A 57,671-nucleotide genomic window follows, 5' to 3' on the forward strand; every position below is an offset into this window, starting at 1 on the left:
GGGTTCGTGAATACAAGAACGTTATAAGAAATCCCCGCAGAACATAAAAATCATGAAAGAAGGTGCATGAAGTGAATTATAAGGCCGTTGCACTTGATCTGGATGGAACTTTATTAAATTCACATGGTCAAATTAGTGAAAAGAACAGGGAGAAAATAATCCAATTATCAGATGCTGGTGTTTTACTTATACTAGCCACTGGAAGGTATTTTGTACAAATGACTAGAATTCTTGACCAATTGAATTTTACTGGATTATTAATTTCAACAGATGGAGCCGCAACAATTGACGTTGGACAGAAGAAAGTCCTTAACGTGAATTCCTTTCCAGTTCAAGATGTGGAAGAAACTATTCGGATTTGCCGGGAACGAGATATACATATTGCCGTGAATACTCCTTTTCAATATTATGTTGAAACGGTCAGTGATTTTCATAAAGCACATTATCAAAAGTACGAGACGATGTGTGAAATTACCACTGATCTCCTACAAGTAAAAGAGCAGATTATAAAATTAGTTATTTCGGATCATCGATTTGCAAATGGATGGCAACATATCGAGTATGGAGAACATTTAAGGAAACGAGCAGACGGAGAACATTATAAAGAAATCGTACATCAAAACACCTTCAAAACAAATGCCTTACGGTATGTATTAGATCAATACCAGATTGCTCCTGAAGAACTGATAGCTATTGGGGATTATACTAATGATATCGACATGCTTCAATTTGCCGGGATGGGGATAGCCATGGGAAATGCTCCGGACGAGGTAAAGAGAATTGCTAATGATGTGACAAAGACTAATGATGAGGATGGAGTTTGCTTCGCTTTGGAGAAATATTTTGTTTTGTAACGCTTCGAGGGCGGGGACATCTTATAACACCGTATTCACGCTGCGTCGACTCCGTCTCCTAGGTCCGGACCGAAGCAGGAAGAAGAGGTTTCGAAGAAGATAATTCAGTAGCAGGGAAGCTTATTGAGCCGGACAACCCTGCACTGCCTAACCGCGTCGCGGCCACTCCCTCCGGTCGTTTAAGGCAGTGAGGGTTCGTGAATACAAGAACGTTATACGAAAGATCTGAAAACCCATTAACTGCAAATTCCAAGAATATAAATTCTGCTTCAGAAAGGATTCTTATGAAACTGGTGATCATATTCGGTCCTCAAGCCGTTGGGAAAATGACGGTTGGCCAAGAGTTAGAAAGAAAAACGGATCTAAAACTATTTCACAACCATATGACAATCGAACTTGTGTCACATTTTTTTAGTTATGGAAGCAAATCTGGAAAGCGGTTAGTTGGACTATTCCGAAAGGAAATATTTGAAGAAGTAGCTGCCAGTGACTTAGAAGGTTTAATATTTACATTTGTTTGGGCTTTGGATCTCCCAGGAGATTGGGAGTACATTAAAAACTTGACTCATATATTTGAATCAAAGGGAGGAAGTGTATATTTAGTAGAACTTGAAGCTGATGTAGAAGTAAGACTAGAACGGAATAAAACCGAAAATCGCTTGTTACATAAACCGACTAAAAAAAATCTCGAACAATCTGAAAGTGATCTTTTAAGAACAATGGAAAACCATAGACTAAATTCGCTTCCAGGAGAATTTGAAGAGTCGAATTACATGAAAATTAATAATACGAATTTAACACCAGAAAAAGTAGCAGACATGATAAAAGATCGATTTAAAATCTAGAGAGCGTTTGAGGGAGAATTCAAAGAAGTCAGATCCTTCGTATAACAATGCATTATACGAACCACTTTTTGACTCCTCAGAAATGCCTGAATCCCTTATCCCATAAGGCTTTATACCATTCTCCTACTTCGCTTTTCTCGCTTCGTCTTCGCATAACTTTGATTATTTCAGCTAAGATATATGAACCAGGCGCAAATGGGATATACGCAGAAAAAGATATACGCACCTGATTTTTACGTGATATACGAAGCTGATAAATTGAGCATATCTTGTAATTGGACGATCCGCAAGTGTATGATTTTTTTGTTTAAATCGGCGGTACAGAACCCTATACGGGTTTCTGTGCTGCCGTTTTTTGTTTGCCCGAAAAAGATTATTAAAGGTTAGGGTCCGATTTCATTTCAAAAATGAACAGGGAGGTAGAGGGGGATTTCCTTCGCGCCCTTTGAAAATTACATATCTATCTTATCCAGTACGTTCCTCGCATGTCCCGAAGGGGAAAGCCGTTCTGCAGGTACGCCACGACCATCTTAATAGGATGCGAGCGATCACTACTAATGCAAAAAATAAATGATGGCATCATTTAGGCGATGATTCATGTGGAGGGATAATGATACTTCCGTCTAGCCACAGTTATCGCAATGGGGGCGGCTTGCAGTGATCCTGGGAGAGGCGACAGCCTATGAGGACGGTTAACCGCCGTTTGCTGGATGAGTTTATTATAGTTGAACGATACATATCTGTGTTATGAATTCAATTGATTCACGTGTTCAATGAATTCAAGCATGTGAAGAGCGTGGTAACAATGCCTTTTTGCCTTCAGTCGCGAAATCAATACCAAGATTGACATCTGTTATGGTTTGCAACCCACCGCCTTTTGATTGAAGCAGGCAATTACTTTAACGAAGTCGAAGCGTATAGTAGCCACTGTTTTTAAGAATGTAGCCATGTGACTTAACAAAATCAATTAGAGATGTAGAATTCGTTAATTCTCATTGGAAATAAACTTTTGATTGTTCTACAATTTGTTCCCTCCATTTCAAATTGAATGTTACTCTTTACAAAGATACATACTTTTGAAATCAAAACATATGTTTGGAAGGTATTGGGTACATCGGCGTAGAATTATGTCATTATATGCGGTTTTTTAGTTCGGAAGTCTCGATTTAATTATCAATAATTCATGTTGCGGCTTAAAAGGCGGGGGGTTGCAGATGATAAGGACTCGTTATGGTAGTTATAATGGTGATACCTGGGAGGAAGCATGCCAGCTTTTTCTTAAAAGAAAATATGAAATAGACGGATATCAAGAAATGTCTGCACATACCCATGGTGATTTAGGGGTTGAGGGGTTTACAAGGAGCGGTATTGTCTTTCAGTGTTATTGTCCCGATGAAGAATACGAAAGCAGAAAACTGTATGAGGCACAGAGGGATAAAATTACTACTGACCTCAATAAGCTCTCAAAAAATAAGAAGGAACTACTTCGATACTTAGGGAATACGAAAATAAAAAAATGGATATTTCTAACACCTATCGTAAGAAATAAAGAACTCATCTCTCACTGCCAAGAGAAAGCAAGGGAATTTAGAGAGAAAATAGATTTGAAGGAAATACTAGATGATGGATTTGACGTATTGGTCCAAGATGAAGAATTCTTTGTAGAAGAGATGCTTTATGTTAAAGCGGTACTTAATGAAAAAATAGATGTCAACGTGGCTACTCCAAGCGTTCAGGAGGTAATTAATTGGAAGGAATGTGAGGCAGAGTCGGTTCAAATATTGTTTAAAAAAATTGCAAAGTTATTCGAGGGAAGTAGTAACGCCAGTGTTTTAACTAATAGATATGTTGACCTTGTTATTAGGAACTTAATTAAGGGCCAGAACGTCATGAATGAATTACGCGATAGTCATCCCACTTTATTAGAGAAGGTAGTTCGCATTAAAAGTGGGATAGAAACACATATTGAACAGGAGTTACTATTGACAAGTCTTCAGCCAAGGGAATTCATTAAATCAATTCAAGAAAAATATAGATCGGCTTTGGAAAGCGAGTCTTTTGGTAAAATGATTTCGTTTGTTTTACAAGAAGATTTTATGAGAGAAGCTGAATCAGACTGGTTAGTACGTTGCCCACTTGACTTCGAGGAAGTGAGTTAATTGGATTTACCGTATGAATATGCAAAAAAAATCATATTTACTCGTAGAAAGATACCTGTATCCCCGGAGTATAGGCCTGTAACTAAAGTTGCGCAAATTGTTTTAATTCTTTTCATGGCCTCAAGGGGTAAAAGTGCAAATTTATTAAAATTCCAATTATTAAATTGGGCGTTTAAATTATCAGAAAGAGGGGAAATCCTCCTGGAACTCATCCAGGACCCATTAATAACCCCTCCTTTCATAAGCATGGACCCAAGTGTCAATAGAGCGCTTCAATTTGCAGTTGCTGACAAGCTAATTACTTTTAGTCACACAACAGGAAAGTTTACATTGAGTTCTAAAGGGGAAGAATTTGCTAAAGCAATCATGAAAGAAGCGGATGTTCTTACATCAGAAAAAAAATTGTTGAAAAAAGTTAGATTAAATATTACTGATAAAGTTATTTCAATTTTATTTAAAGAGAGGGCACGCTAAAATGCCACAATTAATAATTGATGCATTAAAACTGAATGTTTTAACTGATAACGGCTCATTTGAGACTTTTTCCACCTTCACAAAAGGGCTGAATATAGTAAGAGCAAAAAATTCTACCGGAAAAAGTTCACTCATGAACGCTATATTATACGCATTAGGGATAGAAGAATTGCTTGGCGGAATAAATGGAAAAACAATGAAACCAGTTTTAAGGGAAGAGTTAACTTATCAAGGTAGTAAATTTAAAGTATTAGAATCCAATGTTGAACTACAAATTTCTAATTCTAAAAACGAGAGTATTACAATAAGAAGATGGATTATAAGCACCGCAAGGGAGGAACGATTAATCGAAGTTGAATTCGGTCCTTCATTAACGTCTTCGACAGTATTCATAAAGCAAGATTTTTATGTTCATCTCGGTGGCTCAGCTCAAAATGAAGCAGGATTCCATTCGTTTTTGGTAAAATTTTTAGAATGGGAACTTCCATTTGTTCCATCGTTTGAAGGAAAAGAACGATTACTTTATATTCAAACTTTGTTTCCGCTTTTTTTTATTGAGCAACTAAAGGGGTGGAGCACTTTCTATGCTCAACCTTCAACTAACTATGGTATAAGAGAACTTTCTACAAGAGCAATAGAATTCATACTTGGACTTGATGTTTTACAGAATAGCAAGCAGAAAGAGGAACTACGGATTGAAAAGGCGTTGATTTCGCAAGAGTGGTCGAATCTTATTAATGCTATTAAAGAAAAAGCAAATTCAATTGAAGGAACCGTCGTAGGATTGCCTGATAAACCTGAGCTACTGTCTTCCTATGAAATTTTTGTGTATGACAAAAATCAAGATCTAATTAACTTAGATGAGAAAATTTCTGATAGTATTCGCGAGTTTAATAAAAGGTCAAATGTAGTAAGGAGTGTAAAAGATGTTGAGGATGAGCATGAAAAAAGGATAGATGGAATTGAAGAAAAAGTTTTGGTTCTCCAAAGTGAGGCTAATTCAGTTAGACAAGAAATTAATTCGAGTATTATCAATCAGAATTCTTTAGAAGAGAACATGAGACAACTACAGCAGGATTTAAAAAGTAATCAGGATGCAAAAAGATTGTTTGATCTTGGTTCGGATAAGAACTTATACGTTGCACAAGGAATTTGTCCGACTTGTAATCAAAATATTCATGAAACTTTACTTCCCCAAGATATACAGTTTCAACCTATGTCAATTGAGGAAAATATCAAGTTTATTAAAGATCAGTTATCTACTTTGAAATTTGCACTTAGTCAATCACAGAATGTAATAGATAGCAAGAATAGAAGGCTAAGAGCTATTACAGTGGCACTTGAAGAAGAAAGGAAAAGACTACGAAGTTTGAAGTTAGAGCTAAGAGAAGATCCCCGAATGGTCTCTAATTTAGACGTTGAGGAAACAATTAATTTGAAATGGAAAGTAAAGGAACTTCAAGAAGCAAAAAATGATTTTGATGAATTAGATAATAAACTTGATTTTTTAAAAGAACAATGGGAGCAATACTTAAAAAAAGTGAGTAAGATTCCAGATGAGTTCTTCTCAAAACTAGATAAAGAGAAGTTAGAGGTTTTCGAAAGTAAATTTAGAGCCTACTTAAAAGATTTTGGTTATAGTAGTACTCCATTAGAAGATATCGAGATCTCATTGGATAAGTATACACCTCTGGTGCGTGGATTTGACATTAAATTTGACTCTTCTGCCAGTGATTTTATTAGGTTAAAATGGGCATTTACATTGACAATGCATTATTTAACTAATCATCTTGGTGGTAATCATCCCCGAGTAATATTAATGGATGAGCCAGGTCAACAGCAAATGAATATAAAAAGTACTGAACAACTGTTTAATTCTTTGTCAAAAATAGGTGGCCAAAGTATTATTGCTTCCTCGTTAACTTTGGGGGAAATAAAAAGTATTACCCAAGGATTAACTGTAAAAATCATTGATTTAGGAGACGAGTATATAATAAAACCGTATACTATTTAAGATAAATTTTTGGCTTAAGGTTTTATTTGAATCAAAAATAGGTGAAAAAGTAATGGAAGAACTAATTATTAATATAAAGGCTTTAAAAGATTTCCGAACTGTGAGTTATTACACAGCACACTTACGGCTGCCTCTCTGGCGTATTTTTAGTGGTACTAAATGGAACGGTATTCCGTTTTTTTTGAAATCAATATGCCGTCATATTAGTTGCTTGATTGAAGAAAGTGGGTTGTCCCAAGGCGAGGTAATACAGTATATTGCTAACTCGGAAGATAATCCTTCTTATTTCTTTGTTTCACAATGTATTCTATTATATGGTACATCACAAAATCTAAACGAATTAGAAAGATATAATATTGCAGACAGAGCAACGGATTTGCCAGCCGATATCACCATTGATGTAGGAATATTATCTTGTGCAGTTGCATGCTTTGTTTTAGATGGGAACAGATATAGTGACTGGGATTTTCGTTCTATTGTAAATGAAGAACGATTTGCATATCAAACCAATGATTATAAATTAACCAAAGTATCTAATATAGATTTTAACCAAGACGGTTTTGTCTATGATGGCAAATACTATTTATATAACGGATTTATAGATCGAGAGCCAATTGAGTTTCTAGATAAAATGCCAGCAGTGTTCAATTTAATGATTAACTGTATTGATTTAGAAGCGGCTGATTTTTATTTGAGATTAGATGAGAGACTATCCGTTCCTCTAAAAGAGGCAAATATTTCACATTTTCTACAGTTTGAAAAGTTTAGGGGAATATCATTTCGCTTTTCTGATACAAAACTTGATAAGTTGAAAAATATTACGGTACATTATAATCCTGAGACGTATGATAAACTACTCATGGTCATTAAAAAGGATTATGACGTGATTGCTAATCAAGAATTTTGGCATATTGAAGTGGAGCAGTTACCGTTTATCGATAGAACTGAAAGTAAAGGGAACATTAAAACGATATTTGTTCACGGGAAATATTATCCCGTAAGAAGGGTATTTACTCATGTAGATTTCACTATAAATCAATATCCATTTGAAGAATATAGTGAAAAGCAAGATGATCATTCTAATAAAGAAATTCAAATTGATTATTATACAACTAAGGAATGTCATTATAAGGTTTGGTGTGTTGAAAACATAGACATAAGTGAAGAGCTTTGGTATAAACTCACAAGTGTGTCTTTGCCATCAACTTACAGAAGGCTATTTGATGAAATATTAGAGAAGATGTAGCATTTTGTTATAGTTCATGTTCTTATTCCCAACCCAACACAAAGCGATTGTCTCGGAAGCGACGGTGGTGGCCTATCTGCGTCAGTCAATTTTTCGGCTGTATGTCCAAAATAAGCCGCTTTCGGTAACACAAATTATTCATTCTAAGCAAGATTCGTCCTCTACTGACGCAGATTCGCGGGCTTCTTAGGCTTAAGAACTTTTCACAGCCCAGTTGAATAATAAATAGATTTTTATACATTTCAAGTTTGGTATATTGAACATACAAAAAGGGGCGATTTCTGAATGAGTAAATATGGGTATGATATTATAAATGGGGAAAAAGTACCGCAATTAGTAGTTACTGATGACTATGAAATATTCGGAGAACATTCAGGTACTGTTCACGTAGAAAACGGAACATTGTTCATCTCTGGAAAACTATCTGGAACATTAATAGTCTATGAAGGTGCAAGTGCAATAATAAATATAGGTGGAAAACAAAGTGGTACAGTTTCACTATATGAAGGTGCTATTGTACAAATCAAAGGTAATTTAAGCGGAACAACATCTATTCCATTAGGAGCCAAAATCGTTATTGAAGAAAGTGCGAGGATGGTTGGTACTACAACAAATAATGGATTTGTGGTTATACGTGGTGTATTTGCGGGAGCTACATCAGGAAATGGCGAATTTATTATAGAGGGTAACGGTTATATTAAAGAGCCAACTATCCGAAATGGAATTCACTATTATGAATAGTAATTTGATGATATCATTCTTAATATATTTGGTGCTTCAATAGGTGTTGTGTGCGTAGACCTAAAGAAATTATATTATTGTTGAATAACGAGTGTTCCATAATCGAGCGCAATAATTAAATAAACGTATCCCTGAATCAGGCAGGTATGATAGTTGAATTAAAAATGGGTTATTCAATCAAATAGTGACTCCGTTCTACCGAAATTGTTGATTTAGAAGCTTAATAATTGATTCTCCAAGAGAACACCCTTTTTGCGGCGTTCTCTTTTTATATAGATACTATTTAAAAAGCCGGTTGCACTGAAAATATCAGAGCAACCGGCTTTTTGCGTGAAAGGAGAAGTGTACATGTCAAAAATAATTGCACTCGCCAATCAAAAGGGTGGCGTGGGCAAAACGACGACGGCAGTTAATCTAGGAATCGGTTTAGCCGCTAAAGGAAAAAAAGTACTGCTAGTCGATGCGGATGCACAGGGCAATTTGACCGATGCTTTAGGATTTAACGAGCCAGATAGTTTGCCTGTGTCGTTAGCTACTCTGTTAAGTAAAACGATGATGGAGGAGCCTTGTGAATCATTTGAAGGTATTTTACATCATCATGAAGGTGTTGATCTTATGCCGGGCAATATTGAGCTATCAGCAGTCGAAGTTTCCCTAGTAAATACAATGAGCCGGGAAACCATAATGCGTTCTTATCTTGAAACTGCAAGAGCAGATTACGATTACATCCTGATTGACTGTATGCCTAGTCTTGGTATGATGACGATCAATGCTTTAGCAGCGGCAGATAGCGTCATTATTCCCGTACAGGCGCATTATTTGCCTGCGAAGGGTATGACGCAACTCTTGCAGACGATTGCCCGTGTTCGCCGCCAGATCAATCCGAAGTTGGTACTGGATGGTGTATTGCTCACGATGGTAGATAACCGAACGAATTTTGCTAAAGACATTGCTTTTGTTCTCAGGCGTGATTACGGGGACAAGTTGCGAGTGTTTCAAACGGAAATCCCTCTATCCATTCGTGCAGCCGAAACGAGTTCCAAAGGTATGAGTATCTATTCGTATGATCCGAACGGTCGGGCAGCAAAAGCCTATTCCTCTTTTACGAAGGAGGTGAACGCGCTTGGCAGCGAAAGAAGACAGGCGCGCCAGCATCAAGCTGACCCAAGTCGATGATTTATTTTTGACTGAGGATGGCCGTGCTGATGCGCAACGTGAAAAAGTGATGGATATTCCGCTGGCGGAAATTAGTGAATTTCCCAGTCATCCCTTTAAGGTGAATGTTGATGAAGCGATGCTGGAAATGGCAGAAAGTATTAAACAATATGGCGTTTTGGTTCCTGGTCTTGTTCGTCCTAAGTCAAGTGGCGGCTATGAAATGGTTGCCGGACATCGCCGCATGAAAGCAAGCGAATTGGCAGGTATGGAGACAATTCCTTGTATAGTCCGGGAGTTGGACGATGATCAGGCAACAATCATTATGGTAGATAGTAACCTGCAACGGGAAAATATTTCGCCAAGCGAGAAGGCATTTGCCTATAAGATGAAGCTGGAGGCGATGAATCGGCAAGGACAGCGAACCGACTTAACTTCCCGACAAATTGTCGGGAAGTTAGAAAGTGCTGATATTATCGGTCGAGATGTAGGGGAAAGCGGCAGACAAATCCAGCGTTATATCCGTCTGACCGAACTAACGCCATCTATTCTCGAAATGGTAGACGATAAGCAAATTGCCTTTAATCCAGCCGTAGAACTATCCTACTTGGCCGAAAAAGAACAGCAGACTTTATTTGAAACGATGCAGTCCGAGGACTGTACGCCTTCGCTGGCACAAGCGCAGCGCATGAAAAAACTGAGCCAGGATGGACGGCTAAACGTGGACGTCATCTTCTCGATTCTTACAGAGGAGAAGCCGAATCAGAAAGAAAAGCTCACGATCAAGGGAGAACGGGTCGACCGTTTCTTCCCACGGGACTTCACCTTGAGACAAAAGGAAGACCTTATTGTTCAACTACTCGAATCTTGGTATCGAAGACGTCAACGGGATCAGGAACGATAAGACATTACAAAGCTACACACCAACTCTCCACAAGGGGGAGTTTTTTTTATGCCTATATTCGGAAAGGAGAAAATTCAATGGATTTTACGAGAGGAAAACGTCGTCAATATGAACGTCTGATGAAAGAAAAACCGGGCTTTTCCCGGCATCCTGAAAACTTGGATGAAGCAGAGACGTTGTTACAAGACAGGGACAAGCAAGCCGATGGCAGTCGCAAGAAACGAACCCGCAAACGGCAGTTGGAGGGATAGCGATGGATCAGGAGAAACGGATGGCTGGTGATTATGAGGTTTATCATGCTCTGCCCATTGGCAGAGTGGAGGTCGTTTTGGGCATCGACATAACCAATGACAAAAAGCCTTATTTGGTTTGCTATTGCGACAAGAACAATTTGTTTGGCATCGATCAGTATTATGGTGCGGAAGGATATGCGGATTATCTTGTCGCCATGCAGGAGTTTACCAAGCTCATGCAGTGGGAAATCGAGAAACTCCAGACCGAGCGTGCTGTGATCGCGGAGCCGATGCCTCTCATCCAACCGACCCATTGCATCCCGATCAAGGGTGAGGATGATCTCACGGGTAAGATTGTCGTCGTTCGTCCGGGGTGGCTGCGGCCAGCATTTCAAACGGCAGACCATCAGTTGATTTGGGTAACGGGAGGTTTCGGGGCTTCGGGAAACTCTCGCGGACGAGCAGTCTATGCAGAAACACTCTATTCAGGCGATGAATACCGTTATAACCGGGAGGACCTGATGGGCTTTCTCAAGCCGGAGCATACACGAACATGGGCAGCTGAAAAGCTGGCGCAACGACAAGCGGAGAAAGCGCCATCGAAGCCGCGATCGCGGGATGACGCGCGTTAAGAGAAGTGCGTACTTTTTTCTGTATAAATGAAAGGAGAAGTGAACTATGTCATGGAGCTATCGTCACCGTAAAGCGTTGGTGATCGGAACAATCGCAATTAGCGTTTGCCTGTTGATTGCCGCATCCGTGTATCTGATGATTCAGCACACCGATCAGCAGCAACAGCACCAAAGGATGCAAGCAGCATATGAACAGCAAATCGAGCAGTTCAAAATGCAAGAGAAGCAGGATCAAAGGAACGTATGGACAACGGTTAAAACCGTTCAGGCGGGAAATATGTTGACTGCTGCTGATCTCAAAGCTGTACCCATGCCAGTCACCATCGTTCCACCGGGCGTGATTACCGACCGTGAAGCCATTATTGGAAAGAGCGCCAAAGTCGAACTGTCGCCGGGGACACCGCTGTTATCTTCCCTCCTCTATGAGGGTCAGCCGATTCCGAAGGACTTGAGAATTAAAGAGTTTCAGGTTATCCAACTTCCTTCAAATCTTAAACCTACGCAGTTTATCGATGTGCGAATTGGTTTTCCTACAGGCGAGGACTTTGTGTTGTTGTCTAAAAAGAGGGTGCGTGAGCTATCTGGCATGGTGGTTTGGTTGGAGATGAACGAATTGGATATTTTGCAAACATCCAGTGCCATCGTTGATGCGTATTTGCAAGGCGCTCGCCTGTATGCACTACCCTATCTTGAGCCGGGATTGCAGGAAGCTGCGATTGTAAATTATCCAGCTAATCCACTGGTTCTCGATCTAATGGAAAATGATCCGAATTTACTGGAAGTTGCAGAGACTGAACTAGCGCGCAAGCTGCGAGAAACGTTGGATAACAACCTTAAGGCGATGAGCGAGTCGGACAAATTGCGTGCTACGAGTGGTAGTGTCACAGTACAGCAGCAGTTGCAAAACGAACGCACGACAACGCAGCAAGGCAACGCCATATACGAAATGCAGTCACCTACTGAATTACCACCAACATTACCTGCTATAGATGAGCAGCAACCAATTTCAACACCAGCGCCGACTGAAATCCCGTCTGATGTAGTGGAAGATGACCCTATAGCATCGCCCTCTACGGACACGCAACCAAGCGTTGTACCGGATGATGAGAACCAATCAGATGAGGAGAAATGGAATGATATCTTCAACCAGTAAAGGAGAACATGTATGAAAAAGATTATTTTTTTCGGCACGGCGGACAAGAGCCATGTGCTCTTGGTACTAGGCCGCTTGCTGACGGAACTAAATCGCAAGGTGTTGTTGGTCGATTCAACAATGACACAATCGGTACAGGGCTATTTGCCACATGCTACACCTGGAAGTGCCATACAGGAGTTCGAGGGAATGGATGTAGCCTATGGTTATATCAATGGCAGGCAACTAGAACAAGGGTTGACGCAGCCGATCACTGCAACGGATTATGACATTATGCTGCTGGATACCGATCATACGGAATTTGTTGCGGGGAAGGAAGTGTCCAACTATGAAAAACGGGTATGGTGTTGGGACGGGAAACGCAACTCCTTGCTACGTAACGAGGAATTGTTGGTTCGCTTATGTCTGCATGAGGCGACAACACCACTGATGTTTTATCGGATGCTCTCTCCTGCCCTGATGGGTACCTTGTCCGAATGGCGATTAGATACGCGCACGCGCCAATTGCAATGGGAGGAAACGGAGTTTCGATTTCTGCTTGATGAGCGGGATGTCGCTGTCGATCTGGATAATCAGCATCATAGCCGTATCCAGCTTCGAGGGCTGTCGGGCGCGTATAAACAAAACCTGCTGACGATGTTGCAACAGCTTTGCGAATGTGACAGCAAAGCAGCTAGAAAGGCCTGGTCGAGCGTTCGGAAACGCAACCGAATGTGGTAGAAAGGAGACTGAGTATCTATGGGAACGACCGTTGTGTTCTGGAGTCCTGTTGCGGGACAAGCTGGAACAACGACTAATTTGATTGCCCTTGCATCGTGTCTGGGCATGGAATATTCCGCCCGTGTATTGCTGCTCGGGCATGTACAAAGCGAATATGCTGCTGTTGCTCGTGCGTTCTTTACGTTATCAGTAATGGGTGAAAGGCATACGCGAGATGTGGGCATCGACGCATTGCTTCGGCTTTTGCAAAATCGAAAACTAGAGTATGGCATGTTGCGAGACTATGCCATGCCGCTGTTGCAAGATCGTCTCGACTTATTGCCCGGTTCATTGAAGTCGGATGATTTATTTCAAGACGCCTCACAAACGAGGATTATACCGCTTCTCGATATGGCAAAACGTGCGTATGATCTGGTTCTCATTGACGGCGGCAGTGGTAAAGGAGCAAATAGATTATGGGAGGCAGCAGACGTGCTGGTTATTTGTTTACCACAAAATCGACTGTTGCTCGAACGTTTCTTTGGGTCATCCGAATTTGCGTTACTGCGAGAAAGAAAGACCCTGTTTGTTATCGGTCAATATGACCTTCATTCGCGATTGTCTGCCAAAAATCTGATGCGTCAATTTCCTGATCTGCCACATGTACATCCTGTAGTTCATAATACGGGATGGCTAGATGCCGTACAATATGGCGGTGCGACCAGCTATTGGTTTCGTAACCAACGACTTACGCGAACGCATGAAAACTATCTTTTCGTGAATCAAATACGACAGCTGGCACATGCCTTGACGAAACGTGCTGGGGCGGACCGTCCTTTCTTTGGCGGGCGGGAGGATGGTACACGATGATGATCTGGTTGAATGCCTTTATCTTAGGAATGCTGCTGTTACTCGTGTATTTTTTCCTTTATATGCGGATGAGTCGCCGCCTGCCGAAACAAGAGCCTACTGTACCGCTTTATACGTTTGAAGCTATGACAGCATTCATTAAGGGGACGTTGCATGAACTGACCAGTAGCCATTTGAATGATTACGGATTATCAGCAGAGGATTTTCGCCGTCGTAAAAATAAACGTGCGGAACTAAAGAAGGCATTGCGCGGTTGTACTTCCGGGGATATAAGGGATAAGGAATATGTAAAGCAAGTCATTGCAGATGTACTTGCGCAACACTATCAATTGGATGACGCAAATCTGAATTTACTATTACCATTTCATAAACCGGAGCGGTTAACCCCGCAAGATCAGTTTGATATTTTGCTTTACCTATATAAAAAGCGAGAACGACTGCACGCACTGGATAAGTTGATTCAAACGTATGAACTGGATCAGCTGAAATGGGATGAGGATGGGCAGTTAGAATCGTACTGTATAACAGTGGAGGATGTTCAAAGCATATACTCCAAGGAAGCTCCTCGTCTGACAACAGACGATAAAATCCAAGTTGTTGTACAGCGGATATATCAGCGTTACAAAGGTTATAGCGTTATTGATGAGATCCGCGATATGCGAATTGATGGTGTGTCCGGCGGTGTGTCCGGTCTGCCCCCGCTCATGTGGGAAGGGGATTGGACGTATGATGAGGAGATACAAACACAGGCACTGCCTCGCTCGCATGAAAGTGTTTGGATTTTTTATAAAGGAAAGTCGATTCAACTTCGGTTTCTTTCCTTTGGTTCGGAACAGGAACTGCGGCGTGTCTGCCAAAACATCTACAAGCATAATTTTCCCGGTCAGCTTTCGGAAGCAACCGGATACAAGGTCAATGAAATGGCAGACGGCTCTCGCGTTGTTGTGTTGCGCCCTCGGTTCAGTGAATCGTGGGCTTTTTTTGTGCGCAAATTTGATGTGCAAAGCGCCATGTTGGAACAGTTAATCCAAGATGAAGGAGCAGAGCTTCCGATCAACCTGATTCGTTATTTGGTATCAGGTGCGCGCATTACAGCGATTACAGGCGCGCAAGGTAGCGGAAAAACGACACTGTTGATGGCGATGGTTCGTCATATATCCGCCGTGTTGCCGATCCGAGTGCAGGAAATGAGTTTTGAACTGCAATTGCGCAAAATTTATCCGCATCGCAATATTGTCAGTCTGCGCGAAACAGAGACGATTTCAGGCCAGGAAGGGCTGGACATCCAAAAGAAAACGGATGGTTCTGTGAATATTTTGGGCGAAGTTGCGACTGATCCGGTCGCAGCTTGGATGGTGCAGATGGCGCAAGTCGCTTCCCTTTTTACGCTGTTTACCCATCATGCGAAAACGTTTCGTGACTTGGTTTTATCGCTGCGCAACTCGTTGCTTAAAACCGGTGTGTTTACAAACGAACGTATCGCCGAGCAGCAGGTAGTCAGTGTGGTCAACTTCGACATCCACCTGCGCCGCGATGTGGATGGACGGCGCTACATTGAGCGTATTACAGAGTGCGTTCCGATATCGCAGGAAACGGCGTACCCGGAGGCCTTTCGCGGGGACATGACTACGGACGAACGATTAACGGCTTTTATGGAAACCGTACTTGAATATTTTCGGCGCTCCACGGATCGTCCTTTGTACGCGGCTCGCAATATCATCGAGTACCGAGACGGTCGGTATGTTGCCGTTCATCCGCTATCTAAGCAAAATCGGGGAGAGATTGCAGGGCATTTAAGCGGCCCCGATCAGGCTGCTTTCGATGCGTTTCTCGCAGTGTATTGGGGGGACGAGCATGGATCGTGAATGGTTATCCCTCCTGCTAGGTATGGCAACCGTATTGTTTTTAATCGCTCTTGCCGCATATATGTGGTTGTCTCGCCGCAATACGGAAGTGGCAGCGGTGCGCCGATATGAAGCCCTGCGCCAGCCAGGAAAAACGACGAGAAGACAAATTCTGTATAGTGGGTTGCAGAAGCTATACAGCTTGTGTGAGCAAGTGCCCATCTTACGGACGTATTTGGTTCATGTCCGTAGACGACTAGCGATTTTGAGTTTGGGCGATGAATGGAAGCTGCGGTTAGAAACCATGAAATCTGTGTTATTCATCTGGGGATTACTGCTTCTAATTGCCATTCCCATTGTGCTTATGGTGCGAGACCTTTTTACATGGGGCATGCTTGGCATCGGTCTATGGGTTGGACACGGAATACTATCGGATATGGGGGTTCATCGGCTCGAAGTACGGCTATTACGGCAACTCCGAAACTTTATGGGGGATGTTCGGCATCATTATCATCGGCATGGGATGGTCGAAGAAGCGATTTATGACGCAGCGGATGGTGCTCCATATGAGATGACACTTCATGGACAGGCGCTCTACGAAACGTTATCCGCTAGCGATAGCGAAGAAAAGCTGGCTCAATACGTGGAACTTGCACCGAATCGCTATTTGCAAGGCATAGCGGGATTATCCCACTTGGTAAAAGAACACGGTGATCCCAAAAGCGACACGGGTTCCGTGTACCTTAAGGGACTGGAAAAATTGACAGGCGAACTCAATTTGGAATTGTTGCGCAGGGAGCGGCTTGGCTACCTGCTGCAAGGATTGTCCATCATTGCTCTACTTCCTCTACTCGGCACACATCCGATTGAAGCTTGGGCGAGTCACTACTTTCCAGCGATGGATACGTTTTATGGGAGTGCTTGGGGTTGGGCCATTAAAATCGCGGTGCTTGCTATCGTATGGATTTCTTATGTTCTATTGCGTAATATCTCAGAACTGGATATTACGAACCGCCCTACCAGCCGAAAAAGATGGGAACAACGGGCGTATAGCTGGCCGTGGATGCGCTCACTTGTTCATCGACTTGGTCCGATGCCGGGATCAGCGGAAGCAGAACGCGTGACCAAACTGCTTAAAGATACAGCTTCCCCACTACGACTGGAATGGTTTTATGTGCAACGCATTGCAGCCGGATGTATTGCTTTTTTTGTCGTACTGGGTCTATTTGTTGCCTTGACCGTGACAGATCGGCACCAAATCTTGTACGCACCGGTAAAACCGGGGACGATGTTTGGCCAACTGTCACCAGAGGAAGAAGCAAAGGCACATGAGATCGCTCTACTGGATCGACGCATGCTTTCACAATTGAAGGAGGTGAGGCCGCGCAACGAAAATACGGTGATGAGTCTGTTACGTAAGGAAATGAATGTTCAAGATCAGGATGAGCAGCTTCGACCAGCTGCGAGACGTATTTTGGGCAAGCTAGCAAAACTGGACAAACCGCTATTTGCCTGGTGGGAAGGGTTGCTGGCCATCGCTGCAGGTTGGGGCGGTTATGCGATGCCTGTCGGCATACGTTGGTTTAGACGGCATATGCGGCAAATGGAGATGAAGCATGAAGTAGACCAGTTACAGGTTGTGATTGGTATGCTGGTTGGCATGGAACGCATGTCGGTCGAACAGCTCTTGATGTGGATGGAGCAGTTCGCCCGTATCTTTCAAGAACCGTTGCAAACGTGTTTGCTTCATTTTGAACATGGTGCGGAGCAATCGCTCACGCAACTCAAGGAGGATGCGCCTTTTTTGCCGTTTACCCGAACGATTGAAAAGCTGGAACTGGCGATGCAGCATTTACCGATCAAACAGGCGTTTGATGATCTTGAATCGGAACAAGCTTTTGCCAGAGAACAGCGCAAACAAGAATATGAGCAGTTAATTGAGCAAAAAGCTGGCTGGGGTCGTCTGATCGGGTTTGCGCCCCTTATGTCGCTAATCTTTGGTTATTTGGTCATCCCGCTTGTCGTTGTGAGTCTACAGCAGATGACCATGTACTATGATCAGCTTCAACGTATCCAGTAATCAGCACAGACGCTTTCCAAAACGGAAGGCATTTTTTTATTTCCCAAATAAAAGGAGAGATTGACACATGTCCAACGCACAAAAAGCATTGGTGATGGCCGCAGGTATTTTTCTTGCCATTGCCCTCATTACACTCGCGGTCGTCCTGTTTACTTCGGCACAGGATTCCACGAAAGCAGCGCAAAGTAATTTTAGCAATATCCAAACCGAATTATCGCAAACGGCGTTTACCGTGTATGACAACACGACACTTTCGGGTAGCCAAGTGGTCAACGCTTTGCGTAAGTTCCGTGACCAAGATCAATTCGGTATTCAAATCGTGACAGGAAAAAATCCGACAGGCCAATGGTATGGCAAGATAGTGAATACGAGTGTTCCGCTAGACAGCGTTACGTATGGCATGATTGAGGGAACCGCTCCTGGTCAAGTCAGTCAAACGGTAGACGAGGCAGATATTAACTATGTCAATCCAAGCGGCAAGTTCCGCGCATCGCTGGTGCTCGACAGCAGTAATGTCATTCGCGGTATTATCTTCCGTCAGCAGTAATGGAAAAGTGACCGTTGTACAGGCATCCGGCGCTATGCTGGATGCCTTGTATAGCAAGGGGAGGATGTTATGGATTATGCACCAAAACAAATGATCGAGATGAGTGTGGCTTTGCTCATTTTTCTGATGGCTGCAACAAGTGGATTCATTTTATTTCACACTGGTTCTAGTCTTAATGCACTCACCTATTTATCCGGTGGGGAACAAGACCGTAGTTTGCATCAGACGTATTCTCCGCTGGCAGGTGATGGCACTCGATCTGGGGCAGAAGTGTTGCATACCATCGCCCGGCTTGAAGAAGGTGATGTAGAAATAATCGTGGATGGTGTTCAGTATGCGCCGCCACTAAATCGGGAGTGGCTGCAAGCGGCGAATGTGAATCTGCAAGCCCGCTATGTGCCCACGTATGAACGAAATATGGATGGCGACTTGCAACGGTTGATGGTGAGGAGCTTGCCATGATGAACAGTTTTTTGAAACTATTTGCTGTACTGATCGCTGTGCTGCTGCTCTATCTTTACCCCATTTCGGCTGCATTCGAGCAGCAAGACGATATCTCTGAGTTGGTCGCTTTACGCGCAACAACACAATTTGTCGATGCAGTCCGGGATAAGGGCGGTATAACACCGACGATGTACAATGACTTGATGTCCGCACTTGCAGCGACTGGCAATACGTTTGTGGTAGACATGGAGCATGGAAGTAAGAAGTACGTGCCGGTTTATCTTGATCCAACAAGGCCGGAAACGTTTCAAAATACGTATGAAATACACTATGATTCCTATTATCAGGCGGATATATTATCTGTGTTGTTTCCGGGTACTTCTGCGGCAAAGGATGATCCCGGTCGACGATACCAGATGCATGTAGGTGATCACTTTTCTGTTGTCGTTCGGAATGTTAATCGAACAGCAGGCACCTTGTATTTTGATTTCTTAGCCAACACGATCAGTCCGAATGAAAAAATAGTCATTCCTTACGGCGGGGTGATAAGAAATGAAGTGGATTGAGTGGGCGATTGTCGGTGTTCTGCTGTTTGTGCCGTTTGCGACCATCAACCAAATTGAAACCAAAACGCTTCGTCACATACAGCTTACTGAATTACGATATGATGCCGCATTGGATGCGGCGGTAGACGATGCTGCGAGTATGCTGGTTTTGAATGCCAATCAGCGGCAGGAAGCAGAGTACGCATCTGCTAAACGTGTGGCTTTGAACAAGGAGGAAGCGCTGGAAGTCTTTTTCCGAACGCTTAATGCCGGTTTTGGTGTAGCTGGCGATCCGGTAGCGCAAGGTGTATTGCACCGCTATGTCCCGGTAATCGTGATTGTTGGTTATGACGGTTTTTACGTCTATGCCGAGGATGAATGGACAGGTGCGGATGGGAAAACTGTTCTGAAGTCGGTTTGGGGAATGAAAAAGCCCTATGCCTATACCGATTCGGCAGGCAATAGCCTTTCCTTTACGCTCGATCAAGAGGTGCTGGCTTACGATGCGTCAAGCCGTAGCTGGTATGAAGGCTTGCGGCAGGACATTGGACATCAAACGTCCATTCCACTTTTACAGGACGCGGCATTGTTTGAGCAAGTGCGCCGAAGTACGATTGTACAAGCCATTCAGGATGAGCTGGCCTATCGAATCAACCGTTACAATGAGACGGTTTTCAAGAGCGGCTTCTCCTACTCTTTTACCTTGCCGCTCATTTCGGATGAGGAATGGAACAACACGGTGGATGATGTAGGTATGCTGGCTTTTTTACAAGGGATTCCAATGGGGGCAAAAGTCTATAACAGTTATGCGCTCGGTGGAAGTCGTGTGATGAAACGTGCAGATATTATCGGGGCTAAAAAGGGAAATATGAAAGTGTATTACCGCAGTTCATGTAGGTATTCGTATCCGATCGAAGAAACGTTTTCCAGTGAAAAGGCGGCCGCCGAAAAAGGTTATATGCCGCTTGTCTGTCCCTTATCACTTGCCCATAGATAGATAGAGTATAAGGCTTGTTGAGACAGTGGACATATTGCTGAATCGGTTTTATGATGTTGACAACAGACAGGTTAATCTTCCAAGGCTATTATTCGATTTGAGAGGAGCAAAGAATATGAAAAGATGGGTTTGTGCAGGACTTATTACGCTGCTGATTTTTAGTTTATTTAGTGTAACTGCGAGCGCTGCAAGCCGTCCTCCATCGTATGTCAGTGTCGTGTTGGACGGACAAAAATTCTGGTTTCCCGATGCACAAGCATTTATAGATGAAAATGGGCGGACACTTGTGCCAGTGCGCTTTATTGCCGAATCGCTCGGCGCAAAGGTCGGATGGGAATCCAAAAATCAGACGATCCCGATTGAGCGAAGCGATCAGTCCATCATCTTGACGATTGGTAGTAACTTGGCAACGGTGAATGGTAAGGAAATCGCATTTGATACGAAAGCGATTTTGAGCGGCGGTCGGACGTTTGTTCCGCTCCGCTTTGTGAGCGAAGTGTTGGGAGCAATAGTAGAATGGGACAATCCTACATCGACAGTATTCATCTTTACTAAGGAAGATGCAACTGGCGAGTATGATGAATGGGGCCGTCTTATTCGCACAACCAATTTGCCGAAGAACGCGAAGGACTATCCTTATATTTTGGCAGATGTATCAAATGAAATGTATGAAATGGGCTATCCGTATGCGAGGCCTGGTCGAAGCAAAGTGGCTACTGAACTGTACACTAACGAACCGGAATACAATAAGGGCAATATAGACATATGGATGAAGCGTTTGAAAACATTCGGCGCGCTTTGGTTGAACGTCGATTACAAAACAATTGACGATACATGGGCTAAAGCTGTGTTGGATACGAAGATGAGAAACTCTGATGCGGAATTGAAGTATATTCGTGAATATGTAGATTGGGTTAAAAAAAACCAAATTCAAATCATCGGCTACTTAGACCCAGAGCCATCTATGATTTTTCATGACGGGTTCGGATCGGATCATATTCGCACCAAGTTTCGAATACAATTCATTTCTTTTCAAAAGCCTGAGCGTTTAATTTATGATGAATGGTTTCCGCAGAATGCCGATTTTGAAAAAAAGGTGTGGTATGAAGGATATACAGACATTAAGATGGCAACGAATGTTGGCGGCGATTGGGGAAGCACATTAAAAGTTTCTCCTGCGGCAAGTTTGTTTTATAACCACACCATTTCAAAGGTGGAATGATCTATGAACAGTATAAAACTTTATAAACGTGTATTGTGTATGCTACTGGCATGCACTTTTTTTATGCCTTTTATTGTGGTGCAACCAGCCAATGCCGCTGCTCCGCAAATTATCATACGCGATGGCATGATACAGTTTGAAATTACAAGCACGGCAGCAAGCACCTCCATTCGTTATCGAACAGTAGGTTGGGTCGTCACCAGGGATCAAGTTTGTACGGCGACTTTACCTAAACAGTGCAGTGATCCGCGCAGCAAGCCGCATGCGCTATTTTTGGACCAAGAAGTGCAGCACACTGGGCAGCATCCCAATCCCCCGATACCGGGGCAACCGCTGACATCGTATTACGAGATATCCGAAGATGTGGTTACGCAGCGGCTATGGCAGGCTGGCATGGACGGCATTCAAGATAACGATAATCTTTACTTTTACGCTGTGATGGTTTCGATTAATGGGGATGGTTCCGTTCGGAAAGGTCCCTTTTATACCTTATCTGGTATTAAGCAAGCTGAAGATTGGCGAGTTCCAGATGATCTGGATGATTACTTTGGCTTACACATCCCTTACCGCAGTGCCAACTTTCCGGTCGATGTCATCGCCAAGACGGTGAGTGGACGGGTAATCAATCAATCAGATGTGACCTATCATAAGGGGAAGTACAAGATCGGCGAAACGATCAATCATGAATTTCCAGCAACGATTGAGGACGGTGGCAAAACGTACTCGATTGTCCGTTCCTATTTATCTCCCAAGCAGGATGTTACGCAGAAAAACTGGTTGCAGGAAGATCCGGCAACCAATGATAAAGTGCGCATTCGCAGCTTTACAGTTGCATTGGGAGGAACAGATGCGATTGCCGAATATGTGGAACATAATCCAGTTAAGGCTATTTATCAAAAAGAAGATGGCACGAAGCTCAAGGAACTGGACAAAGGTGTCTTTTCAACCGGAGATGAAGCCAATCATACCTTTGAAGCGACCCTTACAAATGCCGGGCAGACGTATGAAATCATCCGCTCCTACATTACCAATAACAACAAACCGGATGAACAGAATTTCGTTCAGGAAAAAGGAGACACGAAACTGCGGGAACGTTCTATTTTGGTAGGAACGGGCGGTTCCAACTTTATCGGGATATATAAAATACCTTCTCCGGTTACGGTAACGTCTCGAATCGAGGCACAAAGCTCAGTTGATTCCTCGGTCACCACGGTAGACGGGACTTTTATTTTTGAAGCAAAATCACAGCAACCATTGAAATCTTATGAAATTACAAAAATAGAGAATGCAACGCTAGCCGTATCCAGCGATAAGTCGGGTACACTAAGCGGTCGTTCTGCTCAAAAGTCATTTCCAATCAAGATTCCGTTTGCTTCCGGCTCCAATGTTACCGTCAAAATCACTGTTGTCGTGAAAGATACAAGCGATCAGTCGGGAGATTCAACCGCTGTTCATACGGTGAATAAGGGAGGCGGTAACGGCGGAGAAACGATGCCGGGCGGATCTCAGGAGTCGGCAATGATGGATGCTGGTGCGTCTGCCGTTATTAAGGCTGATGCACGAGGAGCCGAACGATTCGATGTGCAACAGGGTATCCCTACATCCGAAAGTTTATATGTAAATGCGACAGCCAAATCGTATTTATTCCGTAACAAGTTTACGGAAGTAAAAGGTACAAAGACGTACCCGATTACGGTTAGCCGTACCTACTCGCTTCGCTGGACTGAATATATTTCTGGTCCACCAGATGCTGATGGACATCCGACAACGATTCCGATTTCACGATCTGATTCGCAGACCGTGACACAAAATTACACGATTGAGCGCAAATACAACTATTGGACGATTCAAAATTTGGAGGTATACGGCATTCAAAAAGCGGCCTTCGCCAATTATGCCTTGCCATCAGGAACGGTGACGTTAGAGCCGAATAGCTACACGCCACCATCGGTTACCGCTACGCACGATGCGTCCATCAACGCTCATATTGTTGATCCGGTTTATGCTAACGTCACACTTTCCGGCCAAACGGTTCAAGGTGGGTCTAGTCGCCCATCCGTTCCGAATGAAAATTGGAAGAACGAGGCCGAAAAAGCGATTGGCAAAATCAAAGTGAAAAATGATTCGTTGATTTTTAATGGACAGACGATTATGGATAATCGGACGGTGGAGGAAACCGCCCCGGCTCCAGGGACGATTCCAGCCCCGCCAACCATCGGTCAGAATGTCCTATATGGCAGTGGTTATTTGATTGATGCAGCAAAAAGCAACAAAGCCAATCAATCCAGTACTGGGACGATCCACTATTCACCCATCAAAGGTATAGGAGGAGGACAAAACCAGAGCTTTGCGATAAGTGGCATCAATCCAGTGACGGTGCATACGCCTGTTGTGAATCAGGCATCCGTATCCGATGATCGGGCGCATAATCAGAAAACACAGCCCACTGCCGGACGGTCGGCGCTTATACTCGATAGGCCATTCACAATCACGATTCCGACCAACGGCCGACACAAGAGCATCAAGGGATATGGAAATCGGGATTACGCCAAATACATGAAAGATAAGCAAGTTCGGTTTCCGTTTGATGTATACCGAACAGACCGAACCACATTTATTCCGAAAGACACATGGGTATCTGTTCCGGTCAGCCAGACGCAGATAATTTTTTATTTGCCCGTCTGGGTGGATGAGGGGAACTATGATGTGCTGTTTCGTACGATTGCCGAGAACAGTCCAGCATCTTTTACATCGCAGCCCAATGCCAATCTCGACTTATCACATCATGTCGCTACGCAGGTTGTACCCGTCGAGGTCATTGGTCGTTTGTACGACTTCCATATAACCGATATTGCTGACTACCAGTGGGAAACTGTATTTCGTACACAAACAGGTAGCGCCACGCCGACAGGAAAAGCTTTTTGGGTTGGCATGAATGGCATAGATGGTGCGCCACGCGGCAACTCCGCTCCTTATGTGTTGCCGATTCGACCGGGCAGTCACCCTGATAGTGGCAAGAAAAATGTAGCTGTTAAAACAGGCTATCACTTCAAATTTGAAGTCAAAACGCTCGGCAACATGTTTGGCGCGGGCGACGGTGTGAGGATTACGCCTACTTTTTACTTCGTTGACAAGCAGGGGAAAAACCGGCAACAGGTGGATTTGTATTATCATTCGGGCAATAAGCGGTTTATTCGGATCGGTTCCACGGAAGATACCGAGCAGCGGTTGGTGACGCTGGATACCCGTCTGCGCAATGTGTCGCAGCAAGAGCTAACGAATACAGCCAGATCACAGTGGAGTCTGAACGGTTCGTCGGGCAGTCAGGCGTCGTATGTACAACAATATTTAAAAGACGCTGCACAAAAGCAAATTTTAACCGGAGGTTATGATGGGCTATTGCTGCCGTCGCAACTTCGTACCTTTGTCGGAAGTATGAATGTGCCTTCCGGTGTTAATGCTGCTCGTGCCAATGCTGCCGTTCAGAAGTGGTACGGAGAATACAGCTTGCCTGCTGCGCCATATGCCGTGCCGAAAGGATTTAATCTGGCTGAATATGGTCGCAAAAATCGGCTGGATGATAAGTCGCCTATTTTTTTGAAGGACGGATATATCATCGTCAATTTCAAGATTGAAACGATTCGCAATCGAGAAATAAATAATCCATATTTGCAATACATTCACGCGCCGCTGAACAATCAATGGCAGATGGAAGGGTTTAAACGCAGCTTTGTTGACCCATTCGGCAACACGTTTGCCCCCATGGATGGCGATGTTGTGCTATATCATGCCGACTTGTCCAGCTATGACGATTTTGGAACAGGAGGCACTCACTAAATTCACCAGCCGAGAGGAACAGGCATGTTTGGGGGTGACGACTTTTATTTGTTTTACTCCGTCCGTCCCGAGCACCTGACGAAGCAGTAGTGACAGAGGCCCGTAACTCGGACGACTATGTCAAAGGAAAAAAAGAACTTGGAACGATAGGAGGAAAAAGCCGATGAATGATCTCACCCGCTATAGGCTATTGGCCGAGGTAGCGGTTCCTCCTGCTGCGAAGTTATTATACAGCTATTTGCTGGATCGCGCAGGCGGGAGAAACGGTGTGGTGCAACTGTCTTCAAGGCGGTTGGCAGCGGAAGTGGGCTTGTCTCCTTCCGCCGTGCGTCGTAATTTGCACCGTTTGCTACAAAATGGTCTTATTCAACTGACAGCTCGATATTCGGTGGAAGGTATTCGCCTGACTAATCAAATTACGCTTTTGTAAAGGAGGTGCTCTCGTGACAGCCAAGTTGCAACGCATCGTTGAACTGGCGACTAGCACAGCTCGTGCGGTGGCTGATCAACCCCAGGAATGGGCGAGTTTTTTGCAAACAGCAGCATGGAACTACAAATATCCGTTTCAAGATCAACTGTTGATTTACGCCCAACGTTCTGACGCGACGGCTTGCGCGCCGATAGATGTTTGGAACAAACGGCTGGATCGCTGGGTTAAACGCGGTGCAAAAGGGATTGCTTTGATCGAAGATCGGGGCAATCACCTCAGTCTGCGTCATGTGTTCGATGTGTCGGATACTCAGAGCAGAACACAGCAACCCATATCGCTATGGCGTTTGCAGGATAGCGACACAGATGCTGTGATCGAAACGATGGAAAATGCGTTCGGCATGGCGGACGAAATCAGAACACATGCGGATCTGCCCGCTGCGATTCTGGCTGCTGCACGGAATGCAGTAGAGGACAATAGTGCGGATTATGTGGCGGAGTTGATGAAGGAACGGGAACACAGTTTACTTGACGATTTGGACATTCCGCATGTGGAACTGTTGTTTAAGCAAACAGCCGAAACGTCTGTTGCTTACATGACGCTGACTCGTTGCGGATTGAATCCCGAACATTACATCAGTATTGAGGATTTATCCAGTATCGGATACTTTAATTCGCTTCCTGCACTGTCCCATTTGGGCGCAGCGATCAGTGATGTGTCCGAGATGATGTTACGGGAAGTGGAATCGACCGTCCGAGCGTTACGCCGAGAAACCCAGCGGGTAGATAAGAGGCATTCGGCTCATACCCTTGCAAGACCCGATTCCTTATCGCACAATGAAGCTACCTTACAAGAAAGGAACGATGAACATGGAACTGACCTACACGCCGCAGGGGGATTACCTGCTGCCCGACCTAACGTTGAGCGAGGCGGCGATGCCGATCGGGAAATACGGGATGTTACGCAAGGCATTTCTGAAAACCGAACGCAAAGGGATGTACGCTCATCTGATGTTGACGGAACAACTAAACCACTATCTGACAGACATCGACCGGACAGCGCGGGAACAAATCGAACAGACGATGCAGGAACTGCTTCGACTGAATCCAGCACCGGACAAGGCGAGCGATCCGCTGGCCTGGACGGGACACATGAACAACCTGAAACGACAAGCGGAGGAACTGATTCTCACGGAACTGATCTATCATTAAAATGGTATGACCGGGAAACGGAGGACAAAAGTCTTCCGTTTTTTCATGACCAAGCCATCATCAACGACATGCTCCGAACCGCACCGCTACGGGAGAGTAAGGCGGACATCGCAACGTATTTTCATGACCATGAGGACGAGCGCGAGCGCCTGCTATATGTGCGCGGTCTTTTTCCGGCAGGCATCACCGAACTGAACCTTGATGAGGACGTGCAGGTTGGGTTTGAACCGTACCGCAATGTGCTTCATCTTTGGACGGGTACAGCAGATGAGCGCACAGCGCAAAGCTATTACGATTGGGGCGTTATTACCGGGCATCTTGCGAGCATGATCCTATTAAACGAATTTGACATATCAAGGGGATTGGAAACTTCTATCCAGCAGCAAACGCTATGGATGGAACAAGCGGAAGCCGATAAAGCTTCCGCTTTTTTAATGCCGCAAGCGGTTATCGACGCTATATTGCAAAGCGGCAGCGGATTTGAGCATGGCAAGTATCGGATTGCACTGCATTTCCAACAATCATTGTCCGCACAGGAGAATGCTGATTTCCTAAAACGGGAATATGGAATCGGTGGGCGTCTCCCGGCGTTGACCGGCACAGATATTCATGAAAATCATGATAGTAAAGGCATCACACTAACGCGCGGCTCGATCATGAACCCGGATGCTCGGGTAGTACTACCGTGGATGAAGGTGCAGAAACGTATCGGTGAACTGTTGGAAGCAGGACGTTATTTGAATCGACAGGAAACGGAGCGATTGCCCGCCTACGCGGAGAAGCAAGAAGAAGAACGATTACAGCGTGCAGCCGAGACAGCAAGAAGGAATCAAACAGAGGCGGATGAGCCGCCATCGGAGGAGCATCCCGAGTTGGATGAGCCATCTGAACCGAAACAAATACCTCTGAACCGGGAGCGAGCGCGATACGGTTATGATGTGGGCAGTATCGTCTGGATCGGTGCAGACGAATATGAAATTGTGCAACTGACACCTCAAATAGTGGTGCTGCAAGATCGGCAGTTTCCACTGTTTATTAAAGAATGGGATATCCGAGATTTTGAACGAATACTGCGTGAAAATCCGTTGAACGATCATCTGATTACCGGGGAACTGGAACTTGCAGACGAAGCGACACGGGAAGAAGCGGAAGATGCATATTTACCGGATGAGTCTGCAATAAACGTGCTAGGGCCAGCAACGCAACCAGCCAATGTTCCTGACCATTCCCCTACTCTTGTTACCCGTCATCCTGTGCCAGTCCCCCCACCTGCTCCGGCAGTCAATTACCGTATCATCGACGATGAACTGGGACATGGCGGTGCAAAAACGAAGTTCAAATGGAATATAGAAGCGATTCGATTGTTGAACGGGTTAGAGCAGGAGCAGCGGCAAGCGACAGCGGATGAGCAGGCGGTATTAGCGCGATATGTCGGATGGGGCGGCATACCGCAAGCGTTCGATGATGCGAACACTGGGTGGGCAGCCGAATATGAGGAACTGAAAGCATTGCTCGCGCCAGAGGAATATGCGTCCGCTCGCGCATCAACACTGAATGCCCACTATACGTCTCCGACCGTCATCAAGGCGATGTACGACTGTCTGGAAAACATGGGCTTTCGTAGTGGTAATATTTTAGAGCCTTCTTGTGGCATCGGCCATTTTTTCGGTTTAGTGCCGGAGTCGTTCAAAGACTCGCGGCTGTTTGGCGTGGAATTGGACAGCGTGACAGGGCAAATTGCCAAGCAATTATACCCACAGGCATCGATTGCGGTCAGCGGCTTTGAACAGACGAATTTGCCAGACAGTTTCTTCGATCTGGCTGTAGGGAACGTGCCATTTGGCGGTTATGGCGTGGCGGATAAGCGATACGACAAGCACAAGTTTCTTATTCACGATTATTTCTTCGCCAAGACATTGGACAAAGTGCGCCCCGGCGGTATCATTGCTTTCATTACGTCCAAAGGGACGATGGATAAGCAAAATCCTGCGGTGCGTAAATATATTGCGGAACGCGCTGAACTGCTCGGAGCTGTGCGTCTCCCGAATACAGCATTTCAAGCCAATGCAGGCACAGAAGTAACCGCCGATATTTTATTTTTACAAAAACGGGATCGGATGGTTGCGGTCAGCGAGCAAACGGAAGCGTGGCTTTCACTTGGTGAGACAACGGATGGTGTGCCGATGAATAGCTACTTCGTTGCCCATCCCGATATGGTGCTGGGCACGATGGCTTTTGATGATCGCATGTATGGCAATCGACAAGAAACGACATGTCGGCCGTACCCGGATATGAATCTGGATGCGTTGCTGCGTGAAGCATTATCTAACATTCATGCCGAATGGGTGGAGCAGGAACGGGAAGACCAGCCGGAGGAAGAAGACCATTCCCTCTCTGCTGACCCATCTGTCCGCAATTTCAGCTTTGCGTTGGTAGATGGTCATATCTACTATCGGGAAAACAGTCGGATGCGGCGCATCGAAACATCGGCGACAGCAACGGGCCGCATCAAGGGCATGATCGGTCTGCGGGACACGGTGCGCGAACTGATTGAGTACCAAACCGAGGATTACAGTGATGAGGCGATTCAGGAGCAACAGCGCAAGTTGAACGTACAGTATGATCGGTTTACCACGCAATATGGACTGATTAACAGCCGCGCGAACAGCCTTGCTTTTTCGGATGATAGTGCGTACTTTCTTCTCTGCTCGCTAGAAATCATCGACGAGGAAGGACGGCTACTTCGTAAAGCGGATATGTTCACTAAGCGTACGATTCGGCAACGCATCAACGTGGAGCAAGTGGATACGGCTTCGGAGGCGCTTGCTGTTTCCATCGGTGCAAAAGCCCGTGTCGATCTGCCGTATATGGCACAGTTAACCGGCTTGACGGAAGAACAACTCATAGAGGAACTGCGTGGCATCATCTTCCCCAATCCCGAAATGCAAGATGAAACCGATCAACCGATCTTTGAAACAGCGGATGCGTACTTGTCCGGCCATGTGCGGGAGAAGCTGCGTGTGGCGAAACAGTTCGCCGTATACGATGCTGAACGCTACAGTGAAAACGTCAAAGCGCTTGAAGCCGTGCAGCCCAAAGACCTGGATGCCTCCGAAATTGATGTCCGTTTGGGTGCAACTTGGTTGCCGCCGCAAGACATTCGGCAATTTTTGTTTGAACTTGTCGATACGCCGCCGATGTACCAGACTTACATCGATGTGATGTATTCCGAGTATACGGCTGCTTGGAACGTGAAAGGCAAAAGCGATGACCGCAGTAACAATATCAAGGCGAACGTCACGTACGGTACTAACCGCATGAATGCGTACAAGATTCTGGAAGACACGTTGAATTTGCGTGACGTGCGTGTATTTGACACGGTTTATGAAGATGGCGTGGAAAAGCGTGTGCTGAACAAGCAGGAAACGGCCATCGCCCAACAAAAGCAGGAGATGATGAAGGAAGCGTTTCGGGAATGGATATGGCAAGATCCACAGCGGCGCGAACGGCTCACGCGGCTGTACAATGACCGCTTCAATGCGATTCGCCCCCGTGAGTATGACGGCAGTCATATTCGCTTCACCGGGATAAATCCAGAAATCCAACTACGCCAGCATCAGGTCAATGCGGTGGCTCGTGCATTGTACGGTGGCAACTCCTTATACGCGCATTGTGTCGGCGCAGGAAAAACATTTGCCATGACCGCCGCAGCAATGGAGGGCAAACATTTAGGACTGTGCAACAAGAGCATGCTGGTCGTTCCGAACCATCTGACCGAGCAATGGGCGGCGGAGTTTTTGCAGCTTTATCCATCGGCCAATATTTTGGTGACGACCAAAAAAGATTTTGAAACGAAAAACCGCAAAACGTTTTGCGCACGGATTGCCACCGGCGATTATGATGCCATCATCATTGGACATTCGCAGTTTGAAAAAATCCCGATCTCGACGGAGCGCCAACGACAGCAATTGAATGAGCAAATTTCGGAGATTACAGATGGCATCCGGGAACTCAAGGAAGCCCGGGGGGAACGGTATGCGATCAAGCAACTCGAAAAAACAAAAAAGACGCTGCAAACGAGGTTGGAAAAGCTGAACGACACGAGTCGGAAGGATGATGTCGTGACGTTCGAGGAATTGGGCGTAGATCGGCTGTTCGTGGATGAAGCCGATTCGTATAAAAACTTATTTTTGTATACCAAAATGCGTAATGTGGCCGGATTGTCGCAAACCGAAGCACAAAAGTCGTCCGACATGTTTGCGAAGTGCCGGTATATGGACGAGCTGACCGAAGGCAGGGGCATTATTTTTGCGACGGGTACGCCGATCTCCAACTCCATCACTGAGATGTACACGATGCAGCGTTACTTGCAATACGAGCGGATTAAGCGGCAAGGCTTACAGCATTTCGATGCGTGGGCATCTACGTTTGGCGAAACGGTCACAGCGATAGAGCTTGCACCGGAAGGAACGGGCTATCGGGCGAAAACCCGGTTTGCCCGTTTTTACAATTTACCCGAGCTGATGAATGTGTTCAAGGAAGTGGCCGACATCCAGACGGCAGACATGCTCCAGCTTCCCGTGCCAAAAGCACATTTTCACAATGTGGCCGTACCGCCGAGTGAGTTTCAACGCGACATGGTTGCCGATCTCGCCCGCCGCGCTGAAGAGGTGCGGGCGAAACAAGTAGAACCGCACGAAGACAACATGCTCACGATCACCAATGACGGACGCAAGCTGGCGCTCGATCAGCGGCTGGCCAATCCAATGCTTCCAGATGATGAAGGCAGTAAGGTGAGTGCTTGCGCAGATAATGTATATCGGCACTGGCTGGACGGGCAAGAACAACGCCTTACGCAATTGGTATTTTGCGATTTGTCCACTCCAAAGGCGGACGGGAGCTTTAATGTATACGACGAGCTGCGGCGCAAGTTGGTGGAAAAAGGGGTCACGGCTGAAGAGATCGCCTATATTCACGATGCCAACACCGAAGCGAAGAAAAGGGAATTATTTGCTAAAATGCGTAACGGTCAAGTTCGGGTATTGCTCGGATCAACGTTCAAAATGGGGGCTGGCACGAACGTGCAAACGAAGCTGATTGCACTGCATGATCTGGATTGTCCGTGGCGTCCGCGCGATTTGGAGCAGCGCAGCGGGCGCATTGTCCGTCAAGGGAATCAGAACAGTGAGGTACACATTTTCCGTTATGTTACGGAGAACACGTTTGACGCTTACCTCTATCAAACGCTGGAGAACAAGCAGCGGTTTATTTCACAGATTATGACCAGTAAATCGCCGGTGCGATCAGCCGAAGATATTGACGAAACCGCTCTCTCTTACGCCGAAGTGAAAGCACTGGCGACCGGCAATCCGTACATCAAGGAGAAGATGGACTTGGATATCCAAGTATCCAAGCTGAAGTTGCTCAAAGCCAATCATTTGAGTCAGCGTTATGCGCTGGAAGACCGGCTGCTTAAGCTGCTGCCGCAACAGATCAAGTCTACGGCAGAACGAATCGAGGGATATGAACAGGATGTCGCCATGTACGTGCGTGCCAAAGCGACTGTTCAGGAGAATGCGGATGAATCGAATTTTCCAGGCATGGTCATCAAGGATTTTACTTATACGGAGCGGACGGCAGCAGGTGAAGCTTTGCTGGACGCATGCAAGGGTATGACATCACCCGATCCGCAAGCAGTGGGCAGTTATCTTGGTTTTTCTTTGTGGCTGTCTTTCGACAGCTTCCATAAGGAATACAAGGTTATGTTGCGCGGCGCACTGAGTCATACGACAACGCTCGGAGCGGATGCAGGCGGTAATATCACCCGAATCAACAACACTTTATCCGACTTGCCTGCGAAATTGGAACATGCTCGTGAACAACTTGTTACGTTACAGAAGCAGATGGGTACGGCGAAAGAACAAATCGAGACGCCATTCGAGAAGGAGCAGGAGTTGCAAACGAAAACGGCGAGGCTCTCGGAATTGAATGCACTGCTCAACATGGATAAACGGGAAAATGAGGGCGTTGACAGCGTGCCGGATGAAGAACCAGCCGCACCAGAACGAAAGGCGGCCTATCGGGAACGTTGAGCCCTTCATACATTCGCATCCTGCTTCTGCCACTTGTATGCTATTTACGAGGAGGGATGCGGATGGCGATACCATCGAAACAACAATTGGAGACTATATTTGACGAGATAGAAAATGAGGTCACTCGACTACTACGTATTAGAGAATCTTATCTTTCTTTGGTTCATAAGCGAGTTGAAATCCAGACACAATATCCTTTTATCCAGTCGATTTTCGAAGGAAATGCAATGATATTTTCCAGTGACAATGAACACCGCGCCTGGCTGGATGTAAAACAAACGTATGACGAAACGGAGCGTATGGAGAGGATGGCACTTTATTTTCAAGGTCATGCGGATTGTTATGCGTATTTGCGTAAGATTGGTGCATTATAGCAGAGAAGCAGGGAAACGCCTATGACTAGCGTTTCCCTGTTCTTTACGGTGCATAGTATTTCACGGGTGGAAGAAAGCCCGCTTATTAAAGTTATCAATCACATGTTGAAAAGGACTCCAACTTTGGGGTCCTTTTCGCGTTTCTGGAGGGAAGTACATGTTGTATGCCATACCACGCGGCGGATGTTTTTGTCCGATTCAACCGCTTATTTGTTACGGAGTTGACCTTATTGAGGAGGGGGAAACCGTGCCAATATTAGAATTGGTATCCAAAGAAAAGGATGGATTTGGTGATACGTTTTATTTTATTCGTCATTCAAATGGGGTAACCAGCAAGGTTTATGAAGGTGATTTAGACGCATTTATGAAAAAGAATGGTGTTACGGAGCTGCAGAAGGGAAAAGCCTATATGTATCCCAAAAAGAAGCGGATGGCACGGTGATGAGTTACGTAAGCAAAGAGCAAATCGAACGGGCAAAACAACTGGATCTGCTCACGTATTTACAAGTATACGAGCCTGCGGAACTGGTACGTTGCTCTCGCAATGTCTATACCACCCGCACACATGACAGTTTGAAAATTTCCAATGGCAAGTGGTATTGGTGGTCGAGAGGGATTGGCGGGCGTTCGGCACTCGACTATCTCATTAAGGTGCAGGGGATGTCTTTTCCGGATGCAGTGCTACAGATTGAAGGTATTGAACTTGGCCGTACTTCTCATGCATTGCAATCTTTACAACAAGGTTTGTCATCTACGAAATTTGTGCTTCCCGAACCATATATCACTTCCAATCGTGTCATTACCTATTTGAGAAACCGTGGTATTCATAGCAAGATAATTGACTACTGTCTTGAAACGGGAAGGCTTTATGAAAGCAGTCGCTATCACAATGCTGTATTCGTTGGTTTCAACCAAGAAGGAACGCCGCGTTATGCGGCGATCCGTGGTACAACAAATACTCGCTTCATGGGGGAGGCCGTTGGCAGTGACAAGCGGTATTCGTTTTCGATTCCGGCTATGGAAGACAGTACGGAGTTGCACCTGTTCGAGAGCGCCATTGATCTTTTATCTTATTGTACGCTGGAGCATCTCGCCGGTCGGGACTGGCGGCAGGCGCATAAGTTGTCACTGGCCGGAATATACAGTCCCAAGGCAAATGGGAAAGAATCTACTCCCCCAGCTGCCCTAACGCATTACCTGCATTGCTTTCCTAAGGTGAATCGACTTGTCTTGCACTTGGACAATGATGAACCGGGAAAATTGGCGGCGGCCACGATGAAAAGGCTCCTTTCCCCCATCCTGCTTATTTTCGATGAGCCGCCTAATTTTGGAAAGGACGTCAACAACGATTTGATGGAATACCGAAGGAGACGCGGAGAACTATCCAGATAGAGGTAGGCGCTAAACGGCGATGTTTGTTATTGGAAATGAATTTTCATGGGATGTGGATGAATTGGAGATAAGCGAGATGCAAGCGCGGCTACATTGACTGCATAGTATGTGATAGGTATAATTAAGTCAATAAACAGCTATGTAAGGAGTGAGCAAGATGATCATCAAGCCTTCCGCCAGTATCCGGCAAAACTATAATGAAATTGCCGACTTATGTAAATCTTCGGGGGAACCGGTTTATTTGACCAAGAATGGTGAAGGGGATCTCGTTGTGCTGGACATTGAGACGTTCTCCCGCCGCGAGAAGATGTTGAAGCTACGCGAAGAACTGCTTGCTGTGCAAGAAGATCGTTTGGCGGGTCGTGTTGGAATGACACCGGATGAATTGGACACGTACCTAGAGGGCATAATTGACGAGGTTCAGCATGGAAAAGATACCTCGATATAAGATTATCGTTTCTGATCGCGCCCGCCAAATGCTGGCGGCTCATGTGCAGTTTCTTGCGGAGAAGAGTCCAGAGGCAGCGCGAAAAACGAAAAACGAATTGCTATATGCGATACGTTCCTTAGCGCAAATGCCAGAACGATATCCCTTTATGGAAGCGGAATTTATCCCATCAAACAAGTATCACAAGATGTTCGTGGAGAAGTGGTATCTCGTGTTGTATCAAATTCAGGATGAAATCGTGTATGTCGATTATATTGTAGACTGCCGTCAGGATTATCGCTGGTTGGTAAGATAACCAAAAAGTTTTGAGGAAGACGCTGAGTGGATCGGCGTCTTTTTTGTGTTTTTGGAGTCCCTCTCTTTTTTCCGGCGGGTGCATGAGGGCAACGCGAGACGAATGTCTCGTGTTGCAGCAAGCACTGAATTTGGATATCCAAATTCGCTTGTTAGGGGCTAAGCCCCTAAGACCCCCATTATCACGCTGCTATTGTTTTCATGATCGAGTTGTTTTGAAAGGGGTGATATTCGATGAGGAAACGTTCGATCTCATTTTTGCTACGCCTAAATGAAAGCGAACATGCTCGTCTCATGAGGGAAGTGAAACGGACAGGTCTTGCCCGGGAATCGTATATCCGGGCGCTTATCAATGGGGTTATACCGAAACCATTACCGTCGCCGGATTATTACGCAATGATGCGTGAGCTTCATGCCATCGGCAACAATTTGAATCAAATAGCCATGCGAGCACATGCTACCGGGCATTTGGCACAGGCTGTCTTTCAGGAGGAAGCCGACCGTTTGCGTCTTGTTGTCCAACAGATTCAACAGGCGGTGACGGAGCCGGAACGAAGAAGCGATCCACCCACGGCACATACAAGCGGGCAACCACCGTAAAGGGGCGTGACAAATGGCCACCACTGCAATATGGGATGTAACCGACCGATTGAAGCGCGTACTAGATTACGCCCGGAATCCTGATAAAACGGCACAAGATCGCTTTGAACCGGGCAATTTGCAGCAGGCGCTGAACTATGCGACAGAAGATGTGAAAACGGAAAAACAGCTTTACGTCAGTGGCGTGAACTGCGATCCGCTTACCGCGTATGAGCAAATGCAGCGCACTAAGCGGCAATATCAAAAAACGGATGGCATTGTCGCGTTCCACGGATACCAGTCGTTCGCGCCTGGCGAAGCGTCACCAGAAGTTGCACATGCCATTGGTGTCAAGCTGGCGCAGGAGCTTTGGGGGGAGCGTTTTGAAGTCGTGGTTGCGACCCATCTGGACAAAGGTCATTTGCACAATCATTTCGTCCTTAATTCCGTCTCATTCCTAGATGGCAAGCGTTATTACGACAACAAAGCTTCTTATGCCCTCATGCGGCAAACGTCTGATCGACTGTGCCGAGGGTATAAACTGTCAGTCATTGAACACCCCGAAACAGGCAAAGCCAAGCATTATGGGGAGTGGCAAGCGGAGCGTGAAAACAGACCCACTTGGCGGGGGCTGATTCGGGAAGATATCGACACGGCCATTGCCGCTTCCATGACGATGACGCGGTTTTTCACCGCTTTGCAAAAGCAAGGATATACGCTCAAAACCAATGTGAAGCATCTTGCTGTACGTCCGCCCGGCAAGGAACGTTTCGTTCGCTTGCGCAGTTTAGGCGATGATTATACGGAAGAATCGTTAAAGGAACGTATTTTGCAGAATCGTATGCCGAAGCGCCAACCACCGCTCCCATTGCAGCGACGCAGGCGAGTCGTTAAGGTACGCGGTGGCTGGAGAACGATACGTAAAATTAAGGGTTTACAGGCATTATACTTGCGTTATCTCTACCAGATGGGCATCCTGCCCAAGCATCGTGCGTCTCCGAAGAGGACGCATTTTTTGTTGCGTCAGGATTTACGACATTTGACGCTTATCACCGAACAGACGAGGCTTTTGTGTCGCCGTCAGATTTCTACGGAAGATGAGTTGCTTGCTTACCACGGACAGCTTCAGGCGGATATGAAACGACATTACGGCGTACGTAAAACCTTGTATAACCGGCTACGCCGTTGTAAGCAGGAAGATCAGGTTGCGGTTTACAAAACGGAAATTGCTGAATGTTCCCGTCAGCTTGCGAAGCTGCGAAAAGAAGTGAAACTTTGTATGGGTATCCTTACCCGTTCAGAGGGAATGGCCCATTTGTTAAAGGAACGCGAACCAGAACGTCCTATACGAGAGGAGATGGATACCAATGAGCGGCGGAAACGAAGCGGCCGATCAGGTCGTCAATATGAGCCTGAGAGGAATCGAGGTCATGGCGAAGATTTCCGGCGAAGGCGCTAAGCATTTGGCGGTGTATTTATTCGCTGCCTTGCAAGGGCAGAAAAAAACGAAAGGACGCATTCGTTTGGAAAGCCTGCTTCGCAGTGGCAAGGAGTTGAAAGTGTTCGCAGTTAAAAATGAAGACTTGCCGACCTTTTGCAAGGAAGCGAAGAGGTACGGCGTACTTTATTGCGCACTACGCGATAAAAAGAACGTGGATGGTCTTTGTGATGTGATGGTACGAGCTGAGGATGCTTCCAAGATCAATCGAATAGTCGAACGTTTCAAGCTGGCAACGATAGATACGGCCAGCATTAAGCAAGAAATTGCGAATGCCCGCAGTGAAAAGCAACCGGACGAGAACCAAGGGGTACAGATGCCGGAGCAAACCGTCGAAGCATCTGAACACGAGGCTAACCCTCCGTCTCCGGCAGAGGAGGAAGTCCGAGAAGATTTTTTGGACGAACTGCTGGGAAAGACCGAACCGCCGGGGGAGGAGAAACAAACAAACGTACAACCAGAAACATCCCAACCAGAACCCCAACCCCTGGTCAACGAACAAACGGAACAGCAGATACGGACACATACTCCCCTTACGGAGGAGGAGAGAGCGGCGGAACAACCGACTCCGTACGAGCCTATCTCCGTGAGCAGCGACGACAGCGGAAAGGATTCGACTGAACATCAACCGCAGGAAAAAGTGTCGATCCGAGAGTTGCTGCGCGAAATTCGGGAAGAAAATCGGGCAGCAGAGAAAAAACGTCAGCAGTTGGAACACGATCCTCCGTTGCCAAGACGAAAGGATCGGGGTAAACCGACATCAGGCAAAAAGATGCCAACAAACCAGCGAAAGAAAGGGAGATCGAAATGAGCCAATTAGACGAACTATTTCATCAAGCTTCCTCTTCTCCTGCCGGGCAACCGTTTGACAAGGAAGCTTGGGTTCAGAAAAAACAGGAATTGCGGCAGTGGACGTATGAGACGATTGATACGATGACAACGACGATTGCGCAAAAGGGAGAACCGTATCAACGGTATTTGGATGTGCAGGCGCTCTTCGACAGATACAGTGTTTCCAATGCGCTATTGATTCTAGCGCAACGTCCAGAAGCGACTCGTATCGCCGATTTTGATAGTTGGAAGGAACAAGGCGTGTCCATCCGCCGCAAGGAAACCGGATTTTATATTCTGGAGCCCGGCGATGAATACAAACGGGAGGATGGGAGTACCGCAATTAGCTACAATCCCAAGAAAATGTTCGATATTGTCCAAACTACGGCTAAGAAATTAGAGCAACCTGTTCACCCTGATGATCGCACTCGCATCAAGGCGCTTATGGATCGTGCGCCTGTTCCTATAGCCATTAGTGACACGCTGCCTGCGGACGTGCATGCCATCTATCAGCCGGATGTACGCAATATTGTGATCCGTCGTGGACTGGGGGCAGGAGACATTTTCCGCGCATTAGCACAAGAGCTGGCACATGCGGAAATGGACCGTGGCGATGGTCGATACAGCCGCTCTGAATATCAGATTCACGCGTTCAGTGCAGCCTACATCCTTTGCAAGCAAGCGGGTGTTGATACAAAGCCATTCCGGTTCGAGCGGGTCACCGAGCGCTTTAAGGACATGGAACCACAGACCGTTCGTGCAGAGTTAACGACGATGAAAGAAGCTGCCCATTCGATTTCCCGACGCATGCATCGTGTGCTGACCCCGCAGCGGCAATCACCGCAAGCGAATCGAACCGATTCTGTTCGTTAAGGAGTGTGACTAGTCATGAAAATGGAGGATCGTATTCTCAATCTCGATTACTACGAGCATGGCATTGTCATTCATGCGCTGAATACACTCCGAAACAACTTAATTGGAGAACAGCGATCGACGGATGCTGTGGACGATCTGTTGTTGAAAACGATGGACGCCCCCTACCAAAAAAATAAACGCAGGGGGAACCGTGAAGCGCGCTGAAGCTGCAAGGAGCCATTTGTTACTCCTTGCAGCTTTTTATATTCCCGTCATTTGGTTGGCGCTGCTCGTTGCTCCGGCATTATCCGGGGGATTGCCCGCACTTTTGCTTTATCTTGGCGATGCAGTGGATCGTCCCTTTGACATTCGCTGGGTAGCCGATACACCGCGAAGCTTATTGATTTTTACATTGGCTTACGGGTTAGCGGTCGGCGCATATCTGGCCTCGCCGCGCAATTATCGTCGCCGTGAGGAACATGGCAGTGCGAAATGGGGGAAAGCAAAACCGATTAATACCAAATATCGAAGCAAGCAATCGGAACAAAACAAAATTTTGACGCAGCGCGTTCGGATCGGGCTGGATGGCCGCAAGCATCGTCGAAATTTGAATGTGCTGGTCGTAGGCGGTTCCGGTTCTGGTAAGACGCGATTTTATGCCAAACCGAATGTGATGCAGGTGCATACCTCTTTTGTCGTACTTGACCCCAAAGGCGAAATCTTGCGCGATACCGGCAACTTGCTCAAGTCCAAAGGCTATGACATTAAAGTGCTGGATTTAATCAATCCACACCGTTCGCATGGCTATAATTCCTTTGCCTATTTGCAAGACGACAAGGACGTTCTCAAACTGGTCACCAATCTGATTCGCAATACAACGCCGAAGGGCAGCAACACAAATGATCCTTTTTGGGAGCGTTCCGAGACCGCTTTGCTCGAAGCGCTCGTTCTGTATCTCTTATATGAAGCACCGCCGGAGGAACAGAACTTCCCGATGGTGATGGAAATGATCGCTGCTGCCGAGGTTCGGGAGGAAGATGAAACGTATCAAAGTCCGCTTGATGAGCTATTTGAGCGGCTGGCGATGCGCGACCCGGAACATCTTGCCGTGAAGCAATATAACATTTTTAAGTTGGCAGCGGGGAAAACAGCAAAGTCTATTCTGATTGGACTTGGCGTGAGGTTGGTGAAATTTAACTTGCATACCATCGCTGGGATGAGCCAAGTCGATGAAATGGAACTGCCCACTATGGGTGAAAAGAAAACAGCGCTATTCGCCGTTATTCCTGACAACGATAGCAGCTTCAATTTCATCGTTGGCATGCTCTACACGCAACTTTTTCAATGTTTGATGTATGAGGCCGACTATAAGCACGGCGGGCGCCTGCCGATCCATGTGCATTTTGTGATGGATGAATTCGCCAATGTTGCCTTACCTGATGAGTTCGATAAGTTGCTTTCGACGATGCGCAGTCGTGAGATTTCCGTCTCGATCATTCTGCAAAATCTGGCACAGCTCAAAGCGCTGTATAAGGATTCTTGGGAAAGCATTGTAGGCAACTGTGATGAGTTTTTATATTTAGGCGGCAATGAGCAATCCACGCATAAATATGTGTCGGAATTGCTGGGAAAAGAAACGATTGATACAAACACCTACGGCCAAAGCAAAGGTCGCAGTGGTAGCTATTCGATCAACTATCAACAATCCGGCCGAGAACTGCTTACGCCTGATGAAGTGCGGTTGCTCGACAATCGCTATGCCCTGCTCTTTATTCGCGGCGAACTGCCGGTGATGGATGAGAAATACGATGTATTGCGCCATCCTCATGTCTCGTTGACGACAGACGGCGAAGGTCAGACCTATCAGCACGGTGGTACAGAGCATGCGCTCGATTGGCGCACCGTGCAGTTGGATGAGAATGGCGAATATGAGCTTCTGTCTGAGGAAGAACTGGAAGCATTACTTTTACACGAAAGGATGGATGAGGTTTGAAACGTACAATCAAATGGCTGATGACGGTCTATACGATGATGACGCTGTTCGGAACGATGCTGGTATCCACTGTCTACGCACAGGGTGATCCAATGACAACGGTTAATAATTTATCCGATTTTATTTTTGGATTGATTCGCGCGGTCGGCATGATTATATTGGGCTTCGGCATCGTTCAAATCGGCTTATCGCTCAAATCACACGATCCTTCACAGCGCGCTAATGGATTCTTAACGCTGGCAGGAGGCGTCATCATTACCTTTACCAAAGAAATATTAAACTTGATCGCAGGTTAAAGGAACGGGTAGCGAGGAATGGTGCGATGATGACTGTTCCTCCCCCCGATTAAAGGGTGAGTGTATGTCGAAAAACAGTTGGGTTGCAGACAATCTGGAAAATGCATTAGACACTTGGAACGAAAAAATGAATGAAATCTGGCAGCTTGTTACGCAATCGCCTGCCGAGTTTAAAGGAGGCGCTGTATGGCAAATCATTACGGATATTCACGGCGCTTTGCAAGCAACGGGGCTGGCGCTGCTGGTCTTGTTTTTTGTCATCGGCGTCATGAAAACAGCAGGCAATTTTGCTGAACTGAAGCGGCCAGAACTGGCGGTCAAGTTATTCGTCCGGTTTGTGTTGGCCAAGGCAGTTGTCACCTACGGGCTGGAACTCATGATTGCCTTGTTTACGATTGTACAAGGCATGATCGCGACCATGATGAACCGTTCGGGATTTGGCGGGATGGATGGCATGTTTTTACCCGAACTCATTACCCAAGCCATTGAAGATGTCGGGTTTTGGCATAGCATACCGCTGTGGATCGTGTCTTTGCTGGGGAGCTTGTTTATTACGGTTCTTTCCTTCATCATGATTCTTTCTGTGTATGCACGTTTCTTTCGGATTTATCTATATACTGCTATCGCTCCCGTTCCATTGTCCTCTTTTGCTGGGGAGCCAAGTCAGAGTATTGGAAAATCATTTTTGAAAGGGTATGCGGCTGCCTGCATGGAAGGGGCGATCATCGTGCTGGCTTGCATCATTTATGCTGCTTTCGCTACTGCTCCCCCTGCCGTAGAGGCGGATACCGGCGCAGTCACGATGGTGTGGACGTATATCGGGGAACTGATTTTTAATATGCTCATCCTCGTGGGGACGGTGAAGATGGCGGATCGTGTTGTCAGAGAAATGCTTGGATTGTAAAGATCGTATGGCATTGCATTATTGAATAGCCTTCAAAAACAATCTTACTAGAGACAGCGCATCTTGACGCTGTTGATCTGTGCATTGGTTGAGCGCAGCTAGAATCAGCTCTGTCTCCGTATGAGGTTCGGCATGTTGGTCATGCGGCAGCAATAAATCATTTGGGGACAGTTTGAGTAAATGGCACAGGGCTAGCATCGTCTCAATCGACATGCCTACATTCCCGCGCTCAATGTCGGCGCAAAATCTTGGGACACGCCCAATCTGCTCAGCTACGTTCTCGCGGGAAAATTGCAATGCCTCCCTTTGTTTCCGAATGCGTTGCCCTACCTTCTTTTTATCGTACACATGCATGATCCTCACTTTCAAATCGATTTTTGGAATTTATAACTCCTATTATGGGTGAGTACACAATTGACTAAAATGAGTTTTGAACATACTCTGTAGATGGTTTATAAATTCCAAAGATATTTCGTTTCTTCATAGTTTATGAAAAGGCAGGTGTACAGATGGATGGGCTATTAAAGAAGCTGGAAAGGGAAAGGCGAAAAATGAATGAGCTTGGCGAACAATCGTTGAAGAACAACGCCCCCTTATCGGATAACAAAAAATTAAAGAGGCAAAGCAAAAAGGTGGATCAATTGATTACGCAATACATGAAGCGCAGGTGAATGCAGGGATATTTTAAATGAAGGAAGGGGAGCCGATGGAGTTTCCGTCTTGGTTTAGACAAGCGATTCAAAAGCGATTAGATGGCATTTCTGCTCATATTGAGCATCATCTTGATCTGAACCGCATTGGTGACAAGGAAAGGAAAGCGTTTGAACGATTATTTGCGTGCATGGACATCGGACGTATGCCAGAATTTGCAGATTGGGAGGACCAGCAGTATTTGAAGCAGGCGCTCATGAACGAACGGCTATACTTGCAAGGGTTGAAGGATGGCATGCAGCTTGCCACTTCGTTAGCAGATCACCCGCATGCATTTGAAGGGCTAGACAGTACGAATACAAATCATCGTAAACCTGTTGCACATAGGGAGGATTCGGGAGGTTAGTCAGATGGAAGTAAAGATCAACCGGGAAATCCGGGAATATACCGAAAGTTTATTCTTTGGACTGTCTTTGCGACAGTTCTTTTTTTCTGTTTTGGCCATCATTTTGGCGATTGGTCTGTATTTTGGATTGCGGGGACGGTTTGGTGTGGAGACGCTCAGCTGGATGTGCATTTTAGGGGCTGCTCCTTGTGCCGCGCTCGGCTTCATTCGTTATCACGGCATGACAGCAGAACAACTGCTTTGGGCTTATATTAAATCAGAATTTTTAATGCCGAAGCTTCTAACTTTTCATTCTACTAACCTTTATTACAAAGTGCTGAAACAAAACATTCAGCGTCATGAGCAAGGAGAGTGAGTTTTTGAAAACACTTAAAAGAACTTTAAAACAGGATAAGGAACGGTTTGTCATTCCAAAGAGCGTACAACAAGCCATCCCGATTCGAGCCATTTGGCCGGACGGGATTTTTTTTGTTGGGAACAAGTTTTCTAAATCGTTTCGCTTTGATGATATCAACTATGCCGCGGCTTCCAGAGAGGATAAGGAAGCGATGTTTCTTGGTTATGGCGAGTTGCTTAATTCGTTTGATAGCGGGGCGACAACGAAGATTACGATTCATAACCGGCGACTTAACCGAACCCAATTTGAAGGTTCAGTCCTCATTCCGTCACGTCAGGATGATCTGGATCTATATCGTGAGGAATACAACCAGATGTTGCTGGGTAAATCCGTTGGGGCAAACGGCACGTTCCAGGAGAAGTACATGACGATATCCATTTTCAAAAAGAATGTGGAAGAAGCTCGTCAATACTTTACCAGAATCGGGTCGGAGTTGATGGCGCATTTCTCCCGTCTTGGTTCATCTTGTGAAGAACTGGATGCGATAGATCGACTACGCATATTGCATGACTTTTATCGTATTGGCGAGGAAGCCGATTTTCATTTGGACTTGTCCGCGATGATTCAAAAAGGACATAGTTTTAAGGATTATATTTGCCCGGATACGTTTGAGTTCGAGCGAGATCATTTTCGGATGGGCAAGTATTATGGGAGAGTCATCTTTCTTCGAGAGTATGCCAGCTATATTAAAGACAGCATGGTAGCGGAACTGTGTGACTTGAATCGGAATCTGCTGCTGTCTCTTGACGTCATTCCAATTCCAACAGATGAGGCGGTGCGCGAAGTGGAAAACCGTTTACTTGGCGTGGAGACAAACATTACCAACTGGCAGCGGCGGCAAAACAAGCATAATAACTTTTCGGCCGTTGTCCCTTACGATATGGAACAGCAGCGCAAAGAAAGCAAGGAATTTCTGGACGATTTAACGACTCGCGACCAGCGGATGATGTTTGGGCTTTTGACCATGGTGCATATTGCGGAGAGCAAAGAACAACTGGATAACGATACAGAAGCCTTACTGACAACGGCACGCAAACATTTATGCCAATTTGCTCCGCTGACCTTTCAGCAAATGGACGGTTTAAATACAGTGCTCCCATACGGTCTTCGCAAGGTGCATGCGCTTCGAACCTTGACCACGGAAAGCACCGCTGTCTTTATTCCTTTCCGGGCACAAGAGGTTATTCATCCAGGCGGTATTTACTATGGTCAAAATGTCATTAGTAAAAATCTGATTATTGCTAACCGCAAACAATTATTAAACGGAAATAGCTTCATACTAGGCGTGTCTGGGTCGGGCAAGAGCTTTACGGCGAAGCGAGAGATTGTCAATCTCGTACTATCTAACGATGATGATATTATCCTGATCGATCCCGAACGCGAGTATTCCGCTTTAGTCGCCGCGCTTGGCGGTGAAACGATTCATATCTCTTCAACTTCGACGAATCATATCAATGCGATGGACATCAACCGACAATATGCGGATGGAGCTAACCCGATCATACTTAAGTCTGAATTTGTGCTTTCATTATGCGAGCAATTAATGGGCGGCTATCCGCTAGGAGCGAAGGAAAAGTCACTGATCGACCGCTGCACGGCAAGCGTATACCGCAAATATTTGCAAAGTAATTACAAGGGGCAGCCGCCTACCCTGCAAGATTTCCATGCTGAGCTGTTAAAGCAATCCGAGCCGGAAGCGCAGGACATTGCTTTGGCGATTGAATTGTTTACCTCCGGCAGTTTGAACACGTTTGCCAAACCTACCAACGTGAATGTTGATAACCGGTTCATTTGCTACGATATTCTCGATTTGGGTAAGCAGCTTCTTCCCATCGGGATGCTTGTCGTACTCGACAGTATTCTTAATCGAATTACACAAAATCGTGCCAAAGGGAAAAATACGTTTATTTTCATTGACGAAATCTACTTGCTGTTCCAACATGAATACAGCGCTAATTTTCTGTTCACGCTCTGGAAGCGGGTTCGGAAATATGGCGCTTTTTGTACGGGGATTACGCAAAATGTGGATGATCTGTTGCAAAGCCACACAGCCCGTACAATGCTCGCCAACAGCGAATTTATTGTGATGTTGAACCAAGCCAGTACCGATCGCAAGGAATTGGCAGAGCTTCTCAATATTTCGGATTTGCAGCTGTCCTACATGACCAATGTAGATGCTGGTAACGGTTTGATGAAGGTGGGTAGTTCCCTTGTGCCGTTTACGGATAAGTTTCCGCGAAACACGAAGTTGTATCAGTTGATGACAACGAAGCCGGGGGAATAAAGCTACGTTACTGATGCGGTTGAGTGTGGTTTCGCCAGCCGCATCAGTACTTTAAAATTGAGTTAAAAGTGACACCGCTTCAACAAATGGATAAACCAGATTAAATGCGAATGAACCGTTCGGAATTAGATTTAAAAAAACAGGAAACTACTTGTTGGTCATAAACATATTGTATTTATAAGTACGGAATACATGCTTTATACAAACATCAGGGGAGTGGTATACTATACTTGGAATAAGAAGGAGATCCCTTGTGCAAAATATTTAAAAGGACTTGATTCCAAGTATCTACTAGAAGGGGTGATAACAATGACAAATCGTAATAGTGAGAAAAGTAAGCACAATCACCGTGAACATCATCACGAACACCATGAGCACCATCACCGAAGTCACCAAAATCACGATGGACATGATCTTTCAGGCCATGGACATGGACATGGAGGAGGCCATGCCGGTCATCATGAGCATATGATCGATGATTTCAAAAAACGTTTCTGGATATCTATCATTTTAACGATACCCTTAACGTATCTATCACCTATGATCCAAATGCTATTTCATTATGAAGTGACTTTTACAGGTAACACGGTATTATTATTTTTACTCTCAACCATTGTTTTTTTCTATGGAGGAAAACCGTTTTTACTTGGCGCATGGGATGAAATAAAAGTAAAAGCACCAGGGATGATGCTGTTAATCTCGTTAGCTATTATAACGGCCTACGTTTATAGTACGTTAACAGCTTTCTTTATTGCGGGAAGTGATTTTTACTTTGAGTTGGCGTCTTTAATTATCATTATGCTGTTAGGTCACTGGATAGAAATGAGATCAATCATGGGCGCTTCAAAGGCACTCGAAGAATTAATTAAACTGATGCCGAAAGAAGCCCATAAAATTGATGCTTCTGGAAACATTGTAGAAGTATCCGTTGAAGAATTACATCCCGGAGACGAGATTCTAGTGAAGTCAGGTGAGAAGATACCACTGGATGGTGTCATTTTCGAAGGGCAATCTACTGTCGACGAGTCCATGTTAACAGGGGAATCCGTTCCTGTAGAGAAAGGACCTGGCATGAAAGCCATCGGTGGAGCCGTTAATGGCGAAGGGGTATTAAAAATCAAGGTAAACAAAACGGGCAATGATACATATTTAGCCCAAGTGATCCAGTTGGTGCGCGATGCAGAGAACACGAAATCTAAAGCTCAAGGGTTTGCAGATATTGCAGCGAAATGGCTCTTCTATGTAGCGGTCGTTTCTGGCATCATTACGATGGCCTACTGGGGAACAACGGGTGATTTTGATTTTGCTTTAGAAAGAATGGTTACCGTGCTGATTATCGCTTGTCCGCATGCACTGGGTCTGGCGATGCCGCTAGTCACTTCAAGATCAACGTCAATAGCTGCTAAAAAGGGGTTGTTGATTCGTAACCGTATCCCATTCGAAAGTGCTTGGAAGCTGGATCGAGTGGTGTTTGATAAAACAGGTACTCTTACAGAAGGAAATTTCGGTGTAACGGATATTCACCCTAGTAATACGGTTAGTGAAGAGGAATTATTAAAGTTAGCTTATTCAGTGGAGACACAATCCGATCATCCCATTGCAAAAGGGATTGTGAAAGAAGGAAAAGCTCGCAATTTAGAGCTATACGATGTAACGAATTATAGAAATTTAACCGGGAAAGGATTAACGGCTGACGTGAACGGCTCCGAAATCGCAGTGATAAGCCCGGGGGCGATGAGAACGAATCAAATCGCATTCGATAAAGAGACGTATGAAAAATTGGCACAACAAGGAAAAACAGTCGTATTTGTTCTAAAGGATAACGAATTGCAAGGCATGATTGCTTTAGCCGACATCATTCGAGAATCCTCATATGAAGTCATCAAGCATTTAAATGATCGGGGCATTGAAACCGTGATGATGACAGGAGATAATCGCCGCGTTGCGAATTATGTAGGTGAAAAACTGGGTATATCAAAAGTCATCGCTGAGGTTCTTCCACATGAGAAATCCGATCATGTGAAAAAACTGAAAGAAGGCAACAACAATGTTGCCATGATCGGTGATGGAATTAATGACGCTCCTGCCTTGGCTGAAGCTCATTTAGGGATTGCAATTGGTGCCGGTACAGATGTTGCCATCGAGACAGCGGATGTTGTTTTAGTCAATAGCGACCCTGTTGACATCGTAAATATTGTGAAGCTATCGAAAGCAAGCTACAGAAAAATGGTACAAAACTTGGCGTGGGCGGCAGGCTATAATATTTTAGCCATCCCGTTAGCAGCAGGTGTCTTGTATCATATCGGTATCTTTATAACACCCGCGATCGGAGCCGTTGTCATGTCATTAAGTACAATTATCGTGGCCATTAATGCGCAATTGTTGAAGATTGATTAAAAACTTAGCAATGAATCCTAAAGTGAAAAACCCGAGCGCCACCTTTTCTTGGTGGTGATCGGGTTTTACTCGTTTCTGCATGTGTGCGGTTGGTTCATACCGCTTTTACTCGCGATTTTTTAACCTCATAGCCTAGTTTATCAATCGCATTTTCGATCTCTTCAATCGATACTTTTTCATCATCAAAGCTTAATTTCACTCTGCTGGAGTTAAATAATACACTTGCACTTTCTTTATCTACGCCATCTAGTGATTTTACCGCACCTTCTATTTTTTGTATGCAAGAAGGACAAGTTAAGGCTTCTAATTGGATCGTTGCGTTTTTCATTCTAATCTCTCCTTTTCTTTATCTTACTTATAGTATAAAGCAGTCTAGCAAAATAAAAATTGATCTACATCAAGTTTTAGATTTTTCTATTTCTATAACGAAGCAATCTCATGCCGTTTACAATGACGACTAATATACTCGCTTCATGCACTAACATCCCGATCGACATGTTCATCCATTCACTGAGGAATACACTGGTAAGTAGGACGACAACAACGCCCACTGCGATGATTATGTTTTGCCGCATGTTATTAAATGTAGCTTTGGTTAAACCTAATGCGTGGGGTAAGCGATTGAAATCAGAATTCATTAAGACCACATCCGAAGTTTCAATCGCTACATCTGTACCGCTTCCCATGGCGATGCCAATTTGAGCTAGCGCTAGCGAAGGACTATCATTTACGCCATCTCCTACGAATGCTACGATTTGGCCTTGCGTTTGTAGCTCTTTAATATAAGCTGATTTGTCTTCCGGCAGCATGTGTCCATGCGCTTCGGTAAGGCCAAGTTCACTTGCAACTAAATCGACAGTCCCTTGATTATCTCCGGATAGAACAATAAGATTTTTCACACCTAATTTTTTTAACCTTTGCAGCACTTCTTTTACATCTGGGCGAATTTGATCGCGAATGCCCATAAGTACTTTCAATTCACCATCAACGGATGTGAGCACAAGCGAATTTCCATTTCGTTCGAACCTGGCAATATCTGCCCGAACTTTTTCATTTAACTGTACATTTTCCTGCTCCATCAACGCAACATTACCGACTGCAATGCTATGTCCGTCTACTTGTGCTACAATGCCGCCACCTTTTACAACGTCTGTTTTGTCCACTGTATATAAGTCTATATCACCAATATGTTCGACAACGGCTTTTGCTAAAGGATGATCTGATTCTTTTTCGACACTTGCTAAGTAACCCAATACTTCTTCCGCGTTATTTGTATAAACTTCTTGCTCTGTCACTTTAGGATTCCCTATCGTTAATGTACCTGTTTTGTCAAATACCATCGTATCGACCTTCCTGAAATCTTGAATCACTTCACTACCTTTGAGCAAAACACCGTTTCGCGCACCATTGCCGATGCCTGCAACGTTTGAAACGGGTACACCGATTACCAGGGCTCCGGGGCATCCCAAAACTAAGATGGTAATGGCAAGTTCAATATTCCGCGAAAACAACCAGACAATAAAGGCTAGAACTAGAACCGCTGGCGTGTAATATTTCGAGAAACGATCAATAAAACGTTCAGCCTCTGATTTTGAATCTTGTGCTTCTTCCACTAACTCAATAATTTTCCCAAAAGTAGTATCTTCACCTACACGATCCGCAACAATTTGCACCGTACCATTTTCCAAAATCGTTCCAGCGTACACTTGCGAATCTTTCTTTTTAGTTACGGGAAGCGACTCACCGGTTATACTGGCTTCGTTAATATGCCCTTCTCCCGTTAAAACAGTACCGTCAACGGGCACCTTTGCGCCGGTTTTAACAAGTAAAATATCTCCGACGTCAATATCATCAACTTCAACTTCTGCAAATTCACCATTTTCCATTTGCTTCAAAGCACTTTCTGGCGCCAGCTCAGTTAATTCTTTGATAGCTGAGCGTGTTTTATTTAATGTACGCAATTCTAGATAAGCACCAAATAGGAATAAAAAGGTGACAATAGCTGATTCTTCAAAGTTCTTAATTAAAAATGCCCCGATTACTGCGATCGTAACCAACACATCGATACTGACAACCTTGACTCTCAACGCCTGATACGCTTGGATGGCAATAGGTGCAATTCCTAAAATAGAAGCGACCATTAACGCCCAAGTAAATAGTCCTACCTGATCAAAACCGAATTTACTAGTAAAGGCTAAGGTAATTAATAGCGCACTTATGAGTGTGATTTGATTTTTCATGCCTAAAATAAACTTTTGCAACGTAATCTCTCCTCCCCATTTTTTCACTTAACTCATTTGTTTATGCTTGGTAAGCTTGATCTACTTCAGCCAACAAGTTATATACCGCTTCATAGCTTTCGCATACATCACCTGGAATCGTATAGTTCGTTGTAATCTCACGTAATTTAGCAAATTCCTCATTTAATTTAGGTTTTTCTTCACCTGTTTTTTTCGTTTCCTTGATGATGGTTTCAACTAATGTCCGCACTTCATGAAACTCTGGGTGATTCGCTCCGTGAACACGTGCTACAACTGGTACATATTGCGATAAAGTTTTAAAATGACTTTCCGTTACTTGGTTAAATGTTAATTGGTTTGTCATTGTTTTCTCCTTCTTCCTTGTTTTATTGTGATTTATTGTTTCTGGTTTAATTTTATTTTATCATGAACCAAATGAGATTAACTTGACCTAGGTCAACATTCATGTGTTTCTCTGTTTTCACAAAGTGGTTCTAAAGGTTTTAATGCCATGTTAGTGGAAAGAATAGTTTTGTAGTAAAAATTTTAATTCAACACTTTACATACCCTACATAGGTATGGTAATATACACTTAAGTTAGGAATAGGAGGTTATGCGAATGGCAGCCATAGAGGAAGCAGCAGCTTGTCACCCAGAGCATACTGGTTCTCATCGGAAAAGTCATCATCCGGAACGCGTGAAGAAGAATTTAACTTCACGATTAAATCGGATCGAAGGTCAAATTCGAGGGATCAAAGGGATGATCGACAAAGACGTGTATTGCGACGATGTGATCACACAAATTTCTGCCACACAATCTGCGTTAAATAGTGTAGCTAGCATTTTATTGGAAGGTCATCTAAAGGGTTGTGTAGTCGATCGGCTAACAGAAGGTGATGACGAGATATTGGATGAATTAGTTGTGACGATTCAAAAGTTGATGAAAAAATAACGTAATTAAAGGAGAGAGAAAACATGGAAAATATAACATTAAACGTACAAGGTATGTCATGTGGACATTGTGTGAAAAAAATTGAGGGAGGCGTCGGTCAATTAGAAGGCGTTAACCAAGTCCGTGTAAATTTAGACAGTGCGAAGGTAGAAGTATCTTACAACGAATCACAAGTATCACTTGATAAAATCAAAGAAACGATTGAAGATCAAGGATATGAGGTAAAATAAGAGTGCTTTTAAAGCACTCTCTCATTTTCAATTTAACATACCCCCCATCGGTATATGAAAGGCGTGAAGGATCATGAGTAAAGAAGTAAAAGAAGCAAGCATACAAATTACAGGCATGACTTGTGCAGCGTGTGCGACGGGTATTGAAAAAGGGTTGAATAAAATGGATGGTGTCGAGCAAGCTTCCGTCAACCTTGCGTTAGAAAAGTCGGCGATCAAATATGATCCGTCCAAACTGAGTGTATCAGATCTAGAAAAGAAAATTGAAGCACTTGGCTACGGCGTTGTGAAACAAAAAGCGGAATTTGATATTACAGGCATGACTTGTGCAAACTGTTCGTTAGGGATTGAAAAAGGGTTGAATAAAATGGAAGGCATTGCCTCGGCGACTGTCAATTTAGCGCTTGAGAGAGCAACCATCGAATTTAACCCGTCAGAAGTAACGATTGCAGACATTATTGCGAAGGTAGAGCAGCTTGGTTACGGTGCACACCAGAAGCAAGATGATAAAGAACAGGTCGATTACCGTGAAAAGGCGATTCAAGACCAGAAACGGAAATTTATTATTTCGGCCATTTTATCACTACCTTTATTATGGACGATGGTCGGGCACTTTTCATTTACATCGTTTCTATATCTGCCGGAGTTCTTAATGAATCCGTGGGTGCAAATGGCGCTTGCTGCACCGGTGCAGTTTATTATCGGGAAGCAGTTTTATGTCGGTGCTTATAAATCGCTGCGTAATGGGGCTGCAAACATGGACGTGCTCGTTGCGATGGGTACATCCGCAGCTTATTTCTACAGTGTGTATCAAGCGATCGTCACGACCGGTACACTACAAGAGCCACACCTGTACTTTGAAACAAGTGCGGTACTGATTACACTCATTGTTCTAGGGAAGTATTTTGAAGCCAAAGCTAAAGGTCGTTCGTCCGAAGCGATTAAAAAATTAATGGGCTTACAAGCAAAAACCGCGACGGTTGTACGTGAGGGTGTTGAACAAGAAATTCCCTTAGAAGAAGTCGTGATCGGAGACACTATCTTAGTGAAACCAGGAGAAAAGATCCCAGTCGACGGTGAAATGTTAGAAGGGAATACAGCGGTAGATGAGTCAATGCTAACGGGGGAAAGTCTGCCGGTAGATAAAAAGCAAGGGGATCGGTTATTCGGCGCAACAATAAATAAAAATGGTTTTATTCAAATGAAAGCAACAAAAATTGGACGTGACACCGCGTTAGCGCAAATTATTAAAGTCGTTGAAGATGCGCAAGGTTCAAAAGCGGAAATCCAGCGTTTAGCAGACAAAATATCGGGTATATTCGTGCCCATCGTTGTTGGCATTGCGATCATCTCCTTTCTTGTCTGGATCTTGTGGATTCGTCCAGGCGAAGTGACGCCGGCCTTAGAAGTATTTATTACGATCCTTGTGATCGCGTGTCCCTGCGCGCTTGGTCTTGCTACACCAACATCAATTATGGCAGGTTCTGGTCGCGCAGCTGAATTTGGCATTTTGTTCAAAGGTGGCGAGTATTTAGAGCAAACCCAAAGCATTGACACCGTTGTTGTGGATAAAACGGGTACAGTGACCCATGGTAAACCTGTATTAACAGATGTTGTGTTGGCTGATGGTCAAGAAGAAGAAAAGTTTTTGTCCTTAATCGGCGCAGCAGAGAAACAATCCGAACACCCCTTAGCGGAGGCCATTGTGCAAGGGATTCAAGAGAAGGGCATAGAACTTGCCAACGTTCAATATTTCGAAGCGGTCCCGGGTTACGGCGTGCAAGCAACGGTTTCAAGTCAAGCCGTTGTCATTGGTACACGCAAACTGATGCAACAATATGGAATCGAGGTTTCGCCGGTTCTTGCTACGATGGAGCAATTAGAGAGCGATGGTAAAACAGCGATGTTAGCTGCAATTGATGGAAAATACGCCGGGCTCGTTGCTGTAGCCGATACTGTAAAAGAGACATCGCGAGAAGCGGTGCGTCGGTTACATGAAATGGGCATCAAAGTCATTATGATGACAGGGGATAACGAGCGTACAGCACAAGCGATTGGTAAAGAGGTCGGCATTGATGCAGTCATTGCGGAAGTCCTTCCGGAAGGGAAGGCAGAAGAAGTGAAAAAATTGCAAGACCAGGGTAAAAAAGTGGCCATGGTTGGCGATGGCATTAATGACGCACCAGCGTTAGCTACAGCGGATATTGGGATGGCGATTGGTACAGGTACGGACGTAGCGATGGAAGCGGCCGATGTAACCCTCATTCGTGGGGATTTAAATAGCATTGCCGATGCGATCATCATGAGTCGTAAAACGATGCGTAACATTAAACAAAACTTATTCTGGGCATTTGGCTACAATACGCTCGGGATTCCAATCGCAGCAATTGGGCTGCTCGCTCCATGGGTTGCGGGTGCAGCGATGGCCTTCAGTTCCGTATCGGTCGTATTAAACGCATTGCGTTTACAAAGAGTGAAATTAGAAAAGTAAATAACCATATAAAATAGATTCATGTATTGGCGGTTTTATAGCTGAAAAACAAATGGAAGTTAGCCCAGCGGTGTAATGTCAAGTAGTTAGTTTTGTGAAATTGGAAAAATAAAAGTCGAAAGTGGCAAATAACACGAAAAAAGGGATCACTAAGCTAGACCCACCATGTTGTCGTAATTTTCAGACAGGCATTAAGCGTGGGTGAACTGTAAGAAGTGTAAGAATCCGGTAAATCTATGGATTCCTCCTCTCAGGTGGTGTGTACAGGGTGTTGGTCTTCAGTAGCATGAATACCAACCGTACCAATTTTCGTGCAGAAAGGACGAGTGCTCTTTTGTGCTTGTGCTTCGGTACTTCAACATGTTTCTTTTTGTAAAACTCAGCGTACTCAGCGTCATTCTTACGTACGGAGTCTGCAGCTTGGACCAAATAATAACGCAAGTATTTGTTCCCTGTTCGCATACGGTAGGTTTCATCGGCTTCGAACTCGCCAGACTGGTGCTGGCTCCAAACGAGCCCCGCATACTTAGCTAAAGCGTTGTGATCACGGAAGCGGTCAATACCGCCAATTTCCGCAAGTATTCCAGCAGCAAAGACGGGGCCTATTCCCTTGACGGAAGTAAGTGTCTGTGGGATCCCCCTCATAATTTTGGCGATCTCTTTGTCAAGTTTCTTGACCTCGGATTCCAAGTGCTGAATCACACTCAGCGTTGTTGCCATGGAGATATTCACGGGATCGCTCATCGCTTTATCTAGTCGGTAAGAGGTTCGTGCGATCTTCTTTAGATACGCAGCGATCTCCTCGGGATTGTCGAACTTGTTTTTACCCTTGTCTTGTAAGAAGGAAATAAGTTCTTCAACAGACATCGTCATAATTTGTTCAGGCTCTAGCTCTTGAATCACAGCAAGCGAGGTGTTGCCGAACGTATTAGAAAACGGATTGTCTTGGCGCATGCCACTAAACTTTAAAAAGACCTGATTCAGGAAAAAGGTCTTGTCTCGTTTGATGTTATTGATCAAGTAAAACCGCGTGCGGGTGAGGCGCTGCAAGGCTTCGTATTGGATGATGTCTTTCATCTCATGAGGCAGTCGTCCAAATCGCAGATGGTCTGCAATCACCCAGGCATCGATGCGGTCATTCTTGGGAAGAGCTTCGTAGCCCTTCTTGAACTTGGCCACTTTTCGCGCATTTAAGACATAAATCTGGGATTGAATGTTAGGTTCATATCCCTGAAGCTCGGTTTTCAAATAGTGAGCAAGATGCCAGCCGAGATTGGAGGTCGCCTCCATCCCGATGCGAAGCTCTCGCGCTTCTGCTTTCGAAGCGGTGTCCAACATCTTGTGAATGAGCGTATCCGCTCCTGCTTGATCATTGGGCACGGCAAAGGAAGCTAGTGATGTACCTGTCCCATCCATGAATTGTACATGGTGAGACTTTAAGCTAACGTCTATTCCAATCAGCATTGGTGACATAGAATCACCTCCTATTGTTTAGAGAATCAAGCAAAAACTCAGACCTGGGTGCCCGTGGAAACCACCGACTTCAGCCTCGTCATTAGCACTCATCCGCAAGCGTCCGACAATTGATGGGTGCTACGCCCCGGACGTCAAGGGAGGCGCATCCAGCGGTTAGAACATGAGTGATGGATCACGGGTAGCAGGCTTTCACAGCAGTACGCAAGCAAGAGCTTGGCCAGCAAGGGGGATAAGAAATTTCCTGAGAGGTGCTTGTTAATCCCATTGTTCCACAGGCAGGTCTGAGAAGTCTATAGCCGATGATTGACGATGAGGACATGGCTCATCTAGCGGCTACAGGTATGAAGTTTTCAAAGAGCGCATGACAAAGAAGTGCAGCTGGGAATCAGCAGCAATGAAGATAGCTATTTCACTTCAGCTTCCTCATTCGAGGTAGAACGATAAAACAGGTGAAACGGGTAAATCGGGAATGAGGAAGCTGAAGCTTCTTTCAAACCTGAGCCCCGACTTCCGTTCCTCGCCTTACAGGCTGCGGTACGGGTTCGGCATTGCCCTCCAGATGGGGCCCCAACTGGAAATGTATTCGATCCTCTTCCAACTGTCCGGATCAGCTGGGAAAAGATCGAAATGATCTTACAAATACTATTATACGAGGGGGAACGGCATGTCTTTACTAACGGATATATTGGAATTCAACGGTCAATTCGTTGAAGAGAAAGGGTATGAACCCTACATTACAACGAAATATCCAAATAAAAAGCTAGTTGTTTTATCCTGTATGGATTCGCGTCTTGTTGAATTATTACCAAAGTCGATGAATCTACGTAATGGTGACGTGAAAATTGTAAAGAGTGCAGGGGCCATCGTAAACCATCCATTTGGAAGTATTATGCGTAGTATACTCGTTGCGCTTTATGAATTAAATGCAGAAGAAGTTTTCGTTGTCGGTCACTATGATTGTGGTATGAGCGCAGTGGATTCGGAAACCATGATTAAACATATGAAAGAACGCGGTATTTCGGATGAAACGTTTGATATTTAAAATACTCATCACATGATATTAACAGTTGGCTCCGCGGCTTCGGCGATGTGAAAACAAGTGTGTTAAAAAGTTGTGATGTCGTTCGAAATCACCCCTTAATAGCAAAAACAATTCCTGTACATGGTCTTGTCATGGATCCAAAGACAGGACTACTGGATCTTTTATCGGATGGAAATGCCTATATCGAAAAACGAAACAAACTATAATGAATAAAGGCTGTCCCAAAAATGATTCTGGACAGCCTTTTACTTTTAGTGGTTCATTATGATTTGACAGCTTTTTATTGCAAGAAATCTTCGGTAGAAGTTACAGTCGCATACATTCCGTCAAGTGCACTGACAAACGCATAATGAACCTGTTCAGCTGGAACGACCTTATCTTGGTAGGATAAGTCTCTCGTTGCACATGCATCT

Annotated in this window: 51 protein-coding genes and 1 pseudogene (1 of these 52 running past the window's edge); 46 read left to right on the forward strand and 6 right to left on the reverse strand. The window is 45.1% G+C overall.

Annotation, left to right across the window (positions count from 1 at the left end; all coding sequences use genetic code 11):
• Window positions 1–71: 71 nt before the first annotated feature.
• The 37 genes from M6D81_RS22380 to M6D81_RS22565 all read left to right on the forward strand — a co-directional run bounded on the left by M6D81_RS22380 (window position 72) and on the right by M6D81_RS22565 (window position 42,692).
• A complete protein-coding gene (locus M6D81_RS22380; protein ID WP_262679307.1) occupies window positions 72–854 on the forward strand; it encodes a Cof-type HAD-IIB family hydrolase in 783 nt (260 codons plus the stop codon).
• A 284-nt stretch (window positions 855–1,138) separates the two neighbouring features.
• Window positions 1,139–1,699 (forward strand): AAA family ATPase, encoded by a 561-nt coding sequence (locus M6D81_RS22385; protein WP_262679308.1) that lies wholly within the window; start codon window positions 1,139–1,141, stop codon window positions 1,697–1,699.
• A 1,214-nt stretch (window positions 1,700–2,913) separates the two neighbouring features.
• Window positions 2,914–3,858: a hypothetical protein gene (locus tag M6D81_RS22390; RefSeq protein ID WP_262679309.1), complete on the forward strand. Its 945-nt coding sequence runs from the start codon at window positions 2,914–2,916 to the stop codon at window positions 3,856–3,858.
• Window positions 3,859–4,332: a hypothetical protein gene (locus tag M6D81_RS22395; protein WP_262679311.1), complete on the forward strand. Its 474-nt coding sequence runs from the start codon at window positions 3,859–3,861 to the stop codon at window positions 4,330–4,332.
• A 1-nt stretch (window position 4,333) separates the two neighbouring features.
• Complete coding sequence (locus M6D81_RS22400; protein ID WP_262679313.1) at window positions 4,334–6,346, forward strand: coiled-coil domain-containing protein; 2,013 nt, start codon at window positions 4,334–4,336, stop codon at window positions 6,344–6,346.
• Window positions 6,347–6,398: 52 nt separating this feature from the next.
• Window positions 6,399–7,592: a hypothetical protein gene (locus tag M6D81_RS22405; RefSeq protein WP_262679315.1), complete on the forward strand. Its 1,194-nt coding sequence runs from the start codon at window positions 6,399–6,401 to the stop codon at window positions 7,590–7,592.
• 285 nt (window positions 7,593–7,877) lie between these two features.
• Complete coding sequence (locus M6D81_RS22410) at window positions 7,878–8,333, forward strand: hypothetical protein (RefSeq protein WP_262679317.1); 456 nt, start codon at window positions 7,878–7,880, stop codon at window positions 8,331–8,333.
• Between the two features lie 348 nt (window positions 8,334–8,681).
• Window positions 8,682–9,509, forward strand: coding sequence for a ParA family protein (locus tag M6D81_RS22415; RefSeq protein ID WP_262679319.1), 828 nt, complete (start codon window positions 8,682–8,684; stop codon window positions 9,507–9,509).
• Window positions 9,457–10,392 carry a ParB/RepB/Spo0J family partition protein gene (locus M6D81_RS22420; RefSeq protein WP_262679321.1) on the forward strand — a complete coding sequence of 312 codons (936 nt, stop codon included), beginning with the start codon at window positions 9,457–9,459 and terminating at the stop codon, window positions 10,390–10,392. Before M6D81_RS22415 ends, M6D81_RS22420 begins: the two co-directional genes overlap by 53 nt.
• A gap of 77 nt (window positions 10,393–10,469) precedes the next feature.
• Window positions 10,470–10,643, forward strand: coding sequence for a hypothetical protein (locus M6D81_RS22425; protein ID WP_262679323.1), 174 nt, complete (start codon window positions 10,470–10,472; stop codon window positions 10,641–10,643).
• Between the two features lie 2 nt (window positions 10,644–10,645).
• Window positions 10,646–11,257: a hypothetical protein gene (locus M6D81_RS22430; protein WP_262679324.1), complete on the forward strand. Its 612-nt coding sequence runs from the start codon at window positions 10,646–10,648 to the stop codon at window positions 11,255–11,257.
• 46 nt (window positions 11,258–11,303) lie between these two features.
• Entirely contained in the window at window positions 11,304–12,410 is a 1,107-nt protein-coding gene (locus M6D81_RS22435; RefSeq protein WP_262679325.1) for an SAF domain-containing protein, read from the forward strand.
• A gap of 12 nt (window positions 12,411–12,422) precedes the next feature.
• Entirely contained in the window at window positions 12,423–13,130 is a 708-nt protein-coding gene (locus M6D81_RS22440) for a hypothetical protein (protein ID WP_262679327.1), read from the forward strand.
• A gap of 18 nt (window positions 13,131–13,148) precedes the next feature.
• Window positions 13,149–13,979 carry a hypothetical protein gene (locus M6D81_RS22445; protein WP_262679328.1) on the forward strand — a complete coding sequence of 277 codons (831 nt, stop codon included), beginning with the start codon at window positions 13,149–13,151 and terminating at the stop codon, window positions 13,977–13,979.
• Window positions 13,976–15,844: a CpaF/VirB11 family protein gene (locus M6D81_RS22450; RefSeq protein WP_262679329.1), complete on the forward strand. Its 1,869-nt coding sequence runs from the start codon at window positions 13,976–13,978 to the stop codon at window positions 15,842–15,844. Before M6D81_RS22445 ends, M6D81_RS22450 begins: the two co-directional genes overlap by 4 nt.
• Window positions 15,834–17,903 (forward strand): hypothetical protein, encoded by a 2,070-nt coding sequence (locus M6D81_RS22455; protein WP_262679331.1) that lies wholly within the window; start codon window positions 15,834–15,836, stop codon window positions 17,901–17,903. Before M6D81_RS22450 ends, M6D81_RS22455 begins: the two co-directional genes overlap by 11 nt.
• Window positions 17,904–17,970: 67 nt before the next feature.
• Entirely contained in the window at window positions 17,971–18,450 is a 480-nt protein-coding gene (locus M6D81_RS22460) for an ABC transporter permease (protein ID WP_262679332.1), read from the forward strand.
• Window positions 18,451–18,519: 69 nt separating this feature from the next.
• Complete coding sequence (locus M6D81_RS22465) at window positions 18,520–18,912, forward strand: hypothetical protein (RefSeq protein ID WP_262679333.1); 393 nt, start codon at window positions 18,520–18,522, stop codon at window positions 18,910–18,912.
• The gene (locus tag M6D81_RS22470) at window positions 18,909–19,460 is read left to right on the forward strand and encodes a hypothetical protein (protein ID WP_317259159.1); all 552 of its coding nucleotides are present in this window, start codon (window positions 18,909–18,911) and stop codon (window positions 19,458–19,460) included. Before M6D81_RS22465 ends, M6D81_RS22470 begins: the two co-directional genes overlap by 4 nt.
• Complete coding sequence (locus M6D81_RS22475) at window positions 19,447–20,436, forward strand: hypothetical protein (RefSeq protein ID WP_262679334.1); 990 nt, start codon at window positions 19,447–19,449, stop codon at window positions 20,434–20,436. The genes M6D81_RS22470 and M6D81_RS22475 overlap by 14 nt, the downstream gene beginning before the upstream one ends.
• 115 nt (window positions 20,437–20,551) lie before the next feature.
• On the forward strand, window positions 20,552–21,658 hold the full coding sequence (locus tag M6D81_RS22480) for a copper amine oxidase N-terminal domain-containing protein (RefSeq protein ID WP_262679335.1): 1,107 nt from the start codon (window positions 20,552–20,554) through the stop codon (window positions 21,656–21,658).
• A 3-nt stretch (window positions 21,659–21,661) separates the two neighbouring features.
• The gene (locus M6D81_RS22485) at window positions 21,662–25,495 is read left to right on the forward strand and encodes a DUF5704 domain-containing protein (RefSeq protein ID WP_262679336.1); all 3,834 of its coding nucleotides are present in this window, start codon (window positions 21,662–21,664) and stop codon (window positions 25,493–25,495) included.
• 163 nt (window positions 25,496–25,658) lie between these two features.
• A complete protein-coding gene (locus M6D81_RS22490; RefSeq protein ID WP_262679337.1) occupies window positions 25,659–25,925 on the forward strand; it encodes a helix-turn-helix domain-containing protein in 267 nt (88 codons plus the stop codon).
• 13 nt (window positions 25,926–25,938) lie between these two features.
• Complete coding sequence (locus M6D81_RS31995; protein WP_486187834.1) at window positions 25,939–33,228, forward strand: helicase-related protein; 7,290 nt, start codon at window positions 25,939–25,941, stop codon at window positions 33,226–33,228.
• A 62-nt stretch (window positions 33,229–33,290) separates the two neighbouring features.
• Window positions 33,291–33,602, forward strand: coding sequence for a DUF6664 family protein (locus M6D81_RS22505; protein WP_262679338.1), 312 nt, complete (start codon window positions 33,291–33,293; stop codon window positions 33,600–33,602).
• Window positions 33,603–33,759: 157 nt separating this feature from the next.
• Window positions 33,760–34,044 carry a hypothetical protein gene (locus M6D81_RS22510; RefSeq protein WP_262679339.1) on the forward strand — a complete coding sequence of 95 codons (285 nt, stop codon included), beginning with the start codon at window positions 33,760–33,762 and terminating at the stop codon, window positions 34,042–34,044.
• Window positions 34,044–34,994 carry a DUF3991 and TOPRIM domain-containing protein gene (locus M6D81_RS22515; RefSeq protein WP_262679340.1) on the forward strand — a complete coding sequence of 317 codons (951 nt, stop codon included), beginning with the start codon at window positions 34,044–34,046 and terminating at the stop codon, window positions 34,992–34,994. Before M6D81_RS22510 ends, M6D81_RS22515 begins: the two co-directional genes overlap by 1 nt.
• Before the next feature lie 157 nt (window positions 34,995–35,151).
• Complete coding sequence (locus tag M6D81_RS22520; RefSeq protein ID WP_262679341.1) at window positions 35,152–35,442, forward strand: type II toxin-antitoxin system Phd/YefM family antitoxin; 291 nt, start codon at window positions 35,152–35,154, stop codon at window positions 35,440–35,442.
• Window positions 35,420–35,737, forward strand: a complete 318-nt coding sequence (locus tag M6D81_RS22525) for a type II toxin-antitoxin system RelE/ParE family toxin (RefSeq protein WP_262679342.1) — start codon at window positions 35,420–35,422, stop codon at window positions 35,735–35,737. Before M6D81_RS22520 ends, M6D81_RS22525 begins: the two co-directional genes overlap by 23 nt.
• Before the next feature lie 233 nt (window positions 35,738–35,970).
• Window positions 35,971–36,336, forward strand: coding sequence for a MobC family plasmid mobilization relaxosome protein (locus tag M6D81_RS22530; RefSeq protein ID WP_262679343.1), 366 nt, complete (start codon window positions 35,971–35,973; stop codon window positions 36,334–36,336).
• Between the two features lie 13 nt (window positions 36,337–36,349).
• Entirely contained in the window at window positions 36,350–37,774 is a 1,425-nt protein-coding gene (locus M6D81_RS22535) for a relaxase/mobilization nuclease domain-containing protein (protein ID WP_262679344.1), read from the forward strand.
• The gene (locus tag M6D81_RS22540; RefSeq protein WP_262679345.1) at window positions 37,683–38,624 is read left to right on the forward strand and encodes a DUF3801 domain-containing protein; all 942 of its coding nucleotides are present in this window, start codon (window positions 37,683–37,685) and stop codon (window positions 38,622–38,624) included. Before M6D81_RS22535 ends, M6D81_RS22540 begins: the two co-directional genes overlap by 92 nt.
• On the forward strand, window positions 38,621–39,517 hold the full coding sequence (locus tag M6D81_RS22545; RefSeq protein WP_262679346.1) for an enolase-like domain-containing protein: 897 nt from the start codon (window positions 38,621–38,623) through the stop codon (window positions 39,515–39,517). The genes M6D81_RS22540 and M6D81_RS22545 overlap by 4 nt, the downstream gene beginning before the upstream one ends.
• Window positions 39,518–39,532: 15 nt before the next feature.
• Window positions 39,533–39,724 (forward strand): hypothetical protein, encoded by a 192-nt coding sequence (locus M6D81_RS22550; RefSeq protein WP_262679347.1) that lies wholly within the window; start codon window positions 39,533–39,535, stop codon window positions 39,722–39,724.
• Window positions 39,711–41,492: a VirD4-like conjugal transfer protein, CD1115 family gene (locus M6D81_RS22555; RefSeq protein ID WP_262679348.1), complete on the forward strand. Its 1,782-nt coding sequence runs from the start codon at window positions 39,711–39,713 to the stop codon at window positions 41,490–41,492. Before M6D81_RS22550 ends, M6D81_RS22555 begins: the two co-directional genes overlap by 14 nt.
• Window positions 41,489–41,788, forward strand: a complete 300-nt coding sequence (locus M6D81_RS22560) for a glutamyl-tRNA amidotransferase (protein ID WP_486187835.1) — start codon at window positions 41,489–41,491, stop codon at window positions 41,786–41,788. Before M6D81_RS22555 ends, M6D81_RS22560 begins: the two co-directional genes overlap by 4 nt.
• A gap of 64 nt (window positions 41,789–41,852) precedes the next feature.
• Window positions 41,853–42,692: a VirB6/TrbL-like conjugal transfer protein, CD1112 family gene (locus M6D81_RS22565; RefSeq protein ID WP_262679349.1), complete on the forward strand. Its 840-nt coding sequence runs from the start codon at window positions 41,853–41,855 to the stop codon at window positions 42,690–42,692.
• A gap of 18 nt (window positions 42,693–42,710) precedes the next feature.
• On the opposite strand, the gene M6D81_RS22570 is transcribed toward M6D81_RS22565, so the two are convergent.
• A complete protein-coding gene (locus M6D81_RS22570; RefSeq protein ID WP_262679350.1) occupies window positions 42,711–43,046 on the reverse strand; it encodes a helix-turn-helix domain-containing protein in 336 nt (111 codons plus the stop codon).
• 155 nt (window positions 43,047–43,201) lie between these two features.
• Between M6D81_RS22570 and M6D81_RS22575 the strand changes: the two genes are divergently transcribed.
• From M6D81_RS22575 to M6D81_RS22595, 5 genes are all read left to right on the forward strand, one after another.
• Window positions 43,202–43,363: an aspartyl-phosphate phosphatase Spo0E family protein gene (locus tag M6D81_RS22575; RefSeq protein ID WP_143812408.1), complete on the forward strand. Its 162-nt coding sequence runs from the start codon at window positions 43,202–43,204 to the stop codon at window positions 43,361–43,363.
• Between the two features lie 17 nt (window positions 43,364–43,380).
• Entirely contained in the window at window positions 43,381–43,749 is a 369-nt protein-coding gene (locus M6D81_RS22580; protein WP_262679351.1) for a hypothetical protein, read from the forward strand.
• 4 nt (window positions 43,750–43,753) lie between these two features.
• Entirely contained in the window at window positions 43,754–44,104 is a 351-nt protein-coding gene (locus M6D81_RS22585) for a PrgI family protein (RefSeq protein ID WP_262679352.1), read from the forward strand.
• A 4-nt stretch (window positions 44,105–44,108) separates the two neighbouring features.
• Window positions 44,109–46,430 carry a VirB4-like conjugal transfer ATPase, CD1110 family gene (locus M6D81_RS22590; RefSeq protein WP_486187836.1) on the forward strand — a complete coding sequence of 774 codons (2,322 nt, stop codon included), beginning with the start codon at window positions 44,109–44,111 and terminating at the stop codon, window positions 46,428–46,430.
• A gap of 309 nt (window positions 46,431–46,739) precedes the next feature.
• Complete coding sequence (locus M6D81_RS22595) at window positions 46,740–48,827, forward strand: heavy metal translocating P-type ATPase (protein WP_262679354.1); 2,088 nt, start codon at window positions 46,740–46,742, stop codon at window positions 48,825–48,827.
• Window positions 48,828–48,921: 94 nt separating this feature from the next.
• Here M6D81_RS22595 and M6D81_RS22600 read toward each other — a convergent pair whose 3' ends face one another.
• From M6D81_RS22600 to M6D81_RS22610, 3 genes are all read right to left on the reverse strand, one after another.
• Entirely contained in the window at window positions 48,922–49,155 is a 234-nt protein-coding gene (locus M6D81_RS22600) for a heavy-metal-associated domain-containing protein (RefSeq protein ID WP_262679355.1), read from the reverse strand.
• Window positions 49,156–49,231: 76 nt separating this feature from the next.
• Window positions 49,232–51,088 carry a heavy metal translocating P-type ATPase gene (locus M6D81_RS22605; protein WP_262679357.1) on the reverse strand — a complete coding sequence of 619 codons (1,857 nt, stop codon included), beginning with the start codon at window positions 51,086–51,088 and terminating at the stop codon, window positions 49,232–49,234.
• 40 nt (window positions 51,089–51,128) lie between these two features.
• Window positions 51,129–51,431 carry an iron-sulfur cluster repair di-iron protein, ric gene (locus M6D81_RS22610; protein WP_262679358.1) on the reverse strand — a complete coding sequence of 101 codons (303 nt, stop codon included), beginning with the start codon at window positions 51,429–51,431 and terminating at the stop codon, window positions 51,129–51,131.
• Window positions 51,432–51,686: 255 nt separating this feature from the next.
• On the opposite strand from M6D81_RS22610, the gene M6D81_RS22615 reads away from it, so the two are divergent.
• From M6D81_RS22615 to M6D81_RS22625, 3 genes are all read left to right on the forward strand, one after another.
• Window positions 51,687–52,019, forward strand: coding sequence for a metal-sensitive transcriptional regulator (locus M6D81_RS22615; protein ID WP_262679359.1), 333 nt, complete (start codon window positions 51,687–51,689; stop codon window positions 52,017–52,019).
• Window positions 52,020–52,042: 23 nt separating this feature from the next.
• Complete coding sequence (gene copZ, locus M6D81_RS22620; RefSeq protein WP_262679360.1) at window positions 52,043–52,249, forward strand: copper chaperone CopZ; 207 nt, start codon at window positions 52,043–52,045, stop codon at window positions 52,247–52,249.
• A gap of 73 nt (window positions 52,250–52,322) precedes the next feature.
• Entirely contained in the window at window positions 52,323–54,740 is a 2,418-nt protein-coding gene (locus tag M6D81_RS22625; RefSeq protein WP_262679361.1) for a heavy metal translocating P-type ATPase, read from the forward strand.
• Between the two features lie 234 nt (window positions 54,741–54,974).
• Here the strand turns inward: M6D81_RS22625 and M6D81_RS22630 are convergent, their stop codons facing one another.
• Entirely contained in the window at window positions 54,975–56,213 is a 1,239-nt protein-coding gene (locus M6D81_RS22630; RefSeq protein ID WP_262679362.1) for an IS110 family RNA-guided transposase, read from the reverse strand.
• Window positions 56,214–56,880: 667 nt separating this feature from the next.
• Here M6D81_RS22630 and M6D81_RS22635 point away from each other — a divergent pair.
• Window positions 56,881–57,464: pseudogene (locus M6D81_RS22635) on the forward strand (beta-class carbonic anhydrase).
• A 74-nt stretch (window positions 57,465–57,538) separates the two neighbouring features.
• Here M6D81_RS22635 and M6D81_RS22640 read toward each other — a convergent pair.
• Window positions 57,539–57,671 carry the end of a cysteine hydrolase family protein gene (locus tag M6D81_RS22640; RefSeq protein WP_262679363.1) on the reverse strand. The gene runs 413 nt beyond the window's last position, so 133 of the gene's 546 nt are visible here — the last part of the coding sequence; its start codon lies off the right edge, out of view; its stop codon occupies window positions 57,539–57,541.

Origin of the sequence: Paenibacillus sp. J5C2022 (assembly GCF_025567625.1) — a bacterium.
Classification (GTDB): domain Bacteria; phylum Bacillota; class Bacilli; order Paenibacillales; family Paenibacillaceae; genus Pristimantibacillus.

What these genes read in the sequence shown, in the direction of transcription:
- copZ (WP_262679360.1), top strand. Translation starts at nt 52,043, where the DNA reads ATGGAAAATATAACATTAAACGTACAAGGTATGTCATGTGGACATTGT.
- M6D81_RS22440 (WP_262679327.1), top strand. Translation starts at nt 12,423, where the DNA reads ATGAAAAAGATTATTTTTTTCGGCACGGCGGACAAGAGCCATGTGCTC.
- M6D81_RS22625 (WP_262679361.1), top strand. Translation starts at nt 52,323, where the DNA reads ATGAGTAAAGAAGTAAAAGAAGCAAGCATACAAATTACAGGCATGACT.
- M6D81_RS22480 (WP_262679335.1), top strand. Translation starts at nt 20,552, where the DNA reads ATGAAAAGATGGGTTTGTGCAGGACTTATTACGCTGCTGATTTTTAGT.
- M6D81_RS22425 (WP_262679323.1), top strand. Translation starts at nt 10,470, where the DNA reads ATGGATTTTACGAGAGGAAAACGTCGTCAATATGAACGTCTGATGAAA.
- M6D81_RS22615 (WP_262679359.1), top strand. Translation starts at nt 51,687, where the DNA reads ATGGCAGCCATAGAGGAAGCAGCAGCTTGTCACCCAGAGCATACTGGT.
- M6D81_RS22540 (WP_262679345.1), top strand. Translation starts at nt 37,683, where the DNA reads ATGAGCGGCGGAAACGAAGCGGCCGATCAGGTCGTCAATATGAGCCTG.
- M6D81_RS22550 (WP_262679347.1), top strand. Translation starts at nt 39,533, where the DNA reads ATGAAAATGGAGGATCGTATTCTCAATCTCGATTACTACGAGCATGGC.
- M6D81_RS22545 (WP_262679346.1), top strand. Translation starts at nt 38,621, where the DNA reads ATGAGCCAATTAGACGAACTATTTCATCAAGCTTCCTCTTCTCCTGCC.
- M6D81_RS22430 (WP_262679324.1), top strand. Translation starts at nt 10,646, where the DNA reads ATGGATCAGGAGAAACGGATGGCTGGTGATTATGAGGTTTATCATGCT.
- M6D81_RS22575 (WP_143812408.1), top strand. Translation starts at nt 43,202, where the DNA reads ATGGATGGGCTATTAAAGAAGCTGGAAAGGGAAAGGCGAAAAATGAAT.
- M6D81_RS22405 (WP_262679315.1), top strand. Translation starts at nt 6,399, where the DNA reads ATGGAAGAACTAATTATTAATATAAAGGCTTTAAAAGATTTCCGAACT.
- M6D81_RS22455 (WP_262679331.1), top strand. Translation starts at nt 15,834, where the DNA reads ATGGATCGTGAATGGTTATCCCTCCTGCTAGGTATGGCAACCGTATTG.
- M6D81_RS22465 (WP_262679333.1), top strand. Translation starts at nt 18,520, where the DNA reads ATGGATTATGCACCAAAACAAATGATCGAGATGAGTGTGGCTTTGCTC.
- M6D81_RS22535 (WP_262679344.1), top strand. Translation starts at nt 36,350, where the DNA reads ATGGCCACCACTGCAATATGGGATGTAACCGACCGATTGAAGCGCGTA.
- M6D81_RS22460 (WP_262679332.1), top strand. Translation starts at nt 17,971, where the DNA reads ATGTCCAACGCACAAAAAGCATTGGTGATGGCCGCAGGTATTTTTCTT.
- M6D81_RS22630 (WP_262679362.1), bottom strand. Translation starts at nt 56,213, where the DNA reads ATGTCACCAATGCTGATTGGAATAGACGTTAGCTTAAAGTCTCACCAT.
- M6D81_RS22470 (WP_317259159.1), top strand. Translation starts at nt 18,909, where the DNA reads ATGATGAACAGTTTTTTGAAACTATTTGCTGTACTGATCGCTGTGCTG.
- M6D81_RS22505 (WP_262679338.1), top strand. Translation starts at nt 33,291, where the DNA reads ATGGCGATACCATCGAAACAACAATTGGAGACTATATTTGACGAGATA.
- M6D81_RS22525 (WP_262679342.1), top strand. Translation starts at nt 35,420, where the DNA reads ATGGAAAAGATACCTCGATATAAGATTATCGTTTCTGATCGCGCCCGC.
- M6D81_RS22520 (WP_262679341.1), top strand. Translation starts at nt 35,152, where the DNA reads ATGATCATCAAGCCTTCCGCCAGTATCCGGCAAAACTATAATGAAATT.
- M6D81_RS22570 (WP_262679350.1), bottom strand. Translation starts at nt 43,046, where the DNA reads ATGCATGTGTACGATAAAAAGAAGGTAGGGCAACGCATTCGGAAACAA.
- M6D81_RS22390 (WP_262679309.1), top strand. Translation starts at nt 2,914, where the DNA reads ATGATAAGGACTCGTTATGGTAGTTATAATGGTGATACCTGGGAGGAA.
- M6D81_RS22415 (WP_262679319.1), top strand. Translation starts at nt 8,682, where the DNA reads ATGTCAAAAATAATTGCACTCGCCAATCAAAAGGGTGGCGTGGGCAAA.
- M6D81_RS22585 (WP_262679352.1), top strand. Translation starts at nt 43,754, where the DNA reads ATGGAAGTAAAGATCAACCGGGAAATCCGGGAATATACCGAAAGTTTA.
- M6D81_RS22515 (WP_262679340.1), top strand. Translation starts at nt 34,044, where the DNA reads ATGAGTTACGTAAGCAAAGAGCAAATCGAACGGGCAAAACAACTGGAT.
- M6D81_RS22400 (WP_262679313.1), top strand. Translation starts at nt 4,334, where the DNA reads ATGCCACAATTAATAATTGATGCATTAAAACTGAATGTTTTAACTGAT.
- M6D81_RS22510 (WP_262679339.1), top strand. Translation starts at nt 33,760, where the DNA reads ATGTTGTATGCCATACCACGCGGCGGATGTTTTTGTCCGATTCAACCG.
- M6D81_RS22610 (WP_262679358.1), bottom strand. Translation starts at nt 51,431, where the DNA reads ATGACAAACCAATTAACATTTAACCAAGTAACGGAAAGTCATTTTAAA.
- M6D81_RS22600 (WP_262679355.1), bottom strand. Translation starts at nt 49,155, where the DNA reads ATGAAAAACGCAACGATCCAATTAGAAGCCTTAACTTGTCCTTCTTGC.
- M6D81_RS22580 (WP_262679351.1), top strand. Translation starts at nt 43,381, where the DNA reads ATGAAGGAAGGGGAGCCGATGGAGTTTCCGTCTTGGTTTAGACAAGCG.
- M6D81_RS22485 (WP_262679336.1), top strand. Translation starts at nt 21,662, where the DNA reads ATGAACAGTATAAAACTTTATAAACGTGTATTGTGTATGCTACTGGCA.
- M6D81_RS22530 (WP_262679343.1), top strand. Translation starts at nt 35,971, where the DNA reads ATGAGGAAACGTTCGATCTCATTTTTGCTACGCCTAAATGAAAGCGAA.
- M6D81_RS22385 (WP_262679308.1), top strand. Translation starts at nt 1,139, where the DNA reads ATGAAACTGGTGATCATATTCGGTCCTCAAGCCGTTGGGAAAATGACG.
- M6D81_RS22450 (WP_262679329.1), top strand. Translation starts at nt 13,976, where the DNA reads ATGATGATCTGGTTGAATGCCTTTATCTTAGGAATGCTGCTGTTACTC.
- M6D81_RS22565 (WP_262679349.1), top strand. Translation starts at nt 41,853, where the DNA reads ATGTCGAAAAACAGTTGGGTTGCAGACAATCTGGAAAATGCATTAGAC.
- M6D81_RS22595 (WP_262679354.1), top strand. Translation starts at nt 46,740, where the DNA reads ATGACAAATCGTAATAGTGAGAAAAGTAAGCACAATCACCGTGAACAT.
- M6D81_RS22490 (WP_262679337.1), top strand. Translation starts at nt 25,659, where the DNA reads ATGAATGATCTCACCCGCTATAGGCTATTGGCCGAGGTAGCGGTTCCT.
- M6D81_RS22435 (WP_262679325.1), top strand. Translation starts at nt 11,304, where the DNA reads ATGTCATGGAGCTATCGTCACCGTAAAGCGTTGGTGATCGGAACAATC.
- M6D81_RS22445 (WP_262679328.1), top strand. Translation starts at nt 13,149, where the DNA reads ATGGGAACGACCGTTGTGTTCTGGAGTCCTGTTGCGGGACAAGCTGGA.
- M6D81_RS22475 (WP_262679334.1), top strand. Translation starts at nt 19,447, where the DNA reads ATGAAGTGGATTGAGTGGGCGATTGTCGGTGTTCTGCTGTTTGTGCCG.
- M6D81_RS22410 (WP_262679317.1), top strand. Translation starts at nt 7,878, where the DNA reads ATGAGTAAATATGGGTATGATATTATAAATGGGGAAAAAGTACCGCAA.